We start from the raw sequence: 52,526 nt of genomic DNA, 5'->3' as shown, positions 1-52,526 counted from the left end.
AGCATCACGCCCAGCGCGAACAGGTCGCTGCGCGGGTCGTTGCGCACGAACTGCACCTGCTCCGGCGACATATAGGGGCCGGTGCCCATCGGCAGCTCGAACTCCTCCTCCAGCAGGTCCGGCAACTGGCCATGGCGCGATAGGCCGAAGTCGACCAGCACCGCGCTGCCGTCGGGCCGGAACATGATGTTGCTGGGCTTGATATCCAGGTGCACCACATGCTGGTGGTGCAGCGCATGCAGCGCGGTCGCGACCTGGATGCCGATCTGCGCCACCTCCTCGACGGGCAGTGGCGCCTCGTCCAGGCGCGGGCGCAGCGAGCTGCCCTCGATGCGCTCCATCACGATATAGGCCTGGCGCGTCCAGTCGCCGCGCGCGATGAAGCGCGGCACATGCGGGCCCTTCAGCGCCGGCATCAGCATCTGCTCGACCTCGAAGCCGACGATGGTGGCCGGATCCTCGCCGCCCTTGATGCGCGGCACCTTCATGATCAGCGGTGGCTCGTCCGGCCGCGGCTCGATGCGGCTGACGCGCCAGAGGTTCGCCATGCCGCCCTGGTGCAGGCGCTCCTCCAGGCGGAAGCCGTCCAGCACCAGGCCCGGCGTCAGCGGACCGGGCGGGGGCAGGTCTTGCGTGCTGGCCGGGCCGGCGCTCATTGGGGGCGGGCTCACTCGCCGCGCGCCAGGCGGGCCGCCAGGCGCTGCGCGATCGCCGCCGGCAGGCCGCCGGCCAGGATGCGTGCGGCCGCGGCGTCGACGTCGTAGGGCACGCGCTGGAAGGCGAGGGCGCCGCTGTCGGTGTCGAAGGTGGCGTAGCAGGCGGCCGGGTTGCCGTCGCGCGGCTGGCCGCAGGAGCCGGGGATCGCGAGCCACTGGCGATGGCTCAGCAGCGGGATCGCGACGCCGGGCACCGGGCAGAAGTCACCGGCCTTGCCGGTGCCGGAGAGGTGGTAGAGCATCGGCTCATGCATATGGCCGCAGAAGGTGTAGCGGGCGCTGGTCGCCTGCAGGCTGCGCATCGCCTCCAGCCGGCCCTGGATGTACTCGAAGCCCTCGGGCGCGAAGGCGTTGGCATGCACGAACAGGCAGTCGCCGCGCATGACGCTCATCGGCAGCTCGGCCAGGAAGCGCAGCTGGGCGGCGTCCAGGTGCTCGCGGGTCCAGGCGATCGCCGCACGGGCGTCCTCGCGCATGGTCGGCAGCGCGCCGTGGGCTACCGCGCTGTCATGGTTGCCCATCACCGCGATCGCGCCCTCGGCCACCAGTTCGCGCACCCGGTCCACCACCCAGGCGGGGTCGCCGCCGTAGCCGACGAAATCGCCCAGCAGCGCGAACTGCGTGCAGCCCTGGGCGCGGGCATGGGCCAGCACGGCCGCCACCGCCTCGCGGTTGGCGTGCAGGTCGCTGATCAAAGCAAGCATCATGAGGTCAGCATGCTACACAGGGCTGACGGGAAGCTGAGCTATGCTGGACTGCGATCGCGTTCGAGGAGCAAGGCTTGTGTTGGAAGTGATGCGGCGGGGATGCTGGGCGCTGTGGGGCGCGGCCTTGATGGCGGCCACGGCCGCATCGGACGCGCGCGCCGACTGCTCGCGGGCGATGCAGGTGCCGGTGGCGCTGCTGGGCCTGAGCGTTACCCTGTCCGACGAGGGCTTTGGCGGCGTCTATCCCGACATCCTGCGCGCGGCCCTGCCGGGCTGCAGTTTCCTGTTCTCGGTGGTGCCGCGGGCGCGCCAGCAGGCACTGTTCGAGGCCGGCCGCGCGGATCTGCTGCTGCCGGCCAGCAAATCGGCCCGGCGCGACGAATGGGGCCATTTCGTGCCGCTGGTGCAGGCGCGCGCGGTGCTGATCTCGCTGAACCAGGAGCCGCAGCGCGCGCCGCTGCGCAGCCTGCGCGATCTGCGCGAGCGCAAGGAGCTGCGCGTCGCGGTGGTGCGCGGCTTCGACTATGGCGAGCCCTACCAGGCCCTGACGCAGGAGCTGCGCGCGCAGGAACGGCTGGCCCAGGACGCCGATGTGGTGGCGGTGGCGCGCATGCTGTCGGCCGGCATGGCCGATCTGACCATCATGGCGCCGTCGATCCTGATCGGCGCGCTGCAGAAGGAGCCCAAGCTGCGCGCCATGCTGGAGCGGCTGCGCATCGAGCCGGTCGACGAACTGCCCTGGGTGGACAGCGGGGTCTACATCTCGCGCAGCACGGTCGGCGAGGCGGACCGCCAAGCGCTCACGGCGGCGCTGGAGAAGGCCGCCAGGAGCGGGCTGGCGTGGAAGACCTTCCTGCGCTACTACCCGGCCGGCTCGCTGGCGGAGAGCATCCGGCCGAAGAGGGACTAGGCCGAATTAGCCGATGCGACCAAGCAGAAGGTACTCCATGAGTGCCTTCTGCACATGCATTCTGTTTTGGTGCGCACCCGCCGCTGGCGCGGCTTCACTTTGCTGGCGCAAAGTGAGTGCGCCCCGAATCGGATGCCGGCCCTCGCGGGCCGCCGTCTCGGCTGTCAGCCGATCCGTCCGAGCAGAAGGTACTCCATGAGTGCCTTCTGCACGTGCATCCGATTCTCCGCCTCATCCCAGACGACGGACTGGGGCCCGTCGATCACATCGGCGGCGACCTCCTCGCCGCGGTGTGCCGGCAGGCAGTGCATGAACAGGGCGTCCGGCTTGGCGACGGCCATCATCTCGGCGTCGACGCACCAGTCGGCGAAGGCCTTGCGGCGCGCCTCGTTCTCGGCCTCGTAGCCCATGCTGGTCCAGACATCGGTGGTGACCAGGTCGGCGCCGCGGCAGGCCTCCAGCGGGTCCTTGAAGACCTTGTAGCAGCCGGCGTTCTTGACGCCGGCGACCGCGGGGTCGATCTCGTAGCCGCTGGGGGTGCTGACATGCACGGTGAAGCCGAGGATCTCGGCCGCCTGCAGCCAGGTGTTGGCCATGTTGTTGCCGTCGCCGACCCAGGCCACGACGCGGCCCTTCAGCCCGTCCATGTCGATCGCGCCGCGCCGGTCCATGCAACGCTGCTCGATGTAGGTGAACAGGTCCGCGAGGATCTGGCAGGGGTGGTACTCGTTGGTCAGGCCGTTGATGACCGGCACGCGCGAATGGGCCGCGAAGCGCTCGATCTTGGTCTGCTCGAAGGTGCGGATCATCACGATGTCGACCATGCGGCTGATCACGCGCGCGCTGTCCTCGATGGGCTCGGCGCGGCCCAGCTGGCTGTCGCCGGTGGTCAGGTGCACCACCGAGCCGCCCATCTGGTACATGCCGGCCTCGAAGCTGACGCGGGTGCGCGTGCTGGCCTTCTCGAAGATCATCGCCAGGGTGCGGTCCGCCAGCGGCTGGTACTTCTCGTAGTTCTTGAAGCGGCGCTTGATGATGGCGGCGCGGTCGAACAGGTGGGCGTACTCCTCGGCGCGTAGATCCTTGAACTGCAGGTAGTGGCGCATCAGGCTGTCCCCGGGCTTCATGGCTTGGCTTGGGCCAAGAAGGCCTTCACCAGCGGCGCCAGGATCGCGACGATCTGCGCGGCTTCGTCCTCGCTGAGGATCAGGGCCGGCACCAGGCGGATCACCTTGTCGGCGGTGACGCTGATCATCAGGCCGGCCTCGGCGGCCTGGCCCAGCAGCACGCCGCAGGGGCGGTCCAGCTCGATGCCCAGCATCAGGCCCTGGCCGCGGATCTCGACCACGCCGGCCAGGCTGCCGAGCTCGCGCTCCAGGCCCGCCTTCAGCGCGGCGCCGACCGTGGCGGCATGGGCCAGCAGGCCGTCCTCTTCCATGATCTTCAGCGTCTCGACGCCGGCACGCATCGCCAGCGGGTTGCCGCCGAAGGTGGTGCCATGGTTGCCGGGCTGCAGCAGCTTGGCCGCGCGCGGGCCGCAGACGACGGCACCGATCGGCACGCCCGAGCCCAGGCCCTTGGCCAGCGGCATCACGTCCGGCTGGATGCCGGCCCATTGGTGCGCGAACCATTTGCCGGTACGGCCGATGCCGCATTGCACCTCGTCCAGCATCAGCAGCACGTCATGTTGGTCGGCCAGGCGGCGCAGGCCCTGCAGGAACTCGATGCGTGCCGGGTTCACGCCGCCCTCGCCCTGGATGGTCTCCAGGAAGATCGCGGTGATGTTCGGGCGCGCCTTCAGCGCGGCCTCGACCGCGGCCAGATCGTTCAGAGGCACGCGCACGAAACCCTCGACCAGCGGGCCGAAGCCGGCCTGCACCTTGGGATTGGCGGTGGCGGAGAGGGTCGCGATCGATCGGCCGTGGAAGGCGCCCTCGAAGACGATGCATTCCGGCGCGGTATTGCCGCGCTCATGGCCGAACTTGCGGGCGATCTTCAGCGCCGCCTCGTTGGCTTCCAGGCCGGAGTTGCAGAAGAAGGCGTTCGCCAGGCCGGAGATCTCGCACAGCTTGGCGGCGAGCTGCTCCTGCAGCGGCACATGGTAGTAATTGCTGGTGTGGATCAGCTTGGCGATCTGATCCTGCAGCGCGGGTACCAGCCGGGGATGGCCATGGCCCAGGGTGTTCACCGCGATGCCGCCCAGCCCGTCCAGGTATCGTCGGCCGTTGACGTCCCAAACCCAGCAGCCCTGGCCATGCGACAGCGCGATCGGCAGTCGGCCATAGGTCTGCATCACATGGGGCTCGGAAGGGGCAACGGGCACGGTAGCTGGGGCGTTCATCAACTTTCCATTCAAGGGTGGAAGCAACTGCCGCCGGACGGGGCAGGGGAAGTCGATTCTAAGGGTCGACCTGTCGATGAACTGCGCCGCTGTCAAGAACTACCGGCGCCTTGTTCGGACTTCATCCGCGAGCGTGCTGCGGCGCAACACATCCAGGGCACAATAGCGGTCTTGCCGCCCGACGCGGCCTGTCATCACCGCTTCATGAGTCTGCCCCCCAAACCGCGCGAAGTCTTCATCCAAGGCCTGACCTTGGAGGGGCGGACCTTCCGACCCAGCGACTGGGCCGAGCGCCTGGCCGGCGCCATGTCCTGTTTCCGCCCCGGCGGCGCGCGCAGCGGCCCCGGCGCCCATATCGGCTATTCGCCCTACTGCGTGCCGACGGTGATCAACGGCGTGAAATGCGTGATCGTCAACGAGGAACTGAAGAACATCGAGCCGATGGCCTGGGACTTCGTGATGAACTTCGCCCGCGACAACCGCCTGCAGGTCGCCGAGGCCTGCCTGCTGCCGGACAAGCCCGAGTCCTCCCAATAAGGGACAGTCCGGCATTGCCGGTCTTTACATGACTTGATGTAATTTGTGCGGGTTTCGCCCGCCGATGGCTGGTGCCTGCCCGCTCCTCCATCAATTCATCTTGGAATACGGATCGCCCCGTGTCGCCGCTACATGCAGCAGGGAAAAACGTTGACGGATCGGGTGCCGACCTGGGTGCTGCTGCGCGGCCTCACGCGCGAGAGCGGGCATTGGGGTAGCTTCCCGGCTCTGCTGGCCGAGACACTCGGCGTGCAGCAGCCCGGCGTACGGGTCATGACCCTGGATCTGCCGGGCAACGGCTCGCTGTATCGCCAGGCCAGTCCCAGCCGCGTGCCGGACCTGGTCGAGGCCTGCCGCGACGAGCTGGTGCGGCGCGGCTGCCATGGGCCGGTGCATGTGCTGGCGATGTCGCTCGGCGGCATGGTGGCCTGTGAATGGGCGATGCGCTATCCGGATGAGGTGGCCGGCACCGTGCTGATCAACACCAGCCTGCGGCCCTACAGCCCGCTGCTGCGCCGGCTGCGCCCGCTGAACTACTGGAAGCTGCTGGCCCTGGGGCCGTTGCTGCGACTGGGCGTGCGCTGGCGCGAGGCGCGGGTGCTGGAGCTGACCTCGCACATGGTCAGCGAGCCGCGCGCGGTGCTGGAATCCTGGGTGGCGCTGCAGCGCCGGCATCCGGTGGCGCTGCGCAACGGCATCCGGCAGCTGCTGGCGGCGTTGCGCTACCGCGCCAGCCGCGGCCGGCCGCATGTGCCGATGCTGCTGCTGTGCAGTCAGGACGACGGCCTGGTGGACTGGCGCTGTTCGCAGGCGCTGAGCCGGGCCTGGGGTGCGCCGCTGCGTCTGCATACCCGCGCCGGCCATGACCTGGTGCTGGACGACGCGCCTTGGGTGGCGCAGGCGGTTCATGACTGGCTGCGCACCCTGGAGATGCATGCCGCCGCGGCCGGGGTGGGGCGGCCGGTGCTGGCCTCGCTGCTGCCGCAGGGGCCGGCGGCCCTGCGCTGAGGAGGCGGCCGGTTTTGCCGGCGCCAATGAGAAAGGCCCGCCGAAGCGGGCCTTTGCATTCTTTGCACCGGATCTGGTTTTTCAGGCGGCCAGCGCCTTGATCTTGGCGGACAGGCGGCTCTTGTGACGAGCGGCCTTGTTCTTGTGGAAGATGCCCTTGTCGGCGACCGAATCGATCACCGGCTGGGCGGTCTTGAACAGTTCGGCAGCCTTGGTCTTGTCGCCAGCGACCACGGCCTTTTGCACGTTCTTGATGACCGTGCGGAATTTGGAGCGCAGCGCCGTGTTGGCGGCGTTCAGCTTGACGTCCTGGCGGGCGCGCTTGCGGCCCGATGCCAGACGGACGGTTTTCTTCTTGGCTTTGGAAGAGCTTGCCATGTTGTATGTCTACCCAGATGGTGCAAAGACGGCGAGTGTAGCACTTTTGTGACTTCAAAGGCAATGATGTGCAGGGAAGGCGCGCGCATAATGTGCCGGCTCCTACTCTCGTTGCCCGATTTTCCCCGCATGAACCTGCTGCGCGCCGCCTCCACCATCTCCGTGCTGACCCTGGCCTCGCGCATCACCGGCCTGATCCGGGAGCAGATGGTGGCCGGCCTGTTCGGCGCCTCGACCCTGACCGATGCCTTCCAGGTCGCGTTCCGCATTCCCAATATGCTGCGCCGCCTGTTCGCCGAGGGCGCCTTCTCACAGGCCTTCGTGCCCCTGCTGGCGCGCACCCGTGCGGCCGAGGGCGACGAGGCCACCCATGCCCTGATCGACGCGGTCGCGACCGTGCTGCTGTGGGCGCTGCTGCTGACCTGCGTGCTGGGTGTGGTGGGCGCGCCGCTGCTGGTCTGGCTGCTCGGCGCGGGTCTGCCGGCCGACGGGCGCGAGGCGGCCGTCGTGATGACGCGCTGGATGTTCCCCTATATCGGCTGTATGTCGCTGGTGGCGCTGGCGGCGGGCATCCTGAATACCTGGAAGCGTTTCGTCGTGCCGGCGGTGACGCCGGTGCTGCTGAACCTGTCGGTGATCGGGTGCGGCTTCCTGCTGGCGCCCTGGATGCGTGCGCAGGGCTGGCAGCCGATCTATGCGCTGGCGATCGGCGTGATGCTGGGCGGCCTGCTGCAGCTGCTGGTGCAGATCCCGGCGCTGCGCCGCATCGGCGCGCTGCCGCGCCTGGGCCTGAGCCCGTCCGGCCTGCGCCGGGCCTGGGGGCACCAGGGGGTGCGCCAGGTGCTGGGCGCGATGGGGCCAGCGCTGCTGGGCGTCGGCGTGGCGCAGCTGTCGCTGGTGATCAATACCCAGATCGCGATCTTCGTGGCCGAGGGCGCGGCCTCCTGGCTGACCTATGCCGACCGGCTGATGGAATTCCCGACCGCGCTGCTGGGCGTGGCGCTGGGCGCGGTGCTGACGCCGCAACTGGCCGCGGCCCAGGGCAAGGGCGAGGACGAGGCCTATTCGGCGATGCTGGACTGGGGTCTGCGCATGGTGGTGCTGCTGGCACTGCCCTGTGCGGTGGCGCTGCTGCTGTTTGCCCAGCCGATGGTGGCGGTGCTCTATCACCGCGGCGCCTTCCAGCCGCAGGACGTGGCCCAGACCAGCCTGGCGGTGATGGGCTACGGCATTGGCCTGATGGGCCTGGTGGCGATCAAGGTGCTGGCGCCGGGCTTCTATGCGCGCCAGGACATGCGCACGCCGGTGCGCATTGCGATCTCGGTGCTGGTGCTGACCCAGATCCTGAACGCGCTGCTGGTGCCGCTGCTGGGCGTGGCGGGGCTGGCGCTGTCGATCGGCCTGGGTGCCCTGGTCAACGCGGCCTGGCTGCTGCGCGGCCTGAAGCGCCAGGGCAGCTACCGGCCGGCCCCCGGCTGGCTGGGTTTCGCGCTGCGGGTGCTGCTGGCCAGCGCCGCGATGGGCGCGCTGCAGTACGGGCTGGCGCGGCATTTCGACTGGGTCGCGCTGGGCAGTCAGGAGCTCTGGCGCGCGCTGCTGATGGCGGGCAGCCTGGCCGGCTCGGCCCTGGTCTATTTCGCCGTGCTGGCCCTGTCGGGCGTGCGCCTGCGCCAGTTCGTGCGGAGAGCCTGAGCTTCGCCTTAGACTCCGGGCATGACCGCTTCGCTGCGCCTGCATGCCCCGTCGGCCCTGGAATATTTCGCCACCCTGGTGGCCGAAGACGAGGGCCTGAACCTGCTGGAGGCGGCGGCCTCGATCGCGCAGGACGACCATCCCGAGCTGGACGTGCAGGCGGTGCTGCACGAGGTCGACGCGTTGGCCCAGCGCCTGCGCCGGCGCCTGCCGGCCGACGCCGCGCCCAGCCACCGGCTGCGCCTGCTGAACCGCTACTTCAGCGAGGAGCTGGGTTTCGCCGGCAATGTCAACGACTACTACGAGCGCGGCAACAGCTATGTGCACCGCGTGCTGGCGACGCGCCGCGGCATCCCGATCGCGCTGGCGGTGATCTACCTGGAGCTGGCCGCACAGATCGGCCTGCAGGCCCATGGCATCGCCTTCCCCGGCCATTTCCTGATCAAGCTGCACCTGCCGCAGGGCGAGGTGGTGCTGGACCCCTTCACCTGCCAATCGCTGTCGCGCGAGGCGCTGGAGGGGGCCCTGCTGCCCTACCGGGAGGAGACCGGCGACGCGCCGCTGGAGCGCTATCTGCGCAGCGCCACGCCGCGCCAGGTGCTGGTGCGCATGCTGCGCAACCTGAAGGAGATCCATCGCAGCGAAGGCGACTGGCCGCGCCTGCTGGCGGTGCAGCAGCGCCTGCTGCTGTTGTTGCCAAGCGACGCCACCGAATGGCGCGACCGCGGCCTGGTGCTGGAGGCGCTGGGCCATTGGCGCGGCGCGCTGGCGGACCTGCGCCGCTACCTGGAGCTGCGCCCCGAGGCCGGCGACGCCGAGCAGATCGGTGCCAAGCTCAGGGCGCTGCAGGCGCGCGACACGCCGCCGCTCCACTGAGTGGGGGCGGGGCCGCCCTTAGAATCCTGGCCGGTTGCGGCGCCGCCATCTGGGCGGGCCGCGGGACGAAGGTTGGTTCTCTTTGAAGCAGATTCCGCTCTCGCTGGGCCCCGAGCCCGTGTACAGCTTTGACAATCTCCTGCCCGGCGCGAACGCCGCGGCCCTGGCACATCTGCAGGCGCTGACGCCCGGTGCGCCGCCGGTGTTCCTGTGGGGCGGCCCGGGCAGTGGCAAGACGCATTACCTGCGCGCGCTGGCGCTGGCCTGGCAGGCCGCAGGCGCCCAGGTCGGCTGGTATGGCGCCGACCAGGCGCTGCCCTGGGAGCTGCCGGCCCAGCCCAGCCTGCTGCTGCTGGACGACTGCCAGGACTACGACGCCGGCCAGCAGCATGCCGCCTTCCAGCTCTTCGTCGAGGCCGCCACCCATGGCCTGGCGGTGGTGGCGACCGGCACCGCGCCGCCGGTGGACCTGGCGCTGCGCGAGGACCTGCGTACCCGGCTGGGCTGGGGCCCGACCTTCGCGCTGCAGCCGCTGTCCGAGCAGGAGGTGCGCTCGGCGCTGCGCCGCGAGGCCGACCGGCGCGGCATCGCGCTGTCGGACGAGGTAATGGACTACCTCCTGACCCGCTTCGCCCGCAACCTGAAGCACCTGATGGGCCTCTTGGACCGGCTGGACGAGTTCGCGCTCTCGGCCAAGCGCGCCGTCACCGTGCCGCTGCTGCGCCAGATGCTGGCCGACCAGGGCTGACCCCAACAATAAATATCGACAGGACTACCGAGCCCTCATGAACCTGACCCTCTTCGATCTGGACGGGACCCTGATCCCGCACGACTCCGACCATGCCTTCGGCGGCTTCATGGTCGACATCGGCTGGGCCGACGGCGAGCAATGGCGCCGTCGCAACGACGAGTTCTACGCCGAGTACCAAGCCGGCGTGCTGGACCTGGGCCGCTATGTCGAGTTCGCCACCTCGGTCTGGCGCCGTCGCCCGCTGGCCGAGGCGCTGGCCGCGCGCGAGCGCTTCATGGCCGAGGTGATGGCGCCGATGCTGCTGCCGCAGGCCCATGCGCTGGTGAAAAAGCACCAGGACGCCGGCGATCTGGTCGCGATCGTCACCGCCACCAACCAGTTCGTCACCGAGCCGATCGCCCGGGCCTTCGGCGTCGAGACCCTGATCGCGGTGGACCTGGAGCGCGACGCGCAGGGCGCCTACACCGGCCGCATCGAGGGCGTGCCGTCCTTCCAGGTCGGCAAGATCACCCGGGTGGAAGCCTGGCTGGCGGGCTTGGGCCGACAATGGCAGGATTTTGAGCGCGTGCACTTCTACAGCGATTCGATCAATGATCTGCCGCTGATGGAGCGCGTCAGCGACCCGGTCGCCACCAACCCGACCCCGGCGCTGGCCAAGATCGCGAGCGAACGCGGCTGGGCTCAACTGACTCTCTTCCCATGATCAAGAAATTCATCGACAAGCTGCTGGGCAAGTCCGGTGGCGCGGCCGCCAAGGGCAACCCGCTGGGCAAGCGGGTGGAGATTCAGGCCGCCGAGCATGGCATCGACCCCGGCCTGCTGGACGACCGCGCGGTCAAGGTGGTGCAGACCCTGGCCGATGCGGGCTTCGAGGCCTATATCGTCGGCGGCGCGGTGCGCGACCTGCTGCTGGGCATGCGGCCCAAGGATTTCGACGTCGCGACCAATGCCACGCCCGAGCAGGTCAAGAGCCTGTTCCGGCGCGCCTTCATCATCGGCCGGCGCTTTCGCATCGTGCATGTGGTCTATGGCCGCGGCCGCGAGCATGAGGTGATCGAGGTCTCGACCTTCCGCGCGCTGCTGGGCAGCGAGAGCGCCGAGCAGGTCAGCGGCAACGAGAAGACCTCCAAGGCCGAGCTGGCAGGCAAGAGCCATGTGGTCGATGCCGAGGGCCGGGTCTTGCGCGACAACGTCTGGGGCCCGCAGATCGAGGATGCCGCGCGGCGCGACTTCACCGTCAACGCGATGTACTACGACCCGCAGGCCCAGGTGGTGGTGGACTACCACGGCGGCCTGGCCGACGCGCGCAAGAAGGTGCTGCGCATGATCGGCGACCCGGAGACCCGCTACCGCGAGGATCCGGTGCGCATCATCCGCGCGGTGCGTTTCGCGGCCAAGCTGGGCTTCGAGCTGGAGCCCAAGACCGGCAAGCCGATCCGCTCGATGGCCGAGCTGCTGGCCAATGTGCCGGCCTCGCGCCTGTTCGACGAGATGATCAAGCTGCTGCAGACCGGCCATTCGCTGGCCAGCCTGGCGCAGCTGAAGAAGCTCGGCCTGGCGCGCGGCGTGTTCCCGATCCTGGACGCGATGCTGAACGCCGAGGGCGATCTGCCCGAGGGCCAGCGCGGCCAGTTCGTGCGCCAGGCCTTCGAGGACACCGACCGCCGCGTCGCGGAAGGGCGCGGCGTCTCGCCCAGCTTCATGCTGGCCTGCATGCTGTGGCATGAGGTGCTGGAGCGCTGGACCCAGATCCGCGCGGCCGGCGAGCCGCCGGTGCCGGCGCTGTCGCAGGCGATCGATGCGGCCTTCGATGCCCGCATCGGCGACATCTCGGGCCGCGGCAAGCTGGCCACCGACATGCGCGAGATCTGGATGATGCAGCCGCGCTTCGAGCGCCGCAGCGGCAGCGGGGTCTACAGCCTGGTCGAGCAGCCGCGCTACCGTGCCGGCTTCGACTTCCTGCGCCTGCGCGCCGATGTCGGCGAGATCGAGCCGGCGCTGGCCGACTGGTGGGAGGACTTCGCGCTGGGCAGCGACGAGGAGCGCGAGGCGCTGCTGGATCAGGCCCGCGAGGCCGACAAGCAGCGCCGCCCGCCCAAGGTGCACCGCGTGCCGCGCAGCGGCCAGGCGCCGTCCACCGCCGCTGCGGGGGAGGGCGAGGGCACGGAAGGCCCGTCCGACGGCAGCGGCGCGGCCAAGAAGCGCCGCCGCCGGCGTCGCCCGGCCGGCGCCAAGCCCGGCGCCGCCCCGGCCGCCGAGTGACGATGGCGGACCCGGTGGTCGCCTATATCGGCCTCGGGGCCAATCTCGGCGACCTGGCCGCGACCCTGCGTGCCGCGCTGGCCGCGCTGGCGGCCCTGCCTGATACCGAGTTGCAGGGCGTTTCCGGCGCCTGGCGCAGCGCGCCGGTCGAGGCCGGCGGCCCGGACTATCTGAACGCGGTCGCGCGGCTGCGCACGGCGCTGGCGCCCGAGGCCCTGCTGGACGCCTTGCAGGCGATCGAGCTGGCCCATGGCCGCGAGCGGCCCTACCTGAACGCGCCGCGCACCCTGGACCTGGACCTGTTGCTCTATGCCGAGCAGCGGCTGGACACGCCGCGCCTGAGCCTGCCGCATCCGCGCCTGCACCAGCGCGCCTTCGTGCTGCGCCCGCTGCTGGAGCTGGCGCCCGCGCTGGCCGCGCCGGGCCTGGGCGCGCTGGCGGCCTATCTGCCCGGCCTGGCCGGGCAACGCATCGAGCGCCTGGACCTGGCGCTCTTGCCCTAAGAACGAGCGGGAGTTCCACATCATGTTTTCCAGCAGCGCCGGCTGGCAGACCCTCGGGCTGCTGATCCTCTCCAATATCTTCATGACCGTGGCCTGGTACGGCCACCTGAAGGACCTGGCCGCCAAGCCCTGGTGGATTGCGGCCCTGATCAGCTGGGGCATCGCGCTGTTCGAGTACCTGCTGCAGGTGCCGGCCAACCGCATCGGCTACGGCGCCGGCTTCAGCCTGGCGCAGCTGAAGATCACCCAGGAGGTGATCACCCTGGCGGTGTTCGTGCCCTTCTCGATGTTCTACATGGGCCAGCCCTTCAAGACCGACTTCATCTGGGCCGGGCTGTGCCTGATGGGCGCGGTGTATTTCATCTTCCGCGGCCCCTGAGGCGCGGGGCGGCGGCCCGGCGCCGGGCGGCTCCCGCTACACTCCTGCCTTCGTCACATGACGTGGCGATGAAGAAATCGTGACAGATCGAACGCGCCGATGCGTCGATTGAGCCCCGCCCGAGTCGGGACTGTTGCGAGTGCACCAGGAGAATCCTTCCATGCTGTTTGGCAAGCTGCTGCCCCGTGAGGGCAATTTTTTTGAGCTCTTCAATGAGCATGGCAATCAGATCGTCGAGGGCGCGCGCGCCTTCATGCTGATGATCCAGAACTACAACGACCTCGGTCTGCGCGAGAAGTACGCCGCCGAGGTCGACCGCGCCGAGCACCATGCCGACCGCGTCACCGCCGAGGTGAACCGCCTGCTGCACCGCACCTTCATCACCCCGATCGACCGCGAGCAGATCCACGGCCTGATCAACGCGATGGACGACATCCTGGACCTGCTGCAGGACAGCAGCGAGACCATGTCGCTGTACGACGTGCGCTCGATCCCCGAGGAGGTGCTGCGCCTGGGCGAGCTGTCGGCCAAGTGCTGCGAGCGCGTCCAGCATGCCGTCTCGCTGCTGCCCAAGCTGAACCAGCCGCAGACGGCCGAGGCCGCGGTCAAGACCTGCGAGGAGATCGACAAGCTGGAGTCGGATGCCGACCGCGTGATGCGCTCCGCGATGTCCAAGCTGTTCCGCGAGCAGGAGGATGTGCGCGAGCTGATCAAGCTGAAGGCCATCTATGAGCAGCTGGAGTCGATCTCCGACCGCTGCGAGGACGTGGCGAACCTGATCGAGGGCATCGTCCTCGAGAACTCCTGATCGGACCGTCCTCCATGGAAACGGTACAGATCGCGTTCTGGGTCGTGGCGATGCTGGTCATCCTGGCCATCGCCTTCGACTTCATGAACGGTTTTCACGACGCGGCCAATTCGATCGCGACGGTGGTCTCCACCGGCGTGCTGAAGCCGCAGCAGGCGGTGCTGTTCGCCGCCTTCTTCAACGTCGTCGCCATCTACTTCTTCCACCTGAAGGTGGCGGGCACGATCGGCAAGGGCATCGTCGAGCCGGGCATCGTCGACCACCATGTGGTGTTCGGCGCGCTGATCGGCGCGATCGCCTGGAACATCATCACCTGGTGGTACGGCATCCCGTCCTCCAGCTCGCATGCGCTGATCGGCGGCATCGTCGGCGCGGTGATCGCCAAGGCCGGTGCCTCCAAGCTGATCGCCAGCGGCATCCTGAAGACCGTGGCCTTCATCTTCGTCTCGCCGCTGCTGGGCTTCCTGCTCGGCTCGCTCCTGATGGTGATCGTGGCCTGGCTGTTTAGGCGCACCTCGCCGCTGCGGGTGGACAGCTGGTTCCGGCGCCTGCAGCTGGTCTCGGCCGGCCTGTACAGCCTGGGGCATGGCGGCAATGACGCGCAGAAGACCATCGGCATCATCTGGATGCTGCTGGTGGCCTCGGGCTATATGGCCGCGACGGACGCCGCGCCGCCCAACTGGGTGATCTATTCCTGCTACATCGCAATCGGCCTGGGCACGATGTTCGGCGGCTGGCGCATCGTGCGCACGATGGGCCAGAAGATCACCAAGCTGAAGCCGGTCGGCGGCTTCTGTGCCGAGACCGGCGGGGCGATGACCCTGTTCCTGGCCACGGCGCTGGGCATCCCGGTCTCGACCACGCACACCATCACCGGCGCCATCGTCGGCGTGGGCTCGGTGCAGCGCGCCTCGGCGGTGCGCTGGGGTGTGGCCGGCAACATCGTCTGGGCCTGGATCTTCACGATCCCCGCTTCGGCCTTCATGGCCGGCATCTGCTACTGGCTCAGCTTTACGCTGTTCTGACGAGCCTGGCGGCCAGGCCGCATCGAGAGAGAAAACGGGGCCCGCGGGCCCCGTTTGTCATTGGCTCAGCTCCTGGGCCGCCTCGGCCTGGGTCTCGAAGTAGCGCTGGGCGCTGAAGGCGATCGTGGTCATCAGCACCGCGCCGCCGATCAGCAGACAGACGACCACGCCGATGACATTGATCCAGCCGCTGGCGCGCGCCGGCTGGCCGGGGTTGCGCTGGGCGTTCCACTTCTCGTCCGGCGTCAGGCCGTAGATGATGCCGCCCAGCATCGCGGCCGCCAGCGCCAGGCCCAGCAGCGGCATCAGCAACCAGCTCAGGCGGTCGTCCTGGCCCAGCAGCTCCATGCGTTGCAGGCCATAGAGGCCCAGCAGGGTGGGGGCGGGGAACAGCCAGGCCCAGCGGTCCTTCAGGCCGTGCAGATAGAAGCGGTGCAGGCCGAAGCCGCCCAGCAGCAGGGCCAGCCAGGTGGCCAGGGTCTTGGACTTGTAGTTGCTCACCGGGTCGTCCTCACTCGGGGCTGTGCTGGTCGCCGGGGCCGAGCTGGCGCTGCATCAGCACCACATCCAGCCAGCGGCCGAACTTCCAGCCGGAACTCTTCAGCAGGCCGGTATGCTCGAAGCCCAGTGCGGTGTGCAGGCCGATCGAGCCCTTGTTCTCCGAGTCGCCGATCACCGCCAGCAGCTGGCGCGCGCCGGCATCCTCGCAGCGCGCGGTCAGCTCGGCCAGCAGCAGGCGTCCGACCCCCTGGCCCCGGGCGTCCGGGTGCAGGTAGATCGAGTCCTCCAGGCAGAAGCGGTAGGCCAGGCGCGGGCGGAAATAGTTGGCATAGGCATAGCCCAGCACCCGGCCCTCGAACTCCGCGACCAGCCAGGGCAGGGCGCGGCCCAGCACCTCCTGGCGCCGACGCGTCATCTCGGCCAGCTCGGGCACCTCGGTCTCGAAGGTGCCGGTGCCGTGCAGCACGGCCTCGGCGTAGATGGCCTGGATGGCCGGCAAATCGGCCTCGGTGCTGGCGCGGATCAGCAGGGTGGAACTCATTTATGGCAATGGGGCTGGTAATGCGGTGGGGCGAGTTTATAATGTCGGGTTTTGGTGCCGGTCGCTTGGCTCTTTGGGTTTAATCCTGTGAGGCTTCGCGGCGTATCTACGGTACCGAAGCTGTGTTCGGGCTTGGGGGGGATTTTCGATCCCGCCGAGGTACCGGACGGTTCGATCTGCTCGCCCTGAGTGTCTCCTGGTGCGGTGGAACGCTTTCGAGATCATCAAAGGATTCATCATGGTCGTGATTCGACTCGCACGCGGCGGCTCCAAGAAGCGCCCTTTCTACAACATCGTCGTCGCCAACAGCCAACAGCGTCGTGACGGCCGCTTCATCGAGCGCGTGGGCTTCTACAACCCGATGGCTTCCGGCGCTGCCGAAGGCCTGCGTGTCGCTCTGGACCGCGTCAGCTACTGGACCGGCGTGGGCGCCCAACTGTCGCCGACCGCTGCCCGTCTGGTCGACCAGGCCAAGAAGGCCACTGCTTAATTGCAAGTGGTGAACACGGCCGCACCCGAATCCCGCGACGATCCCTCGGCCTGGCCGGAGGATGCGGTGGAAGTCGGGCGCGTGCTGGACGCCTGGGGCATCAAGGGCTGGGTCAAGGTCCAGTCCTATTCCACCGATGCCCAGGCGCTGTTTGCCTCGCGGCGCTGGTTCCTCCAGCCGCCCGAGGGCAAGCCGGTGGCAAAGTCCTTGCCGCCGGTGCTGAAGATTCTGTCGGTACGCGACCATGGCGAGGGCATCGTGGCCAACGCCGAGGGCGTCGCGGACCGCAATGCGGCCGAAGCGCTGCGTGGCGCGCGCATCTTCATCTCGCGCGCCCAATTCCCGAAGTCCGACACGGACGAGTACTACTGGATCGACCTGATCGGCCTGACGGTCGTGAATCGCCAGGGCGAGACGCTCGGCGATGTGGTTGGCCTGCTGGACACCGGCCCGCACAGCGTGCTGCGCATCGTGCCGCCCGGCCTGACCCCGCCGGTCAAGCCCGACCAGGAGCGCCTGGTGCCCTTCGTCTCGGCCTTCATCGATGCGGTGAGCCTGGAAGAGCGCCGCATCACGGTCGACTGGGGCCTGGACTACTGAACGCGGCCAACCCGCCGCCCGCGCTGCCATGCGCTTCGACCTGATCACCCTGTTCCCCGAGCTGTTCGGGCCGCATCTGACGAGCGGCGTGACGCGCCGCGCCTTCGAGAGCCGGCAGGTCGATGTGCGCCTATGGCAGCTGCGAGATTTCGCCGAGGACAACTACCGCCGCGTCGACGACCGCCCCTATGGCGGCGGCCCCGGCATGGTGATGCTGGCCGAGCCCCTGGAGCGTGCGCTGGCGGCGGTGAAGTCCGACCGGGCCGAGGCTGCCCCCGCCATCATCCATTTCAGCCCCACCGGCCGGCGCATCGACCAGGCCCTGGTGGCCGAGCTGGCCGCCGGCCCCGGCGGCATCCTGCTGTGCGGCCGCTACGAGGGCATCGACCAGCGCTTCCTGGACCGGCATATGAGCCTGGAGCTGAGCCTGGGCGACTTCGTGCTGTCCGGCGGCGAGTTGCCGGCGCTGGCTCTGTTGGACGCGATCGCGCGGCTGCAGCCCGGCGTGCTGAACGACGCCGCCTCGCACGAGCAGGACAGCTTCTCGGACGGCCTGCTGGACTGCCCGCATTACAGCCGCCCCGAACTGCTGCGCACCGCGGACGGGCAGGAACTGCCGGTGCCGCCGGTGCTGCTGTCCGGCCATCATCTGCAGATCGCGCGCTGGCGCCGCGAGCGCTCGCTGGCCCTGACCCAGGCGCGCCGCCCGGAGCTGATCGAGGCCGCGCGCCGCGCCGGCCGGCTCGGTCGCGAGGACGAGAAGTTCCTCGCGACTTTGACGAAGCCCCCGAGCGGGCTATAATGATCGGCTTTTCGATCCTCTACCGGGCTGCGCGCTGAATGTTCCGGCGCGCGACAAGGCCAGTCCGATCCCCTCGCGGGGGTTCACCCTGGCTTAAACATCGCGCCGGCATGATCGCTTGGAGTGTCAACTCATGGATCTGATCCAAACCCTCGAGCAAGAAGAAATCGCTCGCCTGAACAAGACCATCCCGGCCTTCGCCCCCGGCGACACCGTGATCGTCAGCGTCAACGTCGTCGAAGGCAGCCGCAAGCGCGTGCAGGCCTACGAAGGCGTGGTGATCGCCAAGCGCAACCGCGGCCTGAACAGCAGCTTCATCGTGCGCAAGATCTCCAGCGGCGAAGGCGTCGAGCGTACCTTCCAGCTGTACAGCCCCCTGATCGCTTCGATCGAAGTGAAGCGTCGCGGCGATGTGCGTCGCGCCAAGCTGTACTACCTGCGTGAGCGTTCGGGCAAGTCGGCTCGAATCAAAGAAAAGTTGGCCTAAGCCAACTTTCGCCGAAGTTAATGGCCCGGCACGGGCCGTTAACGCAGGCAAAAGCTCGTGGCCTGCGCCACGACCAAAGCCGCCTTCGGGCGGCTTTGTCATTTCCGGCCTATGCTCGCCCGATGTCCCGTCCGCCGATCCTGAATCCGCAAGCCGTGCCCGTGACGGGCGCCGATCACCATCTGCCGGCCGTGTCCGCCATGGCGCTCGAGCCGGCCGCGCTGCGCCAGCGCTTCACCGCGCCGCCGCCCTGGCAGCCGGAGATCCCCGGCGATGGTGGGCGCTTCGCGCAGCGCACGCCGGCCGCCGCCGCGGTGCTGGTGCCGCTGGTGATGCACGACAGCGGCACCACGCTGCTCTTGACCCGCCGCACCGCGCATCTGCGCGACCATGCCGGCCAGATCAGCTTTCCCGGCGGCCGCGTCGAGCCCGAGGACGAGGGCGTGATCGCCACCGCGCTGCGCGAGACCGAGGAGGAGATCGGCCTGGCGCGCGAGCATATCGAGGTGATCGGCCAGCTGCCGATCTACACCACGGTGACGGCCTTCGAGGTCTCGCCGGTGGTGGCCCTGGTGCGGCCCGGCTTCAACCTGACGCTCGACGCGGGCGAGGTCGACGAGGCCTTCGAGGTGCCGCTGGCCTTCCTGATGGACCCTGCGCATCACCAGCGCCATCTGTTCAGCTGGGAGGGCGGCGAGCGGCAGTTCCTCTCGATGCCCTGGGTCGCGCCGGACCCGGAGGAGGGCGGGGCTCCGCGCGAGTACTTCATCTGGGGCGCGACGGCCGCGATGCTGCGCAATCTCTATCGCTTTCTCAGTGCCTGACCCGGGTCGGAGCGGTGCCGGCCGCGGCTATCATCCCGCCCCATGAACTTCTTTGCGGTCTTGTTCGCGCTGATCTGCGAACAGCTCAAACCTTTGCCTCATGGCAATCGCATCCACGACGGCGTGATCTCCTGGGTGCGCTGGACCGGGCGCAATTTCGATGCCGGCCGTGAGCACCATGCCGGCGTGGTCTGGGCCATCACGGTGATCGGCCCGGCGCTGCTGACCGCCGGCATCTACTTCGCGCTGAAGCAGTTCAGCGTGCTGCTGGCGCTGGCCTTCGACGTGCTGGTGCTCTACCTGACCCTGGGCTTTCGCCAGTTCAGCCATTACTTCACCGACATCCGCGACGCGCTGGAGCGTGGCGACGAGCTGGAGGCGCGCCGCCTGCTGGCCGAATGGCGCCATCTGGACGCCAGCGAGCTGCCGCGCACCGAGCTGCTGCGCCATGTGATCGAGCATTCGCTGCTGGCCGCGCATCGCCATGTGTTCGGCGTGTTCTTCTGGTTCGTCGTGCTGTCGACCCTGGCGCTGGGGCCGGCCGGCGCGGTGTTGTACCGCATGGCCGAGTTCGCCAGCCGCTACTGGGCCTTCAAGAGCCGCACCCTGGACGCGCCGACCAACGAGCGCCTGATGCTGCTGTCGCGCCGCCTGTTCGGCTGGGCCGACTATCTGCCCTCGCGCCTGACCGCTACCGGCTTCGCCATCGTCGGCAATTTCGAGGAGGCGGTGAACGGCTGGCGCCGCGATGCGCGGCTGTGGCTGCATGCCAACGAGGGCATCATCCTGGCTGCTGCGGCCGGCGCCCTGGGCGTGCAGCTGGGCGGCTCGGCCGCACCGGGCGTCACGCCCGACCGCAGCAAGACCTTCGAGGCCGGCGGCGATGCCGAGGCCACCAGCGCCCAGGGCTCGACGCCGGGCGCGGCGCCGATGCTGGGCCATCTGCAGAGCGTGGTGGGCCTGGTCTGGCGCTCGGTGGTGCTGTGGATGATGCTGCTGGCGCTGCTGACCCTGGCCAATTTGGTCGGCTGAGCCCGGCGTCGGACAGTGCCTGCGCACTGTCCGACGCCGGGCGAAGGATGGGCCGCGTCTAGCGCGGATCGGCTGGGTCAGGTCATGGCGGGCAGCAGGGCCCGCATCACCTGCTCGTGCACGCGGTTCAACGCGGCCAACGACTTGTCCGAACCGCTCATATAGACCGCCACCAGCCCGGCCGCCCGGCCCGGCGGAAAGACGATCGCCAGGTCGTTGACCGCGCCGCGCGTGCCGGTCACGGCCTCGCCCAGCAGCAGCTTGCGCAGGGTCTCGGCGATCGCCGCCGGCGTGGTACGGTCGCGCGGGTCGCCGGGCAGGTTGCTGTTGATCGATCTCGAAACGATCCAGCCGCGTCAGCGGATCGCCCAGCCCGCGCAGCCAGGCGGTCAGCGCGAACGGCCCGCCAGCCTGGCCTTGACCGCCGGCGCGTAAGGCACCAGATCGGCTCGCGAGATCGGCAGCGCCTGATCCACCGCCAGCGGGCCGGCCTCGACCCGCGCGAGCACGAAGCCGGCCAGCAGGGCCTTGAAGGTGGAGCACATCGCGAAACGCTGGTCGGCCCTGCAACCGATCAGGCGGCCGCTGCCACTGTCCAGCGCGCAGACGCCCAGCTCGCCCCGCTGGCGCCAGCCGGGCCTCGACCGAGGATGGGGCGGCCCGGGCCTGCAGCGGCAGCACCGGGGCGGCGGCGACATCGCGCCGCTTCATCCTCACTTCAGCAGCGTCTCGCGCAGGAACAGGATGGTGGCGTAGAACTGGTAGTCCGCGTTCTCCTTGCGCGCGAAGCCATGGCCCTCGTTCTCGGCGCGCAGGTACCAGACCGGGGTGCCGTTCTCGCGCACCTTGGCGACGATCTGCTCGGCCTCGGTGTAGGGCACGCGCGGGTCGTTCTTGCCCTGCACGACGAACAGCGGTTTCCTGATCCGGCCGGCATTGCTGAGCGGCGAGATCCGGTCGAGGAACTCGCGCATCGCCGGATCGCGCTCGTCGCCGTATTCGACGCGGCGCAGGTCCCGCCGGTAGCTCTCGGTGTTCTGCAGGAAGGTGACGAAATGCGAGATGCCCACCACGTCGATCGCGCCGGCGATGCGCTCGGCGTAATGGGTGGCCACCGCCAGCGTCATGTAGCCGCCGTAGCTGCCGCCCATCACCAGCACGCGTGAGGCGTCCAGGTCCGGCTGGGTCGCGATCCAGTCCAGCAGCGCACCGATGTCCTTGACCGAATCCTCGCGCTTGAAGCCGTTGTCCAGCGCCAGGAAGCTCTTGCCGTAGCCCTCCGAGCCGCGCACATTGGGCTGGATGAAGGCGATGCCCAGCTCGTTGACGTAGTACTGGTTGCGCGCCAGGAAGCCGACCGTGGCCTGGCCCTCGGGGCCGCCATGGATCGAGATGATCACCGGGCGCTTGCCCGGAAAGCGGCTCTTGGCGGGCTGGGTCAGCAGGCCCGAGATGGTCTGGCTGTCGAAGCTCTTCCAGCGCACGATCTGCTGCTCGCTGAACTGCTGCGGGTCCACGCCGGGCGGCGCGTAGGGCCGGGTCCAGGCCTGCACCTGGCCGTCCGCGTCCAGGGTGTAGATCTGGCTCGGGCCCTGCGCATTGCTCAGGCCGAAGGCCAGCTCGCCCAGCTTCGGGTGGAACCGGGTCGAGTCCACATTGCCGGCCGGGATGCGCGGCGCCGGCAGCTCCTTGAGCTGGCGGCCGTCGAACAGGCGCAGCTCGTCGCGGCCGTCCACATTGACCTGCACCGCCAGGCGCTGGCCGTCCTCGGTAGCCGCGGCGCCGCTGACATCCCAGGGGATATGGCTGGTGAAGCGGGTCAGCCGGCCGCTGGCGATCTCGTAGTTCATCAGCTCGCGGAACTCGCCGAAGCGGTCGCTCAGCAGATGCAGGGACCGGTTGTCGCGGCCGAAGGCGCCGGGCATGTGCACCGCCTTGACCTCTGCCGCGCCGGGCGCCGGCAGCAGCTGGCGGCGCTGGCCGCTCTCCAGGTCCAGCAGCCAGACCTGCGACTCGTTGGCCGACAGGTAGCGCACCAGCGCGAGCTGCTTGTCGTCCCAGGAGGGGCGGGCGGCGGACCAGCCCGGGCCGGGCAGGTCGGCGATCTTGCGTTTGCCCTCGGGTCGCAGCGGATCCATGATCCACAGCCCGGTGCTGATCTGCGCGCGGCTGCCGCCCTGGGCGGTGCGGTCCAGCGGCACCGCGGTGTAGATCATCTGGCTGCTGTTGTTGAGCCAGGTCACCAGGTCGTTGCGTTCGTCCGGGTGGGTCAGTTGCACCGGCGCGCGGCCCGGGCCGTCCAGGCGGTAGAGCTGGTCCACCTCGGAGCCGCCGGCGCTGCGCTCGAACACGATATAGCGGCCCTCGCGCGGCTCGTAGCTGGCCTTGCTGACCGGGTCGGCGCCGTCGGTCAGCTGCTCGGGTTCGGCCAGCGGGCCGGCCAGGCGGAACAACTGCGCGGTATTGGCCCCGGCCCGGCGGTGCGAGACCAGCATCTCGCGCTTGAGCGGATGCCAGTCGACGAAGCCGTGGCCGCGGAAATCGGTGTAGCGCTGGACCCGGTCCACCAGGCTTTGCGGGATCGCCGGGATGCCCTGCACCAGCAGATTGGCGTTGGGCTGCAGCACGGCCGCTTCCTGGCGGGGCGGCTGGGCGCAGGCGGCCAGCAGGCCGGTCAGGGTGCCCAGCAGCAGGGCACGGGTGAAAACGGTGTTTCGCATGGAACTCGGGCCAGAGTGCGGAGCTCCGCATTCTGGCCCGAGACAGGGGGCATGACTTCGGTCAGCCCCTGGGGGAAGTCCTCAGGCCATCGCCTGGATGCCGGCAATCGCCCATTCGCGGCTGCCGTCGAGCGGGCGCACCAGATGCCAGACCTCGTCGAAGTTCTCGGCCGCGGCCTCGCTCTGTTCGCGCACCAGGCCCCAGAAACGCACGCTGACGATCTGCTCGCCCTGCTCCTCGACCTGCTCCAGCACCTGGGCGTCGAGTTGCAGCACATCGGTGCGCTGCGGCGCGCCCTTGCGCTCCAGCAGCCCATGCTGCAGCGAGGCGTACATCTGCGGCGTGGTGAAGCGGCGCAGGTCGTTCTGGTCGCCGGCGTCGTTGGCCGCCTGCATGCGGATGAACACCTGCTTGGCCAACTGCTCGAAGCCGGCGGCGTCGAAGCCCGGCTGGGTCACCGGGCGGGCGGCGGCCACCGGCACGGCGGCCGCGACCGGTGCTGCGCTGCCGACGGACGGCGAGCTGGGCATCTGGCTGGGGAAGGGCGCGCCGGCACCGGCGAACTGCATGCCCTGCGGCGCGGCCGCGGCCTTCTTGGCGGCGAAGCGGCGCATCACGAAGCCGACCACCAGCATCAGCACCAGGCCCACCAGCACCATGGTCATGATGTTGGCCAGGGCCTCGCCGAAGCCGAAATGGCTGGCCAGCGCGGCCAGGCCCAGGCCGGCGGCCAGGCCGGCCAGCGGGCCCATCCAGCTGCGCTTTTGCGGCGCGGCCGCGGCGGCGGGCGGCGTGGCCTGTTGCTGCGGTGCGGCATTCTGCTGCGGCGCCTGCTGGGCGGGGGTGTTGCTCGGTGCGGCGGGCTTGGCCGGCTGGGTCGGCACGTCGCGCTTCATGCCGCCGCCGCCCATGCGCTTGGCCTGCACCTCGGGGGTGACCAGGCTCAGGCCGACGACGAGGGCCAGCGCGCTCAGGGTGATTTTGTTCAAGGTCGGTCTCCTATCTCTTCCGAAAGATCCGAACGCAGATCGGGGCGTCCGGCGCAATTTCAAGGGGGGTGGATTTCAGGCGCTGCGCACATCGGCCAGCACCTGGCTGCCGAAGTCCGCGCGGGCCAGGAAGCGCAGCACCTTGGCCGCGGCCTGCTCGGGGCTGTCCAGCTGGCCCTCCTGCTTGAAGGCCGCGAAGCGGTGCTGGTCCGGGAAGCGCGCGGGATCGCCGCTGCGCAGCTGCAGCTGCATGTCGGTGTCGATGATGCCGGGCGCCAGCGAGACGATGCGCGCGCCGTCCGGGCGCTCGGCCTCGTCCAGCGCCATCGCGGCGGACAGGTTGTCCATGCCGGCCTTGGCCGCGCAATAGGGCGCGCTGGCGGCCATCGCGCGCCGGCCCAGGCCCGAGGAAATGTTCAGGATCTTCTTCGGCGCGGCCCAGCCGCGTGTCGCGGCCAGGAAGGCGCTAGACAGCAGCAGGGTGGCCTCCAGCCCGACGCGCAGCGCGCCCGACAGCTGGGCCAGCGGCACGCCGTCGACCGGGCCCGGCTCGGTGACGATGCCGGCGTTGTTGATCAGCACGGCCTCGGCAAAGCGCGCCGGGTCTTGCCCGGCCAGCCAGGCCTGCAGCCTCTCGGCCGCCGGCAGCGGGTCGGCCAGGTCGGCGCTCCATTGCTCCAGGCCGCCGGGCGCTGCCGCCGCCGCGAGCGCGGGGCTCTGCCCACGGGCCAGGCCCAGCACGAGGTGGTCGGCGGCCAGCAGCTGGCGTGCGATCGCCTCGCCCATGCCGCGCGAGGATCCGGTGATGATGAAGAGTTTCATGGGTTGGACTGGCGGGTGAACACCAGCAGCAGGTTGTTGGCGGGCATCTCGATGCGTTCGCTCAGCGCCAGGCCCTGGGCCGCGGCCTCCGCCACCACCGCCTGCAGGGGGCGCAGGCCCCAGGCGGGGTTGCGCTCGCGCAGGTCGGCATCGAAGGCCAGGTTGCTCGGGGCGGTGGGGCGGTCGGCCTCCAGGAAGGGGCCGTAGACGATCAGCCGCCCGTCGGCGGCGAGATGGCGGGCCGCGCCGGCCAGCAGGCCCAGCCCGGCCGGCCAGGGCGCGATATGCAGCATATTGGCGCAGAAGATCAGGTCCGGCTGCAGATGGCCGGGCGGCAGCCGCCAGTCGGCGCTGGCCACGTCCAGCTCCAGCGCGGCCGGTCCCTCGGGCCACCAGGCCGCGATCGAGGCGCGCGCCTCCGGCTTGGGATCGGAGGCCAGCCAGGACCAGCCGGGCAGCGCGGCGGCGAACAGGGCCACATGCTGGCCGCTGCCGCTGGCGATCTCCAGCGCGCGGCCGCGCTCGGGCAGCAGGCGCCGCAGCTGGTCCAGGATCGGCTGCTTGTTGCGCTCGGCGGCGGGGCTTTGCAAGGGGGTGTTCATCGGCGACTCAGAACTCGGGTGGGCAGGATAAGGCAAGACCCCGGCCGGGCAGTTCCAGCCGGCTGGCATGCAGCAGCAGGCGCGGCGCCGGCGCGCCGCCGTACAGCGCGTCGCCAACGATCGGATGGCCCAGCGCCTTCAGGTGCACGCGCAGCTGGTGCGAGCGGCCGGTGATCGGCTCCAGCTCCAGCCTGCTGCAGGCAGCGTCGCCATGGGCCTCATGGCCCAGCACGCGCCAGCGCGTGGTCGAGGGCTTGCCGAGCTCATGGTCGACCTTCTGCAGTGGCCGGTTGGGCCAGTCGGCGATCAGGGGCAGGTCGATCTGCTGCCAGCCCTCGGCATCGAGCCGGCCGCCGACCACCGCGACATAGCGCTTGGCGACGCGGCGCTCGGCGAAGTCCAGGCTCAGCGCGCGCTGCATCGCCGCGCCGCGCGCGAACAGCAGCAGGCCCGAGGTCGCCATGTCCAGCCGGTGCACCACCAGCGCATCAGCATGCAGCGCCCGCACGCGCGCCCAGGCGCAGTCCGGCTCGCTGCGGCCGGGCACCGAGAGCAGGCCGCTGGGCTTGTCGACCACGACCAGCTCGGCGTCGAGATGGACGATGCGCATCCGCTCAGAACTGGTCGATCCAGCCCGACTGCAGCGCCGACTGCGGGTTCGAGCCGGCGTCGCGCACCTGGCGCAGCGCGGTCGCCGCATCCTGGCCCAGGGCCTTCAGCACGCAGGCCGCGACGGTGCCGGTGCGGCCCATGCCGGCGGCGCAATGCAGCAGGGCCGAATCGCCCAGGCGCAGGCCCTGGACGATCTGCTCGACGCCGGCGCGGAAGGCGCTCGGGTCCGAGCCCAGGCCGAAGTCGCGCATCGGCAGGTGCAGCCAGCGAAAGGGCAGGCGGCCCTCGGCGATCGCCTTGTGATAGGCCGGCGAGAGCTGGGCCACCTCGTCCAGCGGGTTCAGGCAGACCACCAGGTTCAGCTGGCGCTGCCGCGCCTCGTCGAGGAAGGCGCCCCAGCTCTCCAGCCGGCCGGGCATCGATTGCAGCCAGAGCCGGCCCGGGATCGGGGCGGGAAGGGGAAGGGGGCGAAAGGGCATGGGCCTATTGTCGATCAGCCGCGTGGCATGGGCTTGCGCTCGCCATGGTTTATCAATCGTTTGTTTATTTATTAAAGGAGCCGCGGCATGATGGCCCCCGCCAGCCGAGCCGCGCGCTTCGCCAGCAACCGGCTGCGACTGCCGGCCGGCGGCCCACCATCCACCTGAGGAGCCTGCCCGGATGAGCATCGTCAAGATCCGCGAGATCGACCATATCGTGCTGCGCGTCGTCGACCTCGACGCGATGATCCATTTCTACTGCGAGCTGCTGGGCTGCCGCGTCGAGCGGCGCCAGGACGAGATCGGCCTGGTGCAACTGCGCGCCGGACGCAGCCTGCTGGACCTGGTGACGATCACCGGCAAGCTGGGCCGCGCCGGCGGCGCCGCGCCGGGGCGCGAGGGCCGCAATCTCGACCATCTGTGCTTCCGCCTCGACGGCGATTTCGATGAGGCGGCGCTGCGCGCCGCGCTGGGCGCGGCCGGCGCCACGGTGGGCGAGTACGGCTCGCGCTACGGCGCCGAGGGCGAGGGGCCGTCGCTGTATCTGAGCGATCCGGAGGGCAATGTGGTGGAGCTGAAGGGCGCGCCCTGGCCGGTCGAGGGCGCAGCTTCATGAGCGCGGTGCTGGCCCCGCCGGCCGGCGCGGCGCCGCTGCGCCATCCGCAATGGCTGCTGCTGGCCCTGTGCGCGATCGCGCTGATGAACACCGCCGGCGTCGCGATGCCCTATCCGATCCTGGCGCCGATCTTCGTCGACGGGCCGCCCGACGCCTTCACCCACTGGATGGGCCTGCCGCCCAAGCTGCTGATGGGGGCGGCGCTGGCGGCCAACCCGCTGGGCATCCTCTTGGGCAGCCTGGTGCTGGGCCCCTTGTCCGACCGCTACGGGCGCCGGCGCCTGCTGCTGCTGTGCCTGCTGGCGACCCTGGGCTGGCAGCTGGTCTGCGCCGCGGCGCTGGAGCTGCGCCACTATCCCTTCTTCGTGCTGGCGCGCTTCGCGATGGGCCTGGCCGAGGGCAGCGTCGCGATCACGCGCGCGCTGCTGGCCGACCATCATCCGCAGCTGGACCGCACCCGCTCCTTCGCCTGGCTGAATGCCTGCCTCTATGGCGGCTGGCTGCTCGGCCCGCTGCTGGGCGGGCAGGCGCTGCGCTGGGGCGAGGCGATGCCCTTCGCGCTGGCGGCGCTGGCGCTCTTGCCCTGCCTGCTGGTGCTGCTGTTCGCGCTGCCGGCCGAGCGCGCGCGGCCGGCGGTCGCGAGCTTCTGGGCCGCGGTGCGCGAGCAGCAGGCGCTGGGCCTGCTGAAGGGCGACGCGCTGCTGCGCCGGCTGTTCTGGCTGCAGCTGGCCTACACGATGGGCGTGCATGCGCTCTACGAGTTCGCGCCGCTGTGGCTGCTGGAGAACCTGGGGCTGGACGGCGCCGGCATCGCCTGGGTGACCGCCGCGCAATGCGCGACCATGGTGCTGGCCAGCGTGCTGGCCTCGCGCCTGCCGGCGGCGCGCCGGCCGCTGCGCCGCGCCGCGCTGCTGGCCCTGCTGGCGGCGCTGGGCCTGGCCCTGCTGGCGCTGCTGCCGGGGCGCTGGGGCATGGCGGTGGTGATCGCGCTGGGGGCGCCGCTGGCGCTGTACAACGCGGTGCTGCCGGCCTGGATGTCCGAGCGCTTCGGCGACGCCCATGGCCAGGGCCGGGTGATGGGCCTGCTGTCCACCGTGTTCTGCCTGGCCAATGTGCTGGTGGCGCTGGGCGGCGGCGCGCTGGCCCTGCTGCAGACGCGCTGGGTGATGGCGCTGGGCGGCCTGGCGGCCTGCACCGCGGCCTGGCGCCTGCTGCGGCTGGCGCGGGAGCTGCGGCAGTGAGCGGGCGCGACACCGCCGAGCGCCTGCTGTTCCAGCTGAAGAGCCGCGGGCCGCAGGCGGCCGCGCCACTGGCCCTGGCCTGCGGCCTGAGCGCGATGGGGGCGCACAAGCAGCTGCAGGCGCTGCAGGACCAGGGCCTGGTCGAGGCCTGGGCGGAGCGCGCCGGCGTCGGCCGGCCCAAGAAACTGTGGCGGCTGACGGCCACCGGCCATGGCCGCTTCCCGGACCGGCATGGCGAGCTGGCGGTGCAGCTGATCCGCCAGGTCGGCGCGCTGATGGGGCCGCAGGCGCTGGAGGCCCTGATCGCGGCGCGCGAGCGCGACAGCGCGCAGGCCTATGCGCAGCGCCTGGCCGGCGCGCGCGGCCTGGCGGCCAAGGTGCAGCGCCTGGCCGCGCTGCGCGCCGAGGAGGGCTATCTGGCGCGCGCCGAGCGGGCGCCGGGCGGGCGCGGCGCCTGGCTGCTGATCGAGGACCATTGCCCGATCTGCGCCGCGGCGCACAGCTGCCCAGGCCTGTGCCGCTCCGAGCTGGCGCTGTTCGCCGGCGCGCTGGGCGAGGGCGTGCGTATCCAGCGCGTCGAGCACCTGCTGGCCGGCGCGCGGCGCTGCGTCTACCGCATCGAGACCGGCAGCCCGTCCAGCGGACCGAACTGAGACGGCGAGTCCAGGCTCTGGCGCGCCTGGCGGCGCATCGCGTCGCGCTGCGCCAGCTCCTGCGCCAGTGCCTCCTCGACCGCCTGGTGCTCCTCGCCCAGCGCGATCAGGCAGGCCAGCAGGCAGCGCCGGCGCGCCAGCCGCAGGCCCAGGCTGGGCGGCTCCGGCTGGGCGCGCAGCAGGGCCAGCGCCGCGGCCGGCTCGCCGCGCCGGCGCAGCAGCTCGGCCAGGCTGTGGCAGGCCGAGCGCAGGGTGTAGTCGCTGCCCAGACGCTCGCTGTTGGCGATCGCGGCGCGCAGCAGCGGCTCGGCCTCGTCCAGGCGGCCGAGCAGCATCAGCAGATGGCCGATCGCCAGCTCCAGCGCGGCGCGGCGCTCGTCATCCAGGCGCGGATCGCGCAGCAGACTGCGCGCATGGCTGACATAGTGCAGGCCGCGCTGCGGCGCGGCCGCGGCGGCCTGCGGGCGCTGCTGCTCCAGCAGCTCGTCCTGGGCCAGCGCGAAGGACAGCAGCAGATTGCAATAGGCCTGCTGCAGCTGGGCCGGCTGGGCGGATTCGCGCGCCATCGACAGCGCCTGCATGTGCAGCAGCTCGGCGTTCTCCAGATCGCCCAGGCGCGCATGCACATGGGCGGTGCAGCTCAGCGCGCCGGACAGCTGCTCATGCTGGCCGGGCTGGCGCGCCAGCTCCAGCGCCTGCTGCGCCAGCGGCAGCGCCTCATGCGCCAGGCCCAGTTCACCCAGCGCCAGCGCGGCCAGGTTCAGCGCCCGGATGCGTACATGGGGCTGGGCCGGCAGCACCGCGGCGCGCAGCGCCGGCCGGTGCACGCGGCCCAGATGGCCCAGCCACCAATGGCTCAGGGCCAGCAGCAGCAGGGCCTCGCCCTGGGCCATGCCCGTCAGGCCCGCGGCCAGCGCCGCCTCGGCCTGCTGCCGGGCCTCGTCCCAGCGGCAGGCCTGCAGCGCCTCGCGCGCCGCGGCCAAGGCCGCCTCGGCCGCCAGGGCGCTGGGCGCCGGCGGGCTCGAGGGCGGCTGTTCAATCTCCATCGTCATGGGCTACCTGCCGCCTGAGTATGCCTATGTCGCTTTATCGGCGTTTTTGCCGCCGCTGCGCCTGGGGGCTATCCCGAGGGTGGTGCGCCGGCACTGTGCGAGACTGCGCGGCACAGGAGGTGGCATGGGTCTGGAGGGTTTGTTGGAACGCGAGGATCAGGGCGAGGCCGGCTGGGCCCAGATGTTCGAGCTGGCGCCGGTATCCCTGTGGCTGGAGGACTTCAGCGGCCTGGCGCAGCTGTTCGAGCGCTGGCGGGCCGAGGGTGTGGGCGACCTGCGCGCGCATCTGGCGGCCGACCCGGCGCGGCTGGCGCAATGCACCGAGGCGCTGCGGGTGCTGCGGGTGAACCGCCAGACCCTGCAGATGTTTGGCGCGCCCGACCTGGCGGCTCTGCTGGCCGGGCTGCCGCAGATCTTTCGCGGCGAGATGCTGGACCACCACGCCGAGGACATGGTGCGGCTGTGGAACGGCACGCTCGAGTACCGCAGCCAGTCGGTCAACTACACGCTGGACGGCCGGCGCCTGGACGTGCTGCTGCATGTGCGGGTGCTGCCGGGCCATGAGCAAGACTGGGGTCGGGTCTTGCTGGCGCTGGAGGATGTCAGCGAGCGCGAGGCCGCGCGCCGCGCCCTGCTCAGCAGCGAGCGCTATGCGCAGGGCCTGTTCGAGCATTCGCCGGTGTCGCTGTGGGTCGAGGACTTCAGCGGCGTCAAGCGCCTGCTGGACGAGGTGCGCGAGCAGGGCGTCAGCGATTTCCGCACCTTCACCGATGTGCATCCGGACTTTGCCGAGCGCTGCATGGCCGAGATCCGCGTGCTGGACGTGAACCGCCAGACCCTGCGCCTGTTCCGCGTGCCGGACAAGCAGGCCCTGATCGCGGCGCTGCCGCGCCTGTTTCGCGACGAGATGCGCCGGCCCTTCACCGAGCAGCTGATCGAGCTGTGGAACGGCCAGCTGTTCCAGCAGCGCGAGACGGTCAACTACAACGCCGAGGGCGAGCTGCTGCATGTGCACCTGCAGTTCTCGGTGCTGCCGGGCCACGAGCATGACTGGTCGCTGGTGCAGGTCTCGCTGACCGACATCAGCGCGCGCAAGAAGGCCGAGGCCTATCTGGAATTCCTCGGCAAGCACGACGCGCTGACCAAGCTGCGCAACCGCAGCTTCTTCAACGACGAGCTGAACCGGCTGGAGCGCCGCGGCCTGGGGCCGGTGGCGGTGCTGGTGGTCGACGTCAACGGCCTGAAGGCCGCCAACGACGAGTTCGGCCATGCCGCCGGCGACGCGCTGCTGCGCCGCACCGGCGAGGTGCTGGCCAAGGCGATCGAGGCGCCGACCACCGCCTCGCGCATCGGCGGCGACGAGTTCGTGCTGCTGCTGCCGGGCGGCGACGAGGCGGCCGGCGAGCTGCTGCTGACCCAGTTGCAGGAGTTGCTGGACCTGAACAACCAGTTCCATGGCGGCGAGCCGCTGGACCTGTCGCTGGGCCTGTCGGTCTGGCGGCCGGGCGAGCGGCTGGAGGCCGCGGTGCATCGCGCCGACGCGCTGATGTATGAACACAAACGACGTTACTACCAGACGCGCGCGCATGACCGGCGCGGCGGCGCATGAGGCCCGAGCGATGAGCGACAAAAAGCACCCGATGACCTACCGCATCCTGGCCCTGCTGCTGGGCGCGTTGGCCCTGGCGCCGGCCGCCGGCGCGGCGGATTTCGAGCTGAAGGACGCGCAGGGCCGGCGCATCCTGCTGAAGGACGACGGCACCTGGCGTTATCTGGATGCCGCGGCGGCCGCGGCCGCGCCGGCCAGCGCCGCCTCCGAGCCGCCGCCGGCCCAGGCCGAGCTGCTGCTGGAGCGGCGCCTGGAGGCGCCCGGCGGCTGCCGCTTCGAGATGGCGCTGCAGAACACCCTGGCCTACGAGATCCGCAGCCTGGTGCCGGAGTTCACCGTGTTCCGCCAGCAGGGCGCCGCCGCGGTGGCCTACAGCACCCAGCTGGCCGGCTTCGGCCCGGTGCGGCCCGGCGACCAGCATCGCCGCGCGCTGCAGTTCGCCGGTATCGCCTGCGCCGACATCGCGCGGCTGGAGGTGGGCGGCGGCGACCGCTGCGAGATGGGCGACCTGAACAAGTTCTCCGATGCGCGCGGCCAATGCCTGGCGCGGCTGCGCGTCAAGCCCAGCGAGCTGCTGCGCTTCGAGAAGAGCGCTGCGCCCGCACCGGCCAAGAGCTGAGCCCGGTTCAGGAGACGATGTAGGCGCCGGCGCCGGTCGAGAGCAGACGGCCGTCGGCGTCGAGGAATTCCATGCGCGTGCTGGCCACGCGGCTGCCCAGGCGCAGCACCTGGGCGGTGGCGCTGAAGCGCGGGCCGGTGGCCGGGCGCAGGTAGTCGATGCGCAGGTCGATCGTGCCCAGCTTGCCGAAGCGCTGCAGCCGCGCGGCGGGCGGCTCGTCCATATGACGCGCACCGATCGCGGCCATCACCGCCAGGCCGCCCATCGCGTCCAGGGTCGCGCTGATCACGCCGCCATGCAGGCGCTGGTGCGTGAAATGGCCGATCAGCTCCGGCCGCATCGCGATATGGGCGCGCACCTGCTCGGCCTCCAGCGCGTCGATCTGCAGGCCCAGCACCTGGTTGAAGGCGATATGGGTCTCAAAGATCTCGCACAGGCGCTGGCTGAATTCGGGCTCGAACAGGCTGGAGGTGCAGGGCATTGTGTATTCAGGGCAGGGGGCTGAGGTAGGCGCGCCGGATGTCCTCGGTCACGCCCTTCTTGCGCAGGCGCTCCAGCGCCGCCTGCAGCCGGGTGGCCAGCGCGGGATCGCTCTGCTTGCTGAGCGCGTAGTAGTAGGCGCCCTCCTCGGACAGGCGCAGCAGCGGCTGCACCTCGGCGGCATCGGCCTGCTGCTGGCGCAGGTTCCAGGCCATGCCGATCTCGGTGTCGACCACCGCGTCGACCAGGCCGCCCAGCAGCATGCGCAGCGCCGAGGCATTGCTGGCCTGCTCCAGCAGCGCGCCGGGCGGCACGCCGGCGGCCAGCAGGTCCTGCGCCGCGGCCTCGCCGCGCACCACCGCGAAGCGCAGGCCGGCCAGTTGGCGGCGCTCCTGCAGCTTCTCGGCGCCGCGGCGGCCATAGACCCAGGTGCTGCGCGGCAGCAGCGGGCCGATCCAGTGGAAGTCGCTCTCGCGGTCGGGCCGGCGCGCGGTCAGGTAGAGCAGGGTGTTGGCCTGGCTCAGCGCGGTGCGGTAGGCGCGCGCCCAGGGCATCGACTGGATCTGGCAGTTGACGCCGGCCTCGCTGCACAGCTGGCGCAGCGTGTCGGTGGCGATGCCGCGCAGCTGGCCGCGCTCGGTGTAGTTGTAGGGCGGCCATTCCTCGGTGCAGGCCTGCAGCGTCGGCGCTGGCTCGCCCGCCGCGGCGGCGCCGGCCAGGCATAGCGCGGGCAGCAGCGGGAGAAGGCGCTTGAGCCAGGGAACAAACCTCATGCCGCCAGCATGCCAGCGCCGCGGCCGCCGCGCAGCCGAGGGAACCCGGGGAAATGCCCCGCTTTTATGCCTGCTGAGCCTGCCGATGCATGCGCGCGGCGACGTCGCGCAGCCAGGGCTGGCGTGCCCAATGCGCGGCGGCGAAGGCCTCGATTTGCGGGCGCTGGGCCAGCGACAGGCCGATCATGTCCAGCCCCTCGAGGAACATCCGGCGGTGCCGCGGCGCCAGCTCGAAGCCGGCGTCGACCCGCTGCCCGCGCACGCGCTGCGCGTCGACGTCAATGCGCAGCGCGGCGCCGGCCTCGGCCTCGGCCATCAGCGCCGCGACCTGCGCGGCCGGCAGCATCACCAGCAGCAGGCGGTTGTTCATCGCGTTGGAATAGAAGATCTCGCCGAAGCTCGGCGCGATCACCGCGCGGATGCCGTACTGCAGCAGGCCCCAGACCGCATGCTCGCGGCTGGAGCCGCAGCCGAAGTTGGCGCCGCCCAGCAGCACCGGCGTGCCGGCCAGCTCGGGCCGGTTCAGCACGCAGTCCGGCCGCGGGCGGCCCTCGCCGTCGAAGCGCAGGTCGTAAAGCAGGCCGCGGTCCAGCCCCTGCTTGTCGATGCCGCGCAGGAACTGCTTGGGCATGATCTGGTCGGTGTCCAGGTTCTCGATGCGCAGCGCGGCGGCGCGACCCTCGATCGCGTCGATGCTCATGTGTCGGCTCCCTGCCGCAATGTGCGCGGGTCGCAGATGCGGCCGGTGAGGGCGGCGGCTGCGGCCATCGCCGGGCTCATCAAATGGGTGATCGCGCCGCGTCCCTGGCGGCCCTCGAAATTGCGGTTGGTGGTGGAGGCGCAGCGCTGGCCGGCGGCCAGCACATCGTCGTTCATCGCCAGGCACATCGAGCAGCCCGGCTTGCGCCACTCGAAGCCGGCGGCCCGCAGCCGCGCCGCGATGCCCTCGGCCTCGGCCTGGGCCGCGACGCGGCCCGAGCCCGGCACCACCATCGCGCGCACGCCGGGCGCGACCCGGCGCTCGCCCACCAGCGCCGCCACCGCGCGCAGATCCTCGATGCGGCCATTGGTGCAGGAGCCGATGAACACATGCTGGATCGGCGTGCCGGCGATCGCGTCGCCCGGCGTGAGGCCGGTGTAGCGCAGGGCCTGCTCGGCGCTGCGGCGCTCCGGGCCCTCGGCCAGCGCGGCCGGATCGGGCACCCGGCCGTCGATCGGCAGCACCTGGTCCGGGCTGGTGCCCCAGCTGACATGCGGCGCCACCGCGGCGGCGTCGAAGCGATGCTCGACCTCGAAGACGGCGCCGGCATCGCTGTGCAGCTCGCGCCAGGCGGCCAGCGCGGCTTCGCGCCAGGCCCCGTCGCGCAGGTCCGGCGCATGGGCCAGCACATAGTCGATCGCGGCGGCGTCGGGCGCGATCAGCGCGCCGCGCGCGCCGGCCTCGACCGCCATATTGCACAGGGTGAAGCGGGCCTCGATCGACAGGGCCTCGATCGCCGCGCCGTCGAACTCGACCACGAAGCCGCGCGCCCCCTGCGCGCCGATGCGGCCGATGATGTGCAGGATCAGGTCCTTGGCGCTGACGCCGGCGCCGAGCCGGCCGTCGACGCGGATGCGCATGTCGCGCGCCAGGCGGTAGACCAGGGTCTGGGTGGCCAGCACATGCTCGACCTCGGAGGTGCCGATGCCGAAACCCAGCGTGCCGAGCGCGCCGTAGGTGGTGGTGTGGCTGTCGCCGCAGATGACGACCATGCCGGGCCGCACCATGCCCAGCTCGGGCGCCACCACATGCTCGATGCCCTGCAGCGCGTCGTCGGTGTCGAACAGCGGGATGCCATGTGCGCTGCAGTTGCGCTTCAGATTGCTGGCCTGCAGCGCCGAGGCCGGATCGGTGATGCGGCGCGGGCTCTCGGCATGGGTGGGGATGATGTGGCTGACCACGGCCAGGTTCTGGCCCGGCAGCGGCACGCCGCGCCCCTGCTCGCGCAGGCCGGCGAAGGCCTGCGGGCTGGTGTACTCGTTCATCAGGTGCAGGTCGCAGAACAGCAGCAGGTTCTGCTCGTCCAGCCGCGCCACGGTATGGCCGTCGACCAGCTTGCGGTAGAGGGTGCGGGGGGCAGCGTCGTTCATCGCGCGTCCGGTTCGAGCAGGAAGGGTAGGGCCTGGGCCAGCAGGGCCTCGGGCGCCTCCTCGGGGATGTAATGGCCGCAGGGCAAGGCCTGACCCCGCGGGTCATCGGCGACGCGGCGCCACTCGGCCAGCGGGTCGAAGCAGCGCTGGATCACGCCCTCGGCGCCCCAGAGCGCCAGCAGCGGCATCGCGAGGCGCAGCCCGGCTGCGCGGTCGGCGCGGTCGTGCTCTAGGTCGATGCCGGAGGCGGCGCGGTAGTCCTCGCACAGGCCATGGGCGCTGCCCGGCAGGCCGGCGGCGCGGATGTAGGCGGCCAGCGCGCGCGGGTCGAAGGGCGCCAGACCGGCGCTGCGCCGGCCCATCACGTCGCGGATATAGGCGGCCGGGTCGGCCTCGATCAGGCGCTCCGGCAGCGGCGCCGGCTGGATCAGGAAGAACCAATGCCAGTAGGCGCGGGCGAAGGCCTCGCTGGTCTGCTCGTACATCGCCAGGGTGGGCGCGATGTCCAGCAGCACCAAGCGGCGGACCGCGCCGGCATGATCGGCCGCCAGCCGGTGCGCGACGCGTGCGCCGCGGTCATGCGCCAGCACCGCGAAGCGCTGATGGCCCAGGGCTTGCATCAGGCGCAGCATGTCGCGCGCCATCACGCGCTTGCTGTAGTTGCCATGGTCCGGCGCGCCGGCGGGCTTGGACGAATCGCCATAGCCGCGCAGGTCGGCCAGCACCAGGCGGAAATGCCGCGCCAGCACCGGCGCCACCCGGTGCCAGATCGCATGGGTCTGCGGATGGCCGTGCAGTAGCAGCAGCGGTGGGCCTGCGCCGCCTACTCGGGCATGGATCGCGACGCCCGCGTCGACCTCGATGTCGTGCCGCGCGAAGCCGGGGAACAGCTCGTCGTCGTCATCGTCTTGCGCCATGGGGACTCCTGGATCGGATGCGGGGCTCGTCATTCAATCGGCGGTGATGCCGCGGTCCTTGACCAGTTTGGCCCATTGCGGCATTTCGCGTTCCAGCCGGCCGCGGGCCTGGGCCGGCGTGCCGGGCAGCGGGTCGAAGCCCTCGCGCTGCATGCGCTCGCGCACCGCCGCGCCGGCCAGCACCTGGTTCAGGCTGGCGTTGAGCTTGTCGATCAGCGGCTTGGGCGTGGCGGCGGGGGCGAAGACCATGAACCAGGTCTCGAAGGCATAGCCCGGCAGGCCGGCCTCGGCGATGGTCGGCACCTGGGGCAGCAGCGCCGAGCGCTTCGTGCCGGTGACGCCCAGCGCGCGCAGCTTGCCGGCCTCGACATGACCCTTGGCCGCGGACAGCACCGGGAAGCTCATGTCCACCGAGCCGGCGATGGTGTCGGTCAGCGCCGGGCCGCCGCCGCGGTAGGGGATGTGGACGATCGGCAGGCCGGAGACGGCCTTGAACAGCTCGGCCGACATGTGGAAGGTGCTGCCCGCGCCGGCCGAGCCATAGGTGTGCTTGCCCGGCTGGGCCTTCAGCAGGGCCAGCAACTCCTTGAGGTTCTGGGCCGGCAGCTTGCTGTTGACGACCAGCACATGCTGGGAACTGGCCACCATGCCGATCGGCGCCAGATCCTTCAGGGTGTCGTAGGGCATGCGCGGCGTCAGCGCCGGGTTGATCGCCAGGGAGACGGTCTGCAGGCCCAGGGTGTAGCCGTCGGCCGGGGCCTTGGCGACCTGGTCGACGCCGAGATTGCCGCCGGCGCCGCCCTTGTTCTCGATGAACAGGCTGCCGCCCAGGGCCTTGCCCCATTCGTCGGCGATCAGGCGCGCGGCGATGTCGGCGCTGCCGCCCGGCGCATAGGGCACGACCAGCTTGATCGGGCGCTCGGGGTAGCCCTGGGCGCCGGCCAAGCCGGGCGCCGCCAGGGCCGCGAGGCCGGCGGCGGGCAGGAGGGCGATGAGCCAGCGGCGCTGGCGGCGGTAGGCGGTCATGGCTTGTCTCCGTCTCTGGGTCTTGTTGATGCACAGATGCTAGCCATGAATGCCGGAAACATAATGTCGTCTCCGGAACTCCTTCCGGTCCTTTGAGTTATGAATCGATGAGCATGACGGGCGGTGCCGGTTTTTCCGATCTGGCCTTCTTCGCGTTGCTGGTGCGCCAGGGCAGCCTGGCGGCCGCGGCGCAGGAGCTGGGGCTGACGCCGCCGGCGGTCAGCAAGCGGCTGGCGGCGCTGGAAAAGCGCCTGGGCGTGCGCCTGTTGCAGCGCACGACGCGGCGCCTGAGCCTGACGCCGGAGGGCGAGCTCTACCTGGTGGACGGGGCCCAGGTGCTGCAGGAGCTGGAGCGGCTGGAGCGCCGCGTGGCCGGCAGCCGCGCGACGCCGGCCGGGCTGCTGCGCGTCAATGCGACGCTGGGCTTCGGGCGGCGCCAGCTGGCGCCGGCGCTGTCGGCCTTCGCGTGCACCTATCCGGAGGTGGAGGTGCAGCTGCACCTGAGCGACAAGCCGGCCCATCTGGTGGAGCAGGGCTTCGATCTGCTGCTGCGCTTCGGCGAGCCGCCGGATGCGCGCCTGAGCGCGCGGCGCCTGGCCGAGAATCGGCGCCTGTTGTGCGCCGCGCCGGCTTATCTGCAGGCCGCCGGCCAGCCGCGCACGCCGCGCGAGCTGGCGCGGCACCGCTGCCTCTTCATCCGCGAGAGCGACGAGACCTATGGCACCTGGCAACTGCGCCAGGGCGCGCGGCAGGAGACGGTCAAGGTGCGTGGCCCGCTGAGCAGCAACGACGGCGAATCGGTGCTGGCCTGGGGCCTGGACGGGCAGGGCATCCTGCTTCGCTCGGTCTGGGATGTGGCGCCGCTGCTGCGCGCCGGGCGGCTGCTGCCGGTGCTGCCGGACTGGTCCTTGCCGCCGGCCGATATCTACGCGGTGTTCGCGCCGCGCAGCCAGATCTCGGCCAAGACACGCGCGCTGCTGGACTTCCTGCTGGACTGGTTCAAGCCCTATCGCGAGCGCGGCGCGGCCGAGCCCTATGGCGGCTGGTGAGGGCCCGGCCTTGACTCAGCGCGCTCAATGCGCGACCACCCGGCCCGCGGCCAGAGGCGGCAGCGGGCGGCGGCCGTCGAGCTTGCCGCTCCAGGCCGTCAGGCCCCAGGCGCCCAGCACCACCAGGGCACCGATCCAGGGCAGGTGCTGCAGGCCCAGGGTTTCAACGATGCCGCCGCCCAGCCAGGCGCCCAGCGCGATGCCGACATTGAAGGCCGCGATATTGAAGCCCGAGGCCACGTCCACCGCCTGCGGCGCATGGCGCTCGGCCTGTTGCACCACATAGACCTGCAGGCCCGCCACATTGCCGAAGGCCACTGCGCCCCACAGCAGCACGGTCAGCACCACCAGCGGCTTTGAGGCGGCGGTGAAGCTCAGCAGCAGCAGCACCGCGGCCAGCAGCGCGAAGATCAGCTTCAGCGCGCCGATCGGGCCGCGCCGGTCGGCCAGGCGGCCGCCCCAGATATTGCCGACCGCGACCGACACGCCATAGGCCAGCATCACCAGGCCCACCGCGCCCGGCGCGAAGCCGGCGCGCTGCTCCAGCATCGGCGCCAGGTAGGTGAAGGCGATGAAGGAGCCGCCGTAGCCGACCGCGGTCATCGCATAGACCAGCAGCAGGCGCGGCTCGCGCAGCACGCGGGCCTGCTGCAGCAGCGAGGCGCTATGGCGATGCGGGATCTGGCGCGGCACGAACAGCCAGCTGCCCAGCACCGCGATCAGGCCCAGGCCCGCGACCGCCAGGAAGGTCTGGCGCCAGCCGAAATGCTGGCCGATGAAGGTCCCCAGCGGCACGCCGCTGACCAGGGCCACGGTCAGGCCGCTGAACATGGTCGCGATCGCGCTGGCGGCCTTGTCCTTGCTGACCAGGCCGGTGGCGATGGTCGAGCCGATCGAGAAGAACACGCCATGGGTCAGGCCGGTCAGGATGCGCGCGGCGACCAGGCTGGCATAGCCGGGCGCCTGCCAGGCCAGCAGGTTGCCGGCGCTGAACAGCAGCATCAGCGCCAGCAGCAAGGTCTTGCGCGGCAGCCGGCTGGTCAGCGCGGTCAGCACCGGCGCGCCGATCGCGACGCCGAGCGCGTACAGGCTCACCAGCAGGCCCGCCGAGGGCAGGCTGACGCCAAGGTCGGCCGCCATCGTCGGGATCAGGCCGACGATGACGAACTCGGTGGTTCCGATGGCAAAGGCGCTGAGCGTCAGCGCCAGCAGGGCAATGGGCATGGACAGGACTCCTGTGGCTGTTGATGGCGCGCAGTGTCCGGATCGGGGCGGGCGAGAAAAACCCTGTGACGGTTGAAATATCTTTGATACGAAATCAAGAATTCAAGCCAATCGGGTGCGCGCGCGCCCCGGCCTGGTGTGCGTGATCGGCATTCGCCCAAACAGCGCGTGAAGCGGGGAACACCCTAGGTAGACCGGAGCACGAGCCTTTGTTTCAATGCCGGCACTCCCTCCCGACCCGCGCATGAAACTCATCGGCTTTTGGCTTCTCTGTCTGGTGGCGGTCCTCGTGCCCGCCACCGCGAGCATTGCCACGTCGATGCTGTGCCCCGAGGCCTTCGTCGCCAAGGCGCAGGAGCGGCAGCAGGCAAAGGCCGGGGCGGACGGTGGCACGCATCGCCTGGCGGCGGCCGGTGGCCGGCATGGCGTTGCCAAGCCGGTCGCGCTGGCCGAGAAGAAGAATGACAAGGCCGGTGCGACAGCGCAGAGCCAGGCGCTCGATGAACCCTGCTGCGACCTGAATCCCTGCAGCCATTGCATCAGCTGTGGCGCGAGCGCCTCGATGATCGCGCTCGACGGCCCGCCGGCCGCACCCCGCAGCAGCGCCGGCATGCGCATTGCCGGCCTGACGGCGCCGCGCGCCGAGTTCCTGCTGTCCGGGCAGGAACGCCCGCCCAGAAGCGCCTGAGCGCCGGGCCCCACGGCCCGCCTCGCTGCTCGGCCAGGGCGGCTTTTTCCCCCAACCCAGTCCGCTGCTGACGACCGCGCCTTGCGCGCGGTCGGCACCGCTACGCCTGGGCTGCCATCTGGCCGACCGCTGCTTCCTTCCCCTCTCGGTTCACCGATCCCGCCCGGCCCGGCGCCAGGGGCGTGGATCGCCTCATCCGGATGCACAAGATGACGATCAACAAGCTTCTTCCCCAGACGGCAGTCAGTGCCGCGGTCCTCCTGTTCCTGAGCGGCGCGCAGGCGCAGCAGCAGGCTTCCCCGACGAACGACGCGGCGTCCTCGCCGGCGGCGCTCGACAAGGTCCAGATCACCGGCAGCCGCATCAACCTCAAGCAGTCGCAGATCTCCGGCGTCGGGCCGGTGACGGTGATCGACTCGGACGCGATCCAGCGCTCGGGCGCGGTCTCCGCCGAGACGCTGCTGCAGCGCCTGCCGGCCTCGGCCGGTGCGGCCGGCAGCCAGAGCAGCGCCTACTGGACCGGCAACGGCTATGGCACGACCCAGGTGAACCTGCGCGGCCTGGGCATCAACCGCACCCTGGTGCTGCTGAACGGCCGGCGCGTCGTGAACGGCGGCACCGGCGCGAACAGCGCGGTGGACCTGAACATGATCCCGGTCGCGCTGATCGAGCGGGTCGAGGTGCTGAAGGACGGCGCCTCGGCCATCTACGGCGCCGATGCGGTGGCCGGCGTGGTCAACATCATCACCAAGAAGAAGCTGCAGGGGCTGGAGGCGGCCGTGCGCTATGGCGAGACCTCGCGCGGCGATGGCGATGAATCGGCCGTCGACCTGGCCTGGGGCCTCAGCGGCGCCCAGGGCTCGCTGATGACCGCGATCAACTATGCGCAGAGCGGCGATGTGAACATGGCCAGCCGCGCGCCCTGCGGCCTGGGCGAGGCCGGTGGCAAGCTGGTCTGCGTCGGCAGCTCCGCGACGATCGGCGGCCGCGCCCGCCTGGCCGATGGCCGGCGCATCAACTTCCGCCAGTCGCTGGACCAACCGGTTGGCTTCTACGAGCCCTATGCCGCGGACAAGCACAACTACAACGGCAACCCGAGCCTGAACGCGGTCAACCCGGTCAAGCGCCTGGGTCTGAATACCTTCGGCACGCTGAACCTGAACGAGCGCACCCAGCTCTTCACCGAGCTGATGTTCTCGCGCCGCGAATCGAGCCAGCTGGCCACGCCGGGCTCGCTGGGCGTGTACCGAGCGGTCAACATCGCGGCCGACCATCCCGGCAACCCGACCGGCCAGGCCCTGGTGCTGGAGCGGCGCCGGCTGGAGGAGGGCGGCGTGCGCCACTTCTTCCAGGAGGCCAACATCTTCCGCGCGGTGGCCGGCGCCAAGGGCACGCTGGGCGAGCAATGGGACTGGTCGCTGGCGCTGAACTGGGGCCGCAACACCGGCACCGACGGCTCCACCAAGGTCGCGAACCTGGACCGCGTCGAGCAGACCCTGGACCGCAGCCGCTGCAGCACGGCCGCCAATGCCGCCATCCCCTGCGGCAACTACCTGGGCTACGGCAGCCTGACGCCCGAGGTGCTGCGCTACATCCTGGCCACCACCCGCGATACCGGCGGCAACGACCAGAAGAGCCTGAGCGCCAGCATCAGCGGCCAGCTGTTCGAGCTGCCGGCCGGCCCGGTGGGCTTCGCCTCGGGCCTGGAGCTGCGCAAGGAGGGCGGCTGGCGCGATCCGGACAACCTGACCGTCATCGGCGCGGCCAACACCAACCGCCAGGACCCGATCGCCGGCGAGTACAGCGCGCGCGAGCTGTTCGCCGAGCTGTCGGTGCCGCTGCTGGAGCGCATGCCGCTGATCCAGTCGCTGACCCTGAACACCGCGGCGCGCTATTCCGACTACAGCCTGTTCGGCAGCAAGAGCACCTACAAGCTGGGCCTGGACTGGCAGGTCGTGCCCAGCCTGAAGCTGCGCTCGAACCTGTCCTCGGCCTTCCGCGTGCCCAACATCCCGGAGCTGTACGGCGGCGTGTCCGAGGGCAATCTGACCACCACCGATCCCTGCAGCGGCTGGAGCGCCTTGTCCAGCAGCTCGGTGGTCTACCAGAACTGCCAGGCCGCGGGCGTGCCGGTCGGCTTCCGGCAGCTGGGCAACACCATCCTGACGACGGTCGGCGGCAATCCCCAGCTGAACCCGGAGGATGCGAAGACCCTGACCGCCGGCATCGTCTGGTCGCCGATGCGCTCGCTGACGCTGACCCTGGACTACTACCGCATCAAGATCAGCAACGCGATCCAGAGCGTGGCCGGTTCGACCAAGCTGGCCACCTGCTACAACACGCCGGGCCGCGCGCATATCTTCTGCGGCCCCGCCAGCTTCACCCGCAACGCGAGCACCGGCGAGATTGACTTCCTGTCCTCGCAGCCGGTCAACGCGGCGGACGAGCGCATCTCCGGGCTGGACCTGGGCCTGCTCTACGACTTCAGGCTGGCGGGCTGGAACGCCTCGCTGGGCACCGAGCTGTCGCACCTGAAGAACTACGAGGTGCGGCCCTTCCCGGGCGCCGCGGCGATCGACTACACCGGCAAGATCACCGGCGGCCGCGGCAGCTACACCCAGTGGCGCGCGCTCAGCACGCTGACCCTGGCCCGCGGCGCCTGGTCGGGCTCCTACACGCTGCAGTACATCGGCGCCGCCGACGACATCAACGCCGCGCCGACCGACATCGGCGCGCGGGCGCCGGCCATCACCTACCACTCGGCCCAGGCCAAGTACGCGGTGAGCAAGTCCTTCGACCTCGCGCTGGGCATCGACAATCTGTTCGACAAGAAGGCCCCCTTCATCAAGAGCTACACCGACGCCAATACCGACACGATGAGCTACGACCTGCTGGGCCGCCGCTGGCATCTGCGGGCCGCCTATCGCTGGTAGTCAGCGTTGAAGCCCGAGCGGCGGGGGTGGCCGAGCGCCGTCCCCGCCGATGCTCCATCGAAGCTGTGAGAAGACAAAGCCATGAAATTTTCGTTCTGGGCGCGCAAGACCCACCAATGGATCGCCCTGGTGATCGGGGTGCAGGCCCTGCTGTGGATGATCAGCGGGGTCTACATGACCTCGATCTCGCTGGAGGTCATCCACGGTGACCATCTGGCCCATGTGGTCGACGCGCCGCTGCAGCGCGACAAGCCGCGCATCGACATCGCTCGCATCGGCGAGCTCTACCCGGGCTTCGAGGCCCTGAAGCTGAAGACCTTCCTCGGCCGCGAGGTCTATGAAGTGCGCCAGCAGGGCAAGACCCATCTGCTCGACGCGCGCGACGCCAGCCTGCTCAGCCCCCTGAGCCGCGCGCAGATCCTGGAGCGTGCCAAGGAGGTCTACCAGGGCGAGGCCCAGGTGCGCGAGGTGAACTGGATCACGAACGCGCCGCAGGAGGTGGCGAAGCGCCCGGTGCCGATGTGGGCCGTGCGCTTCGACGACCGGGCCGACTCGACCCTCTACTTCTCGCCCAGCACGGGCGATCTGCTGGCGCGGCGCCACGATCTGTGGCGCGGCTTCGACTTCCTCTGGATGCTGCACATCATGGACTACGACAGCCGCAGCGATGTCAACAACACCCTGCTGCGCGTCGCGGCCGGCGTCGGGCTGGCCTTCGCGCTCAGCGGCCTGTGGCTGCTGGTGCACAGCCTGCGTCGAAGGAGCGTGGCATGACTCCCTGGCTGAAGAAGATCCACAAATGGCTGGGCCTGCTGATCGGCCTGCAGCTGCTGCTCTGGATGGCCAGCGGCCTGGTGATGAGCCTGCTGGATGCCGACAAGGTGCGCGGCCGCGAGTTCCGCGCGCCGCCGCCGGCGCGTGCGGCCTGGCCCGCCCAGGCCCTGCCGCTGAGCCAGGCGCTGCAAGGCGTGAGGGCCGAGGCGCAGTCGGTCTCGACCGGCTGGCTGGGGCAGGAGCCGGTCTACCGGCTGGCGACCGGGCAGGGCGTGCGCCTGGTCAGCGCGCTGCGCGGCGGCGAGATCGTGCTGGACGCGGCGCTGGCGCAGCGCCTGGCCCAGGCCTCCTACCGCGGCCCCGGCCGGGCCGGGCCGGCCGAGCTGGTGGCGCCCTCGCTGGAGACCCGCGCGCATGAGGGTCAGGTCTGGCGCGTGCCCTTCGCCGACGCGGAGGACACGACGGTCTACCTGTCCCGCCACGGCGATGTGCTGGAGCATCGCAACAGCAGCTGGCGCCTGTTCGACCTGTTCTGGATGCTGCACATCATGGACTACAGCGGGCGCAAGGACTTCAACAACCCGCTGGTGATCGGCGCCGCGGTCGGCGGGCTGTGGCTGGCGCTGAGCGGCATCTGGCTGCTGTTCACCAGCTTCCGCCTGGCCGACTTCGTGCCGCGGCGCCTGCGCGGCCAGCGCTCGCTGCAGCTGCTGGCGCCGGACGGCACGCGGCTGCGCAGCCTGCGGGTTGCGTCCGGCGACACGGTCTTCGTCGCGCTGGCCCGCCAGGGCCTGCAGCTGCCGTCCAACTGCGGCGGCGGGCAGAGCTGCGGCCTGTGCGAGGTCCGGGTTTGCGGCAGCGCGCCTCCGGCCACGCTGGCGGACCGCGCGCAGCTGGCGCCTGCCCGCTTGCGCGACGGGCATCGCCTGGCCTGCAACCTGCCGGTGGCCGCCGATCTGGAGATCGAGGTGCAGGGCGGCGTGGCGCTGTGGAGCCAGCAGGGCGCGCGGGTGGAAAGCGTGACCGCGCTGTCGCCGACCCTGCGCGAGATCGTGCTGCGGCCCGACGCGGGCATCGATGCCGCCGCCTACCGGCCGGGTTCTTACCTGCAGGTGATCGTGCCGGCCTACCGGATGAGCGCGGCGCAGATCGAGCTGCCGCCGGCGCACCGTGCGGCCTGGGACGCCTGGCGGCTGCCGGCGAGCTGGGCCAACGACGCGCCGCTGCGCCGCTCCTACTCGCTGGCGGCGCCGGTCGAGGCGCGCGACGGACGCATCAGCCTGCTGGTGCGCTTCCTGCACGGGCCGGCCGGCGCCTCGCACCATCCGCCGGGCAAGGGCTCGTCCTATATGTACGGCCTGAAGCCGGGCGACCGGATCCGCTACGCCGGCCCCTTCGGCGACTTCGCGCTGCGCCCCGGCGGCCGCGAGAAGGTCTTCATCGGCGGCGGCGCGGGCATGGCGCCGCTGCGCGCGATGATCCGGGCGCTGCTGGAGGGCGGCGCGGCCGAGCCGGTGCATTTCTGGTACGGCGCGCGCTCGCTGGCCGACGCGCCCTATGTCGAGGAGATGCAGGCCCTGGCCGCGCGCTATGGCAACTTCAGCTGGCAGCTGGTGCTGTCGGACGAGGCGGCCCAACCTGCCAACGTCAGTGCCGGCGCTGGCGACCGCCTGCCGCGCGCGCTGGTGCATGACGCGGTGCGCGAGCTGCTGCTGGCCTCGCATGCCGAGCTGGCGGCCTGCGAGTTCTACCTCTGCGGCCCGCCGGCGATGCTGAGCGCGACGCGCAAGATGCTGCGCAAGCTCGGCGTCGCGGATGCGCAGGTCTCGTTCGACGACTTCAAGATCTGAGCAGGGGCGGGTGCCGCCGGCCGGGTCGGCCTGGCGGCACGCCATGCCCCCGAGCTCAAGCCTGACCGGCCTTTGGGCTCCTGCGGCTCTGCAGCCTGAGCGCCACCAGACCCAGCGCCATCATCCCCAGCGTGGCCGGCTCCGGCACCGGCGAGATGCTGAAGTTGGCGATGCTGGCGATCTGCTGGCGGTCCAGGCCTTCCAGGCGCGGCGTCTGCAGCAGCGAGGTTCCGACGGTCAGGGACCAGTCCGCGGCGGTGGGGCCGCCTGCTTCGCTGGCGAGGAAGGCGAGGTTCAGCAGGCTGACGCTCCCGCCGGGCTTGATGGCTAGGGTGTAGCGCACGTTGTAGCGGTCCGGGGTGATGGCGGCCTGGTCCAGCCCCTTGTTGCCCGAAACCAGCGCCAGCACCGGGTCGCTGCCGCCGTGGCCCAGGCCGTCGTCCTCGCAGCTGACGAGCAGGCCGGGCTTCACGGCCTGCACCAACTCGTCGCCGTCGGAGCCCAGATTGCCGAAGAAGTTCAGGGTGGTGTGGACCGTGCCCTTGTTGGTGAAGGTGTCGAGGAAGCGGTAGACATTGCCGCTGAGCAGGTCGACCTGGCGTGCCTGCCCCAGCTCGCCGACCCCGCTGTTGTAGAAGCCGAAGGCATCGAAGGCGCCGTTGCCGCCGTCGAAGATGCCGGGGCTGGCCTGGAACTGGGCGGCCTGGGTGGCCGCCGCGGGAAGAAGAAGCAGGGCGGCGATTGCCGCGCCGAGAATACGAGTGGACATGAACTGAACTCCGTTTGGGGGCCGTCCGACGGCCCGATGAAATCGATGTGGCGCGCTTAGCCGCGGCGGGCGGTCAGCCATTGCTCCGGCGGGATGGGCTTGCCGACTAGGCGCAGTTCGCCGATCCAGCCGTAGAAGCCGTCGCCCGGCACACCGTCCCACCAGCTTCGGCGGCGGCTCGACATAGGAGGCCAGCAGATCGCTGCGCACCCGCGGCAGGATGGCCGCGCCGCTGACCGAGGGCGTCGGGCGCCAGCGCATGAAGCCGGCGAGGCGCTGCTTGAAGTTGACCGCGATCGTGAAGCGGTGGTTGGGCTGGATCAGCTCGGCGAAATCGAACTGGTTCAGCGTGTGCTTGGCCTTCTGCACCACCCAGGGCGAGAAGGACATCACATCGATCATGTTGTTGCTGAAGTCGACCTCGTAGAGCCGCTTCAGCCTCAGCCTGACCAAGGATGGCTCGGGCGGCTCCGGCCTGGGCCTGGCGATCTGCCGCAAGATCGTCGAGATCCATGGCGACCGGATCTGCGCGAACCGCAGCGGCGGCGGGCGCGGTTCCACATCCATCTGCCGCTTCGACCCGGGGCGATACGGGCTTTGGCAAGCTGCCTTAGAAAGGCTTGTCGGCCTTGGGCATCCAACGTCCTGCTTGTGTAAAGACCGGATGCCCGCCTCTCCGAGGAGTAGAGTCAGTCAGGTCCTGGCGCTTCCCCCTCCTCTCAGATAGATGGCGCCAAGACTTGCCCAGCAGGCCCCTCAGGCTGTTGGGCTTTTTGTTTCCATCTGTGGCCGATTGCCGATGCTGGCGGCCAGGCGGCTTTCACTTGCGCAGAGTCTCATGGCTCACCTGCTGCAGGATGTTCTTCCCAACGATGGTCAGGCGCAGATGGCCGCCCTGCCATTCGAGCCAGCTCAGCGACACATAGTCCTCGATATAGCCGGTCGGGATCTCCGCGGCGCGCCGGTGCTGCAGCGCCGCCACGCTGCTGGAAAGGGCGTCTCTGAGTTGGCCGAGACGGGATCGTGAAGGCAGTAGTGAGGCGAGCATGAGGATTCCTCGAGAGGATTTGACGGTGCGCGCTCTTGAGGCGCGGGCCGCGGATCTGTCGCATCGGCGGCATCACGGCATGACGTGATCCCGCACCATCACCGGCTCGCGCGAGCCGTCGGCGACGCGGCGGCGCACGATCTCGGCAATCTCGGCCGCATGGCCAGATAGGTGCTCAGGGGGGCGTCGTCAAGACGGTAGGGGTTGTAGTGGTAGTGCAGGGTTTCCTTCCTGAGGCGGGCCCCGACGAGCTCCTGGTCGACGAGTACCCAGAATCGCACCGATCCGGAGGTCAGGTGATAGAACGCTTGCATTTGCACATGGTCTCCCTTGCGATGAACGCTGCGCATAGCGTGGGCCCGACCGGTCTCCCGGTCTGTGCGCTACAGCACAGACGCGCCACCAAGCGCCGCAGCGCGGGATGGGCGGTCGACCCATCCCCGGTTCGTCGGTCGCATGTACCCAGCCGGCGCGGCTGGCGGGGCTCCGTGCGATACCGCACGGACGGCGATATCCCCGGCCTGCAGACTTCGACGTCAGCCCCTCGACACAGGTTCGTCTGAAAGCTCGTCATGAAGCGCGCCGCGCCGCCCGGGCCTCGCCGGGCCAAACCGCCAAGGGTTCAGAACCGGTCGGAAGCCGACTTCAGATCGGAAGGTTTGCCGCCGCCGGGACAGCTCGGCATCGGCGTCCCCGTCATCGCATCCTACGCATGAAGGCATCCTTGCCCCAGTCCTGGCAATCGCTGCTGTCGGGCATCCACACCCAGCTGCAGGCGAGCGCGAGCGCCTGTGGCTGCGCTCAGAGCGAATGGCCTGCACCCAGGATGGCGAGCGCAGGGCACGGCACCTGGCCCTGCATGACGCCTTGACCGCCTTGCCGAACCGCCGCTTCTTCATCGAACGCCTGACCCATGCGACCGCGCTCCTGGAGGCGGGCGAGCCAGCGCGGCTGGCCGTCATCTATCTGGACCTGGACGACTTCAAGCCCGTCAATGACGCCTATGGCCACGACATCGGCGATGAAATGCTCAAGGTGGTGGCGCGCCGGCTGGACCGCCGGGTGCGCAGCGAAGACATGGTGAGCCGGCTCGGTGGCGACGAGTTCGCCTGCCTGCGCTGCGGGCCGGTGAGTCGGCCCGAGCTCAGCCGGCTGGCGCGCAAGCTCTACGAGACCATCGCCGCACCCATGCAGATCGGGAACCTGCGCCTGCGCGTGCGGCCCAGCATCGGGATTGCCGTCCACCCCGCCGACGGCAGCACCGCCGCCACCTTGATGCGCAGCGCCGACGCGGCGATGTACGCGGCCAAACGCTCGAGGGCCGGCCATGTGTTCTTTGCCAAGGCGGGCGAGATGCGGAGGGACGCCATGCATGCCGACGCACCGGCCCCGCAGCGCGATCCCGATGACCGTGCCGCCGGCGCGGTCCCGGCCTGAGCGGGCCTAGCCCGGGATCGCAGGCGGCAGCGGCGCGCTGGCTGGCGCCAGGCCGGGCAGCAGCCGCTCATACTCCAGCCGGCTGGCCGCATAACATCCGCAGCTCCGCGACTCCAGACCGCCGCGATCCAGCACCGTGATATGTCCTCGGGCGTAGCGGATCAGGCCGGCGGCCTGCAGCTTCAAGGCGATCTCCGTGACGCCCTCGCGGCGCACGCCCAGCATGCGGGCAATCCAGCTTTGCGTCACCAGCAGCTCGCGCCCCGAGGCCCGGTCCAGGCTCATCAGCAGCCAGCGCGCCAGGCGAGGGGCCAGCAGATGGGCATGCTGGCATCCGACCGAGGTCGCGAAGCCGGCCATGGAGATGGCGATATAGCGGTTCAGGCAGCGCCGCAGCGCCGCGCTGAGCAGCAGCTCGCGCTTGAGCGCCGGGGCGGCCAGGCGCCAGGCCTCGCCCGCGCCCTGCACCATGGCGCCAAGCGGCGCACGGCCCACGCCCAACACCAAGGACATGCCCAACATGCCCTCGCGGCCCACCATGCCGACTTCGATAGAGGGCTGCTCGTCATCGCGGGTCAGCAAGGAGATCAGGCCGCCGATGGGAAAGTAGGCATGGCGGATCACCTGGCCCGAGCGGCACAGGATCTGCGAGGGCCGCAGCGGGACCCGCTCGCAGGCGGCCAGCAGGCGCAGCCGGTCGGGGCGCGGCAGCCGATCGATCAAGTGATTCTGGGCAGCAGGCACGCAGGTCTCCGGGGGGGGGCTGACCGCAGTCTGCACCGCGCCGGGGCAGCACTACCGTGCTCCGGCGCACCAAGCGACGCCGATCAGCCGGCGCTTGCGGGCAGCAGCCGTGCGTACTCCTGACGCACCACGGCATAGCATTCGCAGGCGCGAGCCTCCAGGCCGGCGCGGTCCAGCACGGTGATGTGGCCGCGGGCATAGCGGATCAGCCCGGCGGCCTGCAGCTTCAGCGCGCTCTCGGTCACGCCATGAACAGCGCGATGCCGACCAGGCCTTCGTTGCCGACCACCGCGATCTCGGCCGAGGCACCGTTCTCCAGCACATACAGCAGGGAGACGATGGCGGTGGTCGGGAAGTACACATGGCTTTGCGGCCGGCCGGACTCGTACAGCACCCGGCCCAGCGGCATGTCGACCACTTCCAGCTGGGGCGACCAATGCGCCCGCTCTTCGGGCTACGATCTGCGCAGCACAACGGCACCGGCGCAAGTGACGATCGGCAAGGACAAGTCGCGGCCGATGGCCGCGAGCGCCTGCACGTAGCTGCCACGGCCGCGGGCGCTCATGGCGGAGACCTTGCGCGCCCATCGGCGTCGCAGGGGAACTCATAGCCATGCCCGCGATTGAACAGATCGTCGAAGCGAAGCACATAGCCGGTGTCGCAGATCAGCATGGTGGAGAGCTTGTCCATAGGAGCCTCCTCTTGATGCAAGTTCTGGTGTGGGCGTTCATGCTGCCGACCGCGCGCAGGGGTTATGCCCGTCTCCACTGTGCGTCGCCGGCTACCCGCGCCTGTGCGCCACGGCACCTTGCCTTGTGCGCGCCAGGGCATCGACGCCGTCTTGCGTCGTGCCGAACATTGCCACATGAACACCAACGCATCGGCTGATCGACGATGGGTGGGCCGGCGGGAGCGCCGGCCGGCGCCGTTCGTCCTGCCCCTGCTGTGGTGGGCGCATCCACCGCTTCCCGCGTCATGCCCTGGACCCGCTCCTGAGCCTGTTCACGCCGCGTTGCCGCTACCACTGCACGAGCCACACCTGCCGATGGGCGGGGCTGCTCAGGCCGAGCCGCCCGTGAGCTGGAGTTTTTTGCCGATCAAGTCTCAAATAAATAAGCAAGGCAGCCGCCGAGGTCCAGGGTAGTATGGACAGCAACGCCTTGAGGTCGTCACCTCGAAGTCATCGTCTCCTCAGCTCTTCACGAGCCTCCCGAGCGAGTCCTCGCCTTGATTGCTTGACATGGTTTGTGCGGCACTTTGCCGCGCCATGGGCGAGGAGTGATCCACGATGAAAACGGTCAACGGCCCCGACATGCTCCGGGCCTCCCTCCAGTCCTGTGTCGAAGCCTTGAATCGACGACGTGCCTGCGACATTCCCGAGGATTTCATCGAAGACTATGTCAGTCTCGGCTGGCTGGAATGGCATGCCGGGAACCTGCGCCCCACCGCCGTCGGCAAGAACATCTGCCAGCAGCAGCTGGATCGGTTGCGCGCAGGCGGGGCCGTGGCCGCGGAGTAAGGTTGCCATGCAGCCATCGACTTGCCGCGAGGACGCCATGAGACATGAACCCTATGGTCGCGACCTGAGCACCGAACAGTTGAATCTTCTGCATCGCTTCCCCCGCAACGGCGATGGCGATGATCCGGCAAGCACCCATGCGAGGACGGCGCTGGCCGGGCTGGGCTACCTGGAACGCGAGCCCGGTCTCGCGAGCTACCGGCTGACCGCTCGCGGCGAGATGACGAAGGCGCTGACCACCCGGGCCGAGCCGGGGAAACCCAGGCTGTCTCTCACGGAGCTGGCGTCGCTGATTCGCGCGCGCGTCGGCGTGCGGCATCCCGGCGCCTCGATCCGGATCACCCGGATCCACACCCTGCCCGAGCCTCGGGATGGCGCGAACTGGGAGGTTTTCTTCAGCTATATGGATCGCAGCGTGGGTCAGCCATCGATCGAGTCCCTGATCCGACAGATCAAAGACACCTTCGACAGCGCCGACTAGCGCGTCGAGCGGGCTCATTCCAATGACCCAGGACGTTGCCGGACGAAGCCATCGCAAGCGTGCGGCGCTGTTCCTGCTGAAGGAGATTCGCGGCGAACTGATCGCGGTGGCGATCACGATGGCGCTGGCCCTGTTCGCGCCGCCGCCGCTGACCTTGAAGGATGCGATCAAGGCCTACTTTCCACTGCTGCTGGCGCTCGTCTACCTGGCGCTCGGTTCCTGGTGTGCGGCCAAGACCCTGTGGATGAAGCGCTCGATGGGAGAGCCTATCTAGCCCTCGCCCGGCACGAGGCCGCTGCCTGCGGAGCAGGGCGCGTGGCTGATCCAAGGCCGGGCGCGCTGCGTAGGAGAAACCAGACACCGACGAGCAGGGGTTTCTTCCATGCGCAGTGCCGACAACACCGCCCGCGCCATCAACTGGATCGAGCAGGGCCTGGTGCCAGACGGCGCCGTGCGCCTGGGCATCCGCCGCTTGTTGCGACAGCGCCTGGCCGAGCTG

General features: G+C 70.2%; 64 protein-coding genes and 1 pseudogene (2 of these 65 cut by a window edge). 35 read left to right on the top strand and 30 right to left on the bottom strand.

The features are described 5' to 3' along the window. Together G8A07_RS17685 and G8A07_RS17680 are read right to left on the bottom strand one after the other, a co-directional pair. On the bottom strand, positions 1 to 656 hold the beginning of the coding sequence (locus tag G8A07_RS17685; RefSeq protein ID WP_195793323.1) for a bifunctional serine/threonine-protein kinase/universal stress protein. The gene continues 793 nt to the left of window position 1, outside the view; the window shows 656 of its 1,449 coding nt (coding positions 1–656); the start codon lies at positions 654 to 656; its stop codon lies beyond the left edge, outside the window. 11 nt (positions 657 to 667) lie between these two features. Next, a complete protein-coding gene (locus G8A07_RS17680; RefSeq protein WP_195793322.1) occupies positions 668 to 1,423 on the bottom strand; it encodes a metallophosphoesterase in 756 nt (251 codons plus the stop codon). Between the two features lie 127 nt (positions 1,424 to 1,550). Between G8A07_RS17680 and G8A07_RS17675 the strand changes: the two genes are divergently transcribed. Beyond that, positions 1,551 to 2,333, top strand: a complete 783-nt coding sequence (locus G8A07_RS17675; RefSeq protein ID WP_249937039.1) for a transporter substrate-binding domain-containing protein — start codon at positions 1,551 to 1,553, stop codon at positions 2,331 to 2,333. A 164-nt stretch (positions 2,334 to 2,497) separates the two neighbouring features. Here the strand turns inward: G8A07_RS17675 and argF are convergent, their stop codons facing one another. After that, a complete protein-coding gene (argF, locus tag G8A07_RS17670) occupies positions 2,498 to 3,460 on the bottom strand; it encodes an ornithine carbamoyltransferase (protein ID WP_195793321.1) in 963 nt (320 codons plus the stop codon). Then, positions 3,457 to 4,674: an aspartate aminotransferase family protein gene (locus G8A07_RS17665; RefSeq protein ID WP_249937038.1), complete on the bottom strand. Its 1,218-nt coding sequence runs from the start codon at positions 4,672 to 4,674 to the stop codon at positions 3,457 to 3,459. The genes argF and G8A07_RS17665 overlap by 4 nt, the downstream gene beginning before the upstream one ends. A 204-nt stretch (positions 4,675 to 4,878) precedes the next feature. Between G8A07_RS17665 and G8A07_RS17660 the strand changes: the two genes are divergently transcribed. Further along, positions 4,879 to 5,211 carry a DUF3579 domain-containing protein gene (locus G8A07_RS17660; RefSeq protein WP_195793320.1) on the top strand — a complete coding sequence of 111 codons (333 nt, stop codon included), beginning with the start codon at positions 4,879 to 4,881 and terminating at the stop codon, positions 5,209 to 5,211. A 150-nt stretch (positions 5,212 to 5,361) separates the two neighbouring features. Continuing rightward, positions 5,362 to 6,219: an alpha/beta fold hydrolase gene (locus G8A07_RS17655; protein ID WP_249937037.1), complete on the top strand. Its 858-nt coding sequence runs from the start codon at positions 5,362 to 5,364 to the stop codon at positions 6,217 to 6,219. A gap of 81 nt (positions 6,220 to 6,300) precedes the next feature. Here G8A07_RS17655 and rpsT read toward each other — a convergent pair whose 3' ends face one another. Further along, a complete protein-coding gene (gene rpsT, locus G8A07_RS17650; RefSeq protein ID WP_195793319.1) occupies positions 6,301 to 6,597 on the bottom strand; it encodes a 30S ribosomal protein S20 in 297 nt (98 codons plus the stop codon). A gap of 129 nt (positions 6,598 to 6,726) precedes the next feature. On the opposite strand from rpsT, the gene murJ reads away from it, so the two are divergent. From murJ to G8A07_RS17605, 9 genes are all read left to right on the top strand, one after another. Continuing rightward, on the top strand, positions 6,727 to 8,289 hold the full coding sequence (gene murJ, locus G8A07_RS17645; RefSeq protein ID WP_195793318.1) for a murein biosynthesis integral membrane protein MurJ: 1,563 nt from the start codon (positions 6,727 to 6,729) through the stop codon (positions 8,287 to 8,289). A gap of 21 nt (positions 8,290 to 8,310) precedes the next feature. Next, positions 8,311 to 9,165, top strand: coding sequence for a SirB1 family protein (locus G8A07_RS17640; RefSeq protein WP_195793317.1), 855 nt, complete (start codon positions 8,311 to 8,313; stop codon positions 9,163 to 9,165). A gap of 82 nt (positions 9,166 to 9,247) precedes the next feature. Continuing rightward, on the top strand, positions 9,248 to 9,913 hold the full coding sequence (locus G8A07_RS17635; protein ID WP_195793316.1) for a DnaA ATPase domain-containing protein: 666 nt from the start codon (positions 9,248 to 9,250) through the stop codon (positions 9,911 to 9,913). Between the two features lie 37 nt (positions 9,914 to 9,950). After that, positions 9,951 to 10,619 carry an HAD family phosphatase gene (locus G8A07_RS17630; protein ID WP_195793315.1) on the top strand — a complete coding sequence of 223 codons (669 nt, stop codon included), beginning with the start codon at positions 9,951 to 9,953 and terminating at the stop codon, positions 10,617 to 10,619. Continuing rightward, positions 10,616 to 12,178 carry a polynucleotide adenylyltransferase PcnB gene (pcnB, locus tag G8A07_RS17625; protein ID WP_195793314.1) on the top strand — a complete coding sequence of 521 codons (1,563 nt, stop codon included), beginning with the start codon at positions 10,616 to 10,618 and terminating at the stop codon, positions 12,176 to 12,178. Before G8A07_RS17630 ends, pcnB begins: the two co-directional genes overlap by 4 nt. Positions 12,179 to 12,180: 2 nt before the next feature. Then, a complete protein-coding gene (gene folK, locus G8A07_RS17620; protein ID WP_195793313.1) occupies positions 12,181 to 12,681 on the top strand; it encodes a 2-amino-4-hydroxy-6-hydroxymethyldihydropteridine diphosphokinase in 501 nt (166 codons plus the stop codon). 22 nt (positions 12,682 to 12,703) lie between these two features. Then, complete coding sequence (locus G8A07_RS17615) at positions 12,704 to 13,060, top strand: DMT family protein (RefSeq protein WP_195793312.1); 357 nt, start codon at positions 12,704 to 12,706, stop codon at positions 13,058 to 13,060. Positions 13,061 to 13,220: 160 nt separating this feature from the next. Next, a complete protein-coding gene (locus tag G8A07_RS17610; RefSeq protein WP_195793311.1) occupies positions 13,221 to 13,868 on the top strand; it encodes a DUF47 domain-containing protein in 648 nt (215 codons plus the stop codon). A 14-nt stretch (positions 13,869 to 13,882) separates the two neighbouring features. Continuing rightward, positions 13,883 to 14,893 carry an inorganic phosphate transporter gene (locus G8A07_RS17605; protein ID WP_195793310.1) on the top strand — a complete coding sequence of 337 codons (1,011 nt, stop codon included), beginning with the start codon at positions 13,883 to 13,885 and terminating at the stop codon, positions 14,891 to 14,893. 57 nt (positions 14,894 to 14,950) lie between these two features. On the opposite strand, the gene G8A07_RS17600 is transcribed toward G8A07_RS17605, so the two are convergent. Together G8A07_RS17600 and G8A07_RS17595 are read right to left on the bottom strand one after the other, a co-directional pair. Further along, a complete protein-coding gene (locus G8A07_RS17600) occupies positions 14,951 to 15,394 on the bottom strand; it encodes an NINE protein (RefSeq protein ID WP_195793309.1) in 444 nt (147 codons plus the stop codon). A gap of 10 nt (positions 15,395 to 15,404) precedes the next feature. Then, positions 15,405 to 15,935, bottom strand: a complete 531-nt coding sequence (locus G8A07_RS17595) for a GNAT family N-acetyltransferase (RefSeq protein WP_195793308.1) — start codon at positions 15,933 to 15,935, stop codon at positions 15,405 to 15,407. A gap of 238 nt (positions 15,936 to 16,173) precedes the next feature. Here G8A07_RS17595 and rpsP point away from each other — a divergent pair, with 238 nt between their 5' ends. The 6 genes from rpsP (at position 16,174) to G8A07_RS17565 (ending at position 20,170) form a co-directional block, all read left to right on the top strand. Further along, positions 16,174 to 16,425 carry a 30S ribosomal protein S16 gene (gene rpsP, locus G8A07_RS17590; RefSeq protein WP_195793307.1) on the top strand — a complete coding sequence of 84 codons (252 nt, stop codon included), beginning with the start codon at positions 16,174 to 16,176 and terminating at the stop codon, positions 16,423 to 16,425. A 6-nt stretch (positions 16,426 to 16,431) separates the two neighbouring features. Beyond that, the gene (rimM, locus tag G8A07_RS17585; RefSeq protein WP_371816461.1) at positions 16,432 to 17,025 is read left to right on the top strand and encodes a ribosome maturation factor RimM; all 594 of its coding nucleotides are present in this window, start codon (positions 16,432 to 16,434) and stop codon (positions 17,023 to 17,025) included. 28 nt (positions 17,026 to 17,053) lie between these two features. After that, positions 17,054 to 17,827 carry a tRNA (guanosine(37)-N1)-methyltransferase TrmD gene (trmD, locus tag G8A07_RS17580; RefSeq protein ID WP_195793305.1) on the top strand — a complete coding sequence of 258 codons (774 nt, stop codon included), beginning with the start codon at positions 17,054 to 17,056 and terminating at the stop codon, positions 17,825 to 17,827. 133 nt (positions 17,828 to 17,960) lie between these two features. Next, positions 17,961 to 18,314 carry a 50S ribosomal protein L19 gene (gene rplS, locus G8A07_RS17575; protein WP_195793304.1) on the top strand — a complete coding sequence of 118 codons (354 nt, stop codon included), beginning with the start codon at positions 17,961 to 17,963 and terminating at the stop codon, positions 18,312 to 18,314. 122 nt (positions 18,315 to 18,436) lie between these two features. Beyond that, complete coding sequence (locus tag G8A07_RS17570) at positions 18,437 to 19,138, top strand: CoA pyrophosphatase (RefSeq protein WP_195793303.1); 702 nt, start codon at positions 18,437 to 18,439, stop codon at positions 19,136 to 19,138. Between the two features lie 42 nt (positions 19,139 to 19,180). After that, positions 19,181 to 20,170: a CobD/CbiB family protein gene (locus tag G8A07_RS17565; RefSeq protein WP_195793302.1), complete on the top strand. Its 990-nt coding sequence runs from the start codon at positions 19,181 to 19,183 to the stop codon at positions 20,168 to 20,170. A 77-nt stretch (positions 20,171 to 20,247) separates the two neighbouring features. On the opposite strand, the gene G8A07_RS17560 is transcribed toward G8A07_RS17565, so the two are convergent. The 8 genes from G8A07_RS17560 to G8A07_RS17525 all read right to left on the bottom strand — a co-directional run bounded on the left by G8A07_RS17560 (position 20,248) and on the right by G8A07_RS17525 (position 26,395). After that, positions 20,248 to 20,412: a hypothetical protein gene (locus G8A07_RS17560; protein WP_195793301.1), complete on the bottom strand. Its 165-nt coding sequence runs from the start codon at positions 20,410 to 20,412 to the stop codon at positions 20,248 to 20,250. A gap of 147 nt (positions 20,413 to 20,559) precedes the next feature. Next, positions 20,560 to 20,868 (bottom strand): serine hydrolase, encoded by a 309-nt coding sequence (locus G8A07_RS17555; RefSeq protein WP_195793300.1) that lies wholly within the window; start codon positions 20,866 to 20,868, stop codon positions 20,560 to 20,562. 15 nt (positions 20,869 to 20,883) lie between these two features. Beyond that, complete coding sequence (locus G8A07_RS17550) at positions 20,884 to 22,890, bottom strand: prolyl oligopeptidase family serine peptidase (RefSeq protein ID WP_195793299.1); 2,007 nt, start codon at positions 22,888 to 22,890, stop codon at positions 20,884 to 20,886. Positions 22,891 to 22,971: 81 nt separating this feature from the next. Beyond that, a complete protein-coding gene (locus tag G8A07_RS17545; protein WP_249937036.1) occupies positions 22,972 to 23,880 on the bottom strand; it encodes a Tim44 domain-containing protein in 909 nt (302 codons plus the stop codon). Positions 23,881 to 23,955: 75 nt separating this feature from the next. Further along, a complete protein-coding gene (locus G8A07_RS17540) occupies positions 23,956 to 24,702 on the bottom strand; it encodes an SDR family NAD(P)-dependent oxidoreductase (RefSeq protein WP_195793298.1) in 747 nt (248 codons plus the stop codon). Continuing rightward, entirely contained in the window at positions 24,699 to 25,304 is a 606-nt protein-coding gene (locus tag G8A07_RS17535; protein ID WP_195793297.1) for a DUF938 domain-containing protein, read from the bottom strand. Before G8A07_RS17535 ends, G8A07_RS17540 begins: the two co-directional genes overlap by 4 nt. A gap of 7 nt (positions 25,305 to 25,311) precedes the next feature. Further along, entirely contained in the window at positions 25,312 to 25,914 is a 603-nt protein-coding gene (locus G8A07_RS17530) for an RluA family pseudouridine synthase (RefSeq protein ID WP_195793296.1), read from the bottom strand. Between the two features lie 4 nt (positions 25,915 to 25,918). Next, entirely contained in the window at positions 25,919 to 26,395 is a 477-nt protein-coding gene (locus G8A07_RS17525; protein WP_195793295.1) for a tyrosine-protein phosphatase, read from the bottom strand. 187 nt (positions 26,396 to 26,582) lie between these two features. Here G8A07_RS17525 and G8A07_RS17520 point away from each other — a divergent pair, with 187 nt between their 5' ends. The 3 genes from G8A07_RS17520 to G8A07_RS17510 are packed head-to-tail and all read left to right on the top strand — an operon-like array spanning position 26,583 to position 28,905. Continuing rightward, positions 26,583 to 27,011, top strand: a complete 429-nt coding sequence (locus G8A07_RS17520; RefSeq protein WP_195797825.1) for a VOC family protein — start codon at positions 26,583 to 26,585, stop codon at positions 27,009 to 27,011. Then, positions 27,008 to 28,252 carry an MFS transporter gene (locus G8A07_RS17515; protein WP_195793294.1) on the top strand — a complete coding sequence of 415 codons (1,245 nt, stop codon included), beginning with the start codon at positions 27,008 to 27,010 and terminating at the stop codon, positions 28,250 to 28,252. The genes G8A07_RS17520 and G8A07_RS17515 overlap by 4 nt, the downstream gene beginning before the upstream one ends. Beyond that, positions 28,249 to 28,905 carry a metalloregulator ArsR/SmtB family transcription factor gene (locus tag G8A07_RS17510; RefSeq protein ID WP_195793293.1) on the top strand — a complete coding sequence of 219 codons (657 nt, stop codon included), beginning with the start codon at positions 28,249 to 28,251 and terminating at the stop codon, positions 28,903 to 28,905. Before G8A07_RS17515 ends, G8A07_RS17510 begins: the two co-directional genes overlap by 4 nt. On the opposite strand, the gene G8A07_RS17505 is transcribed toward G8A07_RS17510, so the two are convergent. Continuing rightward, entirely contained in the window at positions 28,863 to 29,957 is a 1,095-nt protein-coding gene (locus tag G8A07_RS17505) for a tetratricopeptide repeat protein (protein ID WP_195793292.1), read from the bottom strand. The genes G8A07_RS17510 and G8A07_RS17505 overlap by 43 nt on opposite strands. A 124-nt stretch (positions 29,958 to 30,081) precedes the next feature. Here G8A07_RS17505 and G8A07_RS17500 point away from each other — a divergent pair, with 124 nt between their 5' ends. After that, positions 30,082 to 31,566, top strand: a complete 1,485-nt coding sequence (locus G8A07_RS17500) for a sensor domain-containing diguanylate cyclase (protein ID WP_249937035.1) — start codon at positions 30,082 to 30,084, stop codon at positions 31,564 to 31,566. 10 nt (positions 31,567 to 31,576) lie between these two features. Beyond that, positions 31,577 to 32,185, top strand: coding sequence for a hypothetical protein (locus tag G8A07_RS17495; RefSeq protein ID WP_195793291.1), 609 nt, complete (start codon positions 31,577 to 31,579; stop codon positions 32,183 to 32,185). A 7-nt stretch (positions 32,186 to 32,192) separates the two neighbouring features. Here the strand turns inward: G8A07_RS17495 and G8A07_RS17490 are convergent, their stop codons facing one another. The 6 genes from G8A07_RS17490 to G8A07_RS17465 form a co-directional block, all read right to left on the bottom strand. Continuing rightward, positions 32,193 to 32,666, bottom strand: a complete 474-nt coding sequence (locus G8A07_RS17490; RefSeq protein WP_195793290.1) for a thioesterase family protein — start codon at positions 32,664 to 32,666, stop codon at positions 32,193 to 32,195. A 7-nt stretch (positions 32,667 to 32,673) separates the two neighbouring features. Continuing rightward, entirely contained in the window at positions 32,674 to 33,438 is a 765-nt protein-coding gene (locus G8A07_RS17485) for an ABC transporter substrate-binding protein (RefSeq protein ID WP_195793289.1), read from the bottom strand. Positions 33,439 to 33,502: 64 nt separating this feature from the next. Further along, positions 33,503 to 34,138 (bottom strand): 3-isopropylmalate dehydratase small subunit, encoded by a 636-nt coding sequence (gene leuD, locus G8A07_RS17480; RefSeq protein WP_195793288.1) that lies wholly within the window; start codon positions 34,136 to 34,138, stop codon positions 33,503 to 33,505. Then, entirely contained in the window at positions 34,135 to 35,568 is a 1,434-nt protein-coding gene (gene leuC / locus G8A07_RS17475) for a 3-isopropylmalate dehydratase large subunit (protein WP_195793287.1), read from the bottom strand. The genes leuD and leuC overlap by 4 nt, the downstream gene beginning before the upstream one ends. After that, a complete protein-coding gene (locus G8A07_RS17470) occupies positions 35,565 to 36,485 on the bottom strand; it encodes an alpha/beta fold hydrolase (protein WP_195793286.1) in 921 nt (306 codons plus the stop codon). Before G8A07_RS17470 ends, leuC begins: the two co-directional genes overlap by 4 nt. Before the next feature lie 33 nt (positions 36,486 to 36,518). Continuing rightward, positions 36,519 to 37,511: a tripartite tricarboxylate transporter substrate binding protein gene (locus G8A07_RS17465; RefSeq protein WP_195793285.1), complete on the bottom strand. Its 993-nt coding sequence runs from the start codon at positions 37,509 to 37,511 to the stop codon at positions 36,519 to 36,521. A 107-nt stretch (positions 37,512 to 37,618) separates the two neighbouring features. Here G8A07_RS17465 and G8A07_RS17460 point away from each other — a divergent pair, with 107 nt between their 5' ends. Continuing rightward, positions 37,619 to 38,560, top strand: a complete 942-nt coding sequence (locus G8A07_RS17460) for a LysR family transcriptional regulator (protein ID WP_249937034.1) — start codon at positions 37,619 to 37,621, stop codon at positions 38,558 to 38,560. Between the two features lie 24 nt (positions 38,561 to 38,584). On the opposite strand, the gene G8A07_RS17455 is transcribed toward G8A07_RS17460, so the two are convergent. Beyond that, complete coding sequence (locus G8A07_RS17455) at positions 38,585 to 39,784, bottom strand: MFS transporter (protein WP_195793284.1); 1,200 nt, start codon at positions 39,782 to 39,784, stop codon at positions 38,585 to 38,587. Positions 39,785 to 40,028: 244 nt separating this feature from the next. Between G8A07_RS17455 and G8A07_RS17450 the strand changes: the two genes are divergently transcribed. The 4 genes from G8A07_RS17450 (at position 40,029) to G8A07_RS17435 (ending at position 46,029) form a co-directional block, all read left to right on the top strand. Next, positions 40,029 to 40,472 carry a hypothetical protein gene (locus G8A07_RS17450; RefSeq protein WP_195793283.1) on the top strand — a complete coding sequence of 148 codons (444 nt, stop codon included), beginning with the start codon at positions 40,029 to 40,031 and terminating at the stop codon, positions 40,470 to 40,472. A 209-nt stretch (positions 40,473 to 40,681) separates the two neighbouring features. Further along, positions 40,682 to 43,405, top strand: coding sequence for a TonB-dependent receptor (locus tag G8A07_RS17445; protein ID WP_195793282.1), 2,724 nt, complete (start codon positions 40,682 to 40,684; stop codon positions 43,403 to 43,405). 81 nt (positions 43,406 to 43,486) lie between these two features. Continuing rightward, positions 43,487 to 44,179 carry a PepSY domain-containing protein gene (locus G8A07_RS17440; RefSeq protein WP_195793281.1) on the top strand — a complete coding sequence of 231 codons (693 nt, stop codon included), beginning with the start codon at positions 43,487 to 43,489 and terminating at the stop codon, positions 44,177 to 44,179. Next, the gene (locus G8A07_RS17435; RefSeq protein ID WP_195793280.1) at positions 44,176 to 46,029 is read left to right on the top strand and encodes an NADH:ubiquinone reductase (Na(+)-transporting) subunit F; all 1,854 of its coding nucleotides are present in this window, start codon (positions 44,176 to 44,178) and stop codon (positions 46,027 to 46,029) included. Before G8A07_RS17440 ends, G8A07_RS17435 begins: the two co-directional genes overlap by 4 nt. A 55-nt stretch (positions 46,030 to 46,084) precedes the next feature. Here the strand turns inward: G8A07_RS17435 and G8A07_RS17430 are convergent, their stop codons facing one another. Both G8A07_RS17430 and G8A07_RS28120 read right to left on the bottom strand, forming a co-directional pair. Beyond that, positions 46,085 to 46,798: a PEP-CTERM sorting domain-containing protein gene (locus G8A07_RS17430; protein ID WP_195793279.1), complete on the bottom strand. Its 714-nt coding sequence runs from the start codon at positions 46,796 to 46,798 to the stop codon at positions 46,085 to 46,087. 56 nt (positions 46,799 to 46,854) lie between these two features. Next, positions 46,855 to 46,983 carry a hypothetical protein gene (locus G8A07_RS28120; RefSeq protein ID WP_256441046.1) on the bottom strand — a complete coding sequence of 43 codons (129 nt, stop codon included), beginning with the start codon at positions 46,981 to 46,983 and terminating at the stop codon, positions 46,855 to 46,857. A 35-nt stretch (positions 46,984 to 47,018) separates the two neighbouring features. On the opposite strand from G8A07_RS28120, the gene G8A07_RS17425 reads away from it, so the two are divergent. Continuing rightward, positions 47,019 to 47,225: a hypothetical protein gene (locus G8A07_RS17425; RefSeq protein WP_195793278.1), complete on the top strand. Its 207-nt coding sequence runs from the start codon at positions 47,019 to 47,021 to the stop codon at positions 47,223 to 47,225. An 18-nt stretch (positions 47,226 to 47,243) separates the two neighbouring features. Then, positions 47,244 to 47,525 carry a hypothetical protein gene (locus G8A07_RS17420; protein WP_195797822.1) on the top strand — a complete coding sequence of 94 codons (282 nt, stop codon included), beginning with the start codon at positions 47,244 to 47,246 and terminating at the stop codon, positions 47,523 to 47,525. 93 nt (positions 47,526 to 47,618) lie between these two features. Here G8A07_RS17420 and G8A07_RS17415 read toward each other — a convergent pair whose 3' ends face one another. Then, a complete protein-coding gene (locus tag G8A07_RS17415; RefSeq protein ID WP_195793277.1) occupies positions 47,619 to 47,846 on the bottom strand; it encodes a hypothetical protein in 228 nt (75 codons plus the stop codon). 98 nt (positions 47,847 to 47,944) lie between these two features. Further along, on the bottom strand, positions 47,945 to 48,160 hold the full coding sequence (locus G8A07_RS17410; RefSeq protein WP_195793276.1) for a hypothetical protein: 216 nt from the start codon (positions 48,158 to 48,160) through the stop codon (positions 47,945 to 47,947). Positions 48,161 to 48,656: 496 nt separating this feature from the next. Between G8A07_RS17410 and G8A07_RS17405 the strand changes: the two genes are divergently transcribed. Next, the gene (locus tag G8A07_RS17405; RefSeq protein WP_195793275.1) at positions 48,657 to 49,283 is read left to right on the top strand and encodes a GGDEF domain-containing protein; all 627 of its coding nucleotides are present in this window, start codon (positions 48,657 to 48,659) and stop codon (positions 49,281 to 49,283) included. 6 nt (positions 49,284 to 49,289) lie between these two features. On the opposite strand, the gene G8A07_RS17400 is transcribed toward G8A07_RS17405, so the two are convergent. The 3 genes and pseudogenes from G8A07_RS17400 to G8A07_RS28115 form a co-directional block, all read right to left on the bottom strand. Continuing rightward, positions 49,290 to 50,006, bottom strand: coding sequence for a Crp/Fnr family transcriptional regulator (locus tag G8A07_RS17400; RefSeq protein WP_249937001.1), 717 nt, complete (start codon positions 50,004 to 50,006; stop codon positions 49,290 to 49,292). 104 nt (positions 50,007 to 50,110) lie between these two features. Further along, positions 50,111 to 50,436, bottom strand: a pseudogene (locus G8A07_RS17395) (hypothetical protein). A 152-nt stretch (positions 50,437 to 50,588) separates the two neighbouring features. Further along, positions 50,589 to 50,717 (bottom strand): hypothetical protein, encoded by a 129-nt coding sequence (locus G8A07_RS28115; RefSeq protein WP_256441045.1) that lies wholly within the window; start codon positions 50,715 to 50,717, stop codon positions 50,589 to 50,591. Between the two features lie 598 nt (positions 50,718 to 51,315). Between G8A07_RS28115 and G8A07_RS17390 the strand changes: the two genes are divergently transcribed. From G8A07_RS17390 to G8A07_RS17375, 4 genes are all read left to right on the top strand, one after another. After that, entirely contained in the window at positions 51,316 to 51,546 is a 231-nt protein-coding gene (locus G8A07_RS17390; protein ID WP_195793274.1) for a hypothetical protein, read from the top strand. 37 nt (positions 51,547 to 51,583) lie between these two features. Continuing rightward, positions 51,584 to 52,027, top strand: a complete 444-nt coding sequence (locus G8A07_RS17385; protein ID WP_195793273.1) for a hypothetical protein — start codon at positions 51,584 to 51,586, stop codon at positions 52,025 to 52,027. Between the two features lie 22 nt (positions 52,028 to 52,049). Next, the gene (locus G8A07_RS17380) at positions 52,050 to 52,301 is read left to right on the top strand and encodes a hypothetical protein (RefSeq protein WP_195793272.1); all 252 of its coding nucleotides are present in this window, start codon (positions 52,050 to 52,052) and stop codon (positions 52,299 to 52,301) included. Positions 52,302 to 52,409: 108 nt separating this feature from the next. Next, on the top strand, positions 52,410 to 52,526 hold the start of the coding sequence (locus G8A07_RS17375; protein ID WP_195793271.1) for a cyclopropane-fatty-acyl-phospholipid synthase family protein. It continues 936 nt past the right edge of the window; 117 of the gene's 1,053 nt are visible here — the first part of the coding sequence; it begins with the start codon at positions 52,410 to 52,412; the stop codon falls past the right edge of the window.

This window comes from Roseateles sp. DAIF2, from assembly GCF_015624425.1.
Lineage (GTDB): Bacteria > Pseudomonadota > Gammaproteobacteria > Burkholderiales > Burkholderiaceae_C > Kinneretia.
This window is presented reverse-complemented; position numbering and strand designations above follow the sequence as displayed.

Coding starts and splice junctions, on each gene's coding strand:
- G8A07_RS17680 (WP_195793322.1), bottom strand. CDS start 1,423: ATGATGCTTGCTTTGATCAGCGACCTGCACGCCAACCGCGAGGCGGTG.
- G8A07_RS17675 (WP_249937039.1), top strand. CDS start 1,551: ATGGCGGCCACGGCCGCATCGGACGCGCGCGCCGACTGCTCGCGGGCG.
- argF (WP_195793321.1), bottom strand. CDS start 3,460: ATGAAGCCCGGGGACAGCCTGATGCGCCACTACCTGCAGTTCAAGGAT.
- G8A07_RS17665 (WP_249937038.1), bottom strand. CDS start 4,674: ATGAACGCCCCAGCTACCGTGCCCGTTGCCCCTTCCGAGCCCCATGTG.
- G8A07_RS17660 (WP_195793320.1), top strand. CDS start 4,879: ATGAGTCTGCCCCCCAAACCGCGCGAAGTCTTCATCCAAGGCCTGACC.
- rpsT (WP_195793319.1), bottom strand. CDS start 6,597: ATGGCAAGCTCTTCCAAAGCCAAGAAGAAAACCGTCCGTCTGGCATCG.
- murJ (WP_195793318.1), top strand. CDS start 6,727: ATGAACCTGCTGCGCGCCGCCTCCACCATCTCCGTGCTGACCCTGGCC.
- G8A07_RS17640 (WP_195793317.1), top strand. CDS start 8,311: ATGACCGCTTCGCTGCGCCTGCATGCCCCGTCGGCCCTGGAATATTTC.
- G8A07_RS17630 (WP_195793315.1), top strand. CDS start 9,951: ATGAACCTGACCCTCTTCGATCTGGACGGGACCCTGATCCCGCACGAC.
- pcnB (WP_195793314.1), top strand. CDS start 10,616: ATGATCAAGAAATTCATCGACAAGCTGCTGGGCAAGTCCGGTGGCGCG.
- folK (WP_195793313.1), top strand. CDS start 12,181: ATGGCGGACCCGGTGGTCGCCTATATCGGCCTCGGGGCCAATCTCGGC.
- G8A07_RS17615 (WP_195793312.1), top strand. CDS start 12,704: ATGTTTTCCAGCAGCGCCGGCTGGCAGACCCTCGGGCTGCTGATCCTC.
- G8A07_RS17610 (WP_195793311.1), top strand. CDS start 13,221: ATGCTGTTTGGCAAGCTGCTGCCCCGTGAGGGCAATTTTTTTGAGCTC.
- G8A07_RS17605 (WP_195793310.1), top strand. CDS start 13,883: ATGGAAACGGTACAGATCGCGTTCTGGGTCGTGGCGATGCTGGTCATC.
- G8A07_RS17595 (WP_195793308.1), bottom strand. CDS start 15,935: ATGAGTTCCACCCTGCTGATCCGCGCCAGCACCGAGGCCGATTTGCCG.
- rpsP (WP_195793307.1), top strand. CDS start 16,174: ATGGTCGTGATTCGACTCGCACGCGGCGGCTCCAAGAAGCGCCCTTTC.
- trmD (WP_195793305.1), top strand. CDS start 17,054: ATGCGCTTCGACCTGATCACCCTGTTCCCCGAGCTGTTCGGGCCGCAT.
- rplS (WP_195793304.1), top strand. CDS start 17,961: ATGGATCTGATCCAAACCCTCGAGCAAGAAGAAATCGCTCGCCTGAAC.
- G8A07_RS17570 (WP_195793303.1), top strand. CDS start 18,437: ATGTCCCGTCCGCCGATCCTGAATCCGCAAGCCGTGCCCGTGACGGGC.
- G8A07_RS17565 (WP_195793302.1), top strand. CDS start 19,181: ATGAACTTCTTTGCGGTCTTGTTCGCGCTGATCTGCGAACAGCTCAAA.
- G8A07_RS17555 (WP_195793300.1), bottom strand. CDS start 20,868: ATGTCGCCGCCGCCCCGGTGCTGCCGCTGCAGGCCCGGGCCGCCCCAT.
- G8A07_RS17550 (WP_195793299.1), bottom strand. CDS start 22,890: ATGCGAAACACCGTTTTCACCCGTGCCCTGCTGCTGGGCACCCTGACC.
- G8A07_RS17540 (WP_195793298.1), bottom strand. CDS start 24,702: ATGAAACTCTTCATCATCACCGGATCCTCGCGCGGCATGGGCGAGGCG.
- G8A07_RS17535 (WP_195793297.1), bottom strand. CDS start 25,304: ATGAACACCCCCTTGCAAAGCCCCGCCGCCGAGCGCAACAAGCAGCCG.
- G8A07_RS17530 (WP_195793296.1), bottom strand. CDS start 25,914: ATGCGCATCGTCCATCTCGACGCCGAGCTGGTCGTGGTCGACAAGCCC.
- G8A07_RS17525 (WP_195793295.1), bottom strand. CDS start 26,395: ATGCCCTTTCGCCCCCTTCCCCTTCCCGCCCCGATCCCGGGCCGGCTC.
- G8A07_RS17515 (WP_195793294.1), top strand. CDS start 27,008: ATGAGCGCGGTGCTGGCCCCGCCGGCCGGCGCGGCGCCGCTGCGCCAT.
- G8A07_RS17505 (WP_195793292.1), bottom strand. CDS start 29,957: ATGACGATGGAGATTGAACAGCCGCCCTCGAGCCCGCCGGCGCCCAGC.
- G8A07_RS17500 (WP_249937035.1), top strand. CDS start 30,082: ATGGGTCTGGAGGGTTTGTTGGAACGCGAGGATCAGGGCGAGGCCGGC.
- G8A07_RS17495 (WP_195793291.1), top strand. CDS start 31,577: ATGAGCGACAAAAAGCACCCGATGACCTACCGCATCCTGGCCCTGCTG.
- G8A07_RS17490 (WP_195793290.1), bottom strand. CDS start 32,666: ATGCCCTGCACCTCCAGCCTGTTCGAGCCCGAATTCAGCCAGCGCCTG.
- G8A07_RS17485 (WP_195793289.1), bottom strand. CDS start 33,438: ATGAGGTTTGTTCCCTGGCTCAAGCGCCTTCTCCCGCTGCTGCCCGCG.
- leuD (WP_195793288.1), bottom strand. CDS start 34,138: ATGAGCATCGACGCGATCGAGGGTCGCGCCGCCGCGCTGCGCATCGAG.
- leuC (WP_195793287.1), bottom strand. CDS start 35,568: ATGAACGACGCTGCCCCCCGCACCCTCTACCGCAAGCTGGTCGACGGC.
- G8A07_RS17470 (WP_195793286.1), bottom strand. CDS start 36,485: ATGGCGCAAGACGATGACGACGACGAGCTGTTCCCCGGCTTCGCGCGG.
- G8A07_RS17465 (WP_195793285.1), bottom strand. CDS start 37,511: ATGACCGCCTACCGCCGCCAGCGCCGCTGGCTCATCGCCCTCCTGCCC.
- G8A07_RS17460 (WP_249937034.1), top strand. CDS start 37,619: ATGAGCATGACGGGCGGTGCCGGTTTTTCCGATCTGGCCTTCTTCGCG.
- G8A07_RS17455 (WP_195793284.1), bottom strand. CDS start 39,784: ATGCCCATTGCCCTGCTGGCGCTGACGCTCAGCGCCTTTGCCATCGGA.
- G8A07_RS17450 (WP_195793283.1), top strand. CDS start 40,029: ATGAAACTCATCGGCTTTTGGCTTCTCTGTCTGGTGGCGGTCCTCGTG.
- G8A07_RS17445 (WP_195793282.1), top strand. CDS start 40,682: ATGACGATCAACAAGCTTCTTCCCCAGACGGCAGTCAGTGCCGCGGTC.
- G8A07_RS17440 (WP_195793281.1), top strand. CDS start 43,487: ATGAAATTTTCGTTCTGGGCGCGCAAGACCCACCAATGGATCGCCCTG.
- G8A07_RS17435 (WP_195793280.1), top strand. CDS start 44,176: ATGACTCCCTGGCTGAAGAAGATCCACAAATGGCTGGGCCTGCTGATC.
- G8A07_RS17430 (WP_195793279.1), bottom strand. CDS start 46,798: ATGTCCACTCGTATTCTCGGCGCGGCAATCGCCGCCCTGCTTCTTCTT.
- G8A07_RS28120 (WP_256441046.1), bottom strand. CDS start 46,983: ATGTCGAGCCGCCGCCGAAGCTGGTGGGACGGTGTGCCGGGCGACGGC.
- G8A07_RS17425 (WP_195793278.1), top strand. CDS start 47,019: ATGGCCGCGCCGCTGACCGAGGGCGTCGGGCGCCAGCGCATGAAGCCG.
- G8A07_RS17415 (WP_195793277.1), bottom strand. CDS start 47,846: ATGCTCGCCTCACTACTGCCTTCACGATCCCGTCTCGGCCAACTCAGA.
- G8A07_RS17410 (WP_195793276.1), bottom strand. CDS start 48,160: ATGCAAGCGTTCTATCACCTGACCTCCGGATCGGTGCGATTCTGGGTA.
- G8A07_RS17405 (WP_195793275.1), top strand. CDS start 48,657: ATGGCCTGCACCCAGGATGGCGAGCGCAGGGCACGGCACCTGGCCCTG.
- G8A07_RS28115 (WP_256441045.1), bottom strand. CDS start 50,717: ATGGACAAGCTCTCCACCATGCTGATCTGCGACACCGGCTATGTGCTT.
- G8A07_RS17390 (WP_195793274.1), top strand. CDS start 51,316: ATGAAAACGGTCAACGGCCCCGACATGCTCCGGGCCTCCCTCCAGTCC.
- G8A07_RS17385 (WP_195793273.1), top strand. CDS start 51,584: ATGAGACATGAACCCTATGGTCGCGACCTGAGCACCGAACAGTTGAAT.
- G8A07_RS17380 (WP_195793272.1), top strand. CDS start 52,050: ATGACCCAGGACGTTGCCGGACGAAGCCATCGCAAGCGTGCGGCGCTG.